The sequence below is a fragment of the Leptolyngbya sp. AN02str genome, from assembly GCF_050565595.1.
Lineage (GTDB): Bacteria > Cyanobacteriota > Cyanobacteriia > Elainellales > Elainellaceae > Kaiparowitsia.
Genome location: NZ_JBNXVR010000017.1, coordinates 57,672 through 115,342 on the forward strand (window position 1 = coordinate 57,672; position 57,671 = coordinate 115,342).

Here is a 57,671-nt window from a genome sequence, read left to right on the forward strand (position 1 = left end):
GAATTTTATAACTACACCTTCTCGAACGTCGATGAAGGTTCGCTATAGCCAAATCTATTGGTGCTGAGATGGAGTGCAGATCATCTTAACGAGTCAGGTTGGAGACCTTTTGAACTGTGAGGAATGCTATGAAGTTTCGTCGGTTGATTCCTGTGATTGCCAGTTCGCTGCTCATGGCGATCGCCCTTAATGCCTACGCTCAAAATGCCGGAGATCCGGTTCGGGATGTCCAAGATCTGGTGGGTGCAAGAGGGCGAGATGGCGAAGCCGAATTGGAACAGCGGGGCTATGAGTATCGCTGGGCCGAGCAATCGGGCGATGCGGTTTATAGCTACTGGACGCAATCGGGAAGTGGGCAGTGCATTATCGTGCGGACTGATAATGGACGTTACGCATCGCTCGTGTATGCAGGAGGCACAACAGACTGCAATCGTGGCGATTCCACAAGCACGCAATCCTCTGCCCCGCCCGCCTTGCAGGATATGGTGGGAGCAAGAGCCGGACAGGCAGAAGGCGAGGTGCAACGACGCGGCTATACCTACCGTCGCAATGAGCGGATTTCCAACACAGCCGTTGCATCCTTCTGGATTGAGGGCAACTCTGGACAGTGTGTGGAAATTGTGACCTCGGACGGCCGCTTTCAAGACATTTTTTACGTCGATTGGTATCACTGTGTGGATTAAGGATCGAGTCCGAAATAGAACGTGAGATGTTATTTGGGAAGAACGACTCCGCCGCGCTTGCTAAACAACATTCTGGGTTTTATTCAATTGGCAATTCTAGGAATCCGTCAGAACCTACGCAGTTGAATGATGGTGGGAGTGCCTAGCGCTCCCACCATCATTCAACCCCTGGTTTTTCGGATGACGTGCGTAGGTCCTATCCGTTTGAAACAGTTCTAGGAAGGTTGGATTTTTCCCAAACTAACTCTAAGGATTATGGATTGAATAAGACGCAATTTTGTGGAAAGGTTTGGCATGATCAAACTCGTACCAGGTTGCTCCTGTTACCTAATTTGCATTGCGAAGCTAACCTACGTCACAAAGCCGGAAGCGGTTTTCATTGCGTTGAGTCAGGCTGGATCAATGTCTGGGTGCCCCCCGTAACTTGATGTCTATTTCCTTAAGACAACTCTTAACGTGTATTTTGGCTTTTGCGATCGCCCTGGGAATTACCCTATCGCCAGGGCGACCTGTGCATGCTCAGTTGTCCCTGCCGGAGGGGTTTGGCCAAAGTGAAAATGTGGGGCCTCCATCACAGGTGGCTCGCTACGGTAATCTTGAAACGATCGCCGTGAGATCGCCGCTCAGTTTGACCAAACTGTTCACCATCGCATCTCCCACCATTTACGATCGCAGTCCGGATGCTCTGGTGGGTAAGCAAACTGTAGAGCAACGAGCCGCAGAGGTGAGTGCGCGTCTATTGCTTCTGCTAAAACGCCCCATGGATGCCGAGACATTGGTGTTTGATGTTTCGCAGTTGAACAACATCAAAATTATTCAAGCGCGGGATGCCCAATTTACTGAACCACTGATTTTGATGTCTGTGACCGAGTTGGACTCTCAGTTCAACGGGTTGCCTGTGGATCAGCTCGCGGAGCAGTGGCGAGGGGTTTTAGAACAGGAACTCCGAACAGGTCTCCAAGAGCTGCCGCAAAGCCAACAGCGCATCCTGCGCATGTTGCTGGGGTTGGGGGGACTTACGGGCATCATTGTCGTTGTGAAATACGGCCTGTTGCGTCGCCAGAAGCAACTGCGCCGACAGAAAAAGGCACGCAAAACAACACCCGGTTCCACACCAATCGCAGCTCCATCCGAACCGCAAACGCTGCAACCCGTGCTGCCCTCAGAAGCTGCGATCGCCCCAACACACACTCCTCTTCTACAACGACTGGCGCATGTCTTTAAGCGCCTTGCCACAACAGATAACGTGATGCCATCGGTTGTTGCAAGAGTGCTGACGCTCGATCGCCAGCTTAGTTTGTTGGCCTTCATGCAGTGGCTATTGTTCTGGTTACTGATTTTGGCCTGGTATGGCGGCGGCTTCTGGATTGCCCTAATGTCGCCTTACTTGCTCGAAAACCAGTTCAGATGGGTCGAAGTTCTGCTGGATTTATTAGGAATCTGGTTCTTTACCGGGATATACATTCGCCTGAGTCGGTGGCTGGTCGATCGTCTGGCCGATCAATGGAAGCGTTCTAATGCGACGGATTTGATTCAGTTAGGAGATACCCAACGCCACCAACTCCGGATTTCGACTATTGCTGGAGCGGCCAAAGGGTTGGTGACGATCGGATGGCTTATTGTTGGTGGGTTATGGGCATTAGGAGGGATTGGGGTGCCAACCGCTTCTACGGTTGCCATTCTGGGACTGCTGGCATTAGCCATCTCCTTTGGATCGCGACGGTTAGTGGAAGATCTGGTGAATGGTTTTTTGATCCTGGCGGAGGATCAATTTGCGCTCGGAGACTACATTGATCTGGGAACGGTTTCTGGATTAGTTGAAAATTTTAATTTGCGGGTTACGCAACTTCGCAGTGGGACGGGTGAGATGATCACGATTCCCAACCGTCAGATTAACGAAGTGAAGAACCTGACACGCGGATGGTCACGGGTAAATTTCAGCATAGATGTGGCGTATCACACCAATCCTGATCGCGCCCTAACGCTGATGCAGGAAGTCGCTCAGGGACTGTATCACGATTCTGCATGGCATGACCAGATTGTGTCAGCCCCCAAGGTGCTTGGCATTGACAACGTTTCCCATAGCGGCATGACCATTACCACCTGGATTGAGACACAACCGGGTCAACAGTGGTCAGTCGGTCGAGAATTTCGCCTGCGCGTACGGCGGGCACTGGCAGAAAACGGCATCGAAATCGGTGCACCGCAGCAAAACTATGCGTTGGATTCCCCTGTCAATCATTCAAATCACAATTCTCAAGCAATTAGAAAACCGGAGAATACCTGAATCACGAGGTGCTTATGCCACAAGCTGACGTTGCCCGGATTTTTTACAGTTCGCCTTTGAGCCGTCCTCGAAATGCCATCTTTGCCATCACCGTTCTGGCAACGCTGTTGGTAGCCAGCCTCTATTCGCTGTTTCGTAACTATTTCTCAGCCCTCTCCCCAGCGGATGTCCAGGTCTTTTTCAGCAGTCAAATTGCCGTCCTACTCATGACACTGCTCCCCCTTGCCATTCTCTGGTTTCTCGATCGCCGCGAACCCGAATCTCGCTGGCTTTACCTGATTGCCGTATTGTGGGGAGCCGTGATTGCCACCGCAATTGCGCTGCCCATTAACGCTTTTATTTTCCAGGCTGTAGGTGATTTTGTGGCGCTTCACCCCGATATCAAAGCCATTTTGGGCGAAGGTGCTGGGAATATGCTGGCACTCCCGATCGCCGGTCCGATTGTAGAGGAAATCGCCAAAGGGTTAGGGGTGTTGCTGCTGTTCTGGCTATTCCGAAGTGAGTTTGATAACGTGCGCGATGGCTTTATTTATGGCGCATTGATAGGAATTGGCTTTAACTTGCTGGAAACTCCGCTTTACATCACCAATGGGTTTCACTCCACGGGTGATATGCCACTGTATTTTCAAATCGCCGATCGCTTTGCACTGTTTGGGTTTGCGGGTCATGCGCTGTACACCGGGCTGTTTGGCATGGGCTTGGGGTTAGCCCGTCAAACCACTCGTCGCTGGTTGCGCTATGCCGCTCCGATCGGTGGGTGGCTGCTGGGGTTCTCCGGGCATTTCCTGAATAATGCCTTGGGGGTACTCATTGCACTCTCCGTTTATTTGACCACGGGTAAGCCATTGGCTGATATCCCCGAAACGGCGGCTGCCACTCCAGCGGTTGTGGAACCTTTCTTAAGTCAGTGGGTGCAGCACAGCGCCATGCGACTGGTGGGCTTTTTCCCGTTTTTCCTGATTGTGGGGGTGATGCTCTGGCAGAGCGGCATCTGGGAGCGAAACGTGATTCGGGAACAGCTTGCCGATGAGCAGGAACCCGTGATTACGCCAGACGAGTATGAAGCCGTGAAGGGCGATCGCCTCTTTCGCACTCGCCGCATCGCTGGATGCGATCGCCGCACCTCTACCACCATTGTTAAAGCTCAGGATGAACTGGCCTTTCGCAAGTGGCGACTGAAGCAGCATGGGCAGGATGTAGACACCGATCCGCTGGTGGCATCCTGGCGAAATGAGTTGCTGCGCCTGCGGGGTGCGAAAATGCCTGCCCCTTGCTGAATGCAGATATGAGGTAGACGGTGAACCCTCGATTTCACCCTCCACTTGATGCCTCTCGCAATTCCTAAATACTCAATCAGTCCAGTTAGTTCAGTTAGTCCATGAACTGCGATCGCGATGGATCATCCTGCTAAAACCAACTTCAAAGCCCGCAACCTGATTTTGGATTATGCGTTGGGTGCCACCATTATTGCCCTGCTGCCTATTCCAAATATTCGGGTATGGCAAGCGATCGCCCTGGTGCTGCTCAACGTTTTGCTGGTGAGCAACCTTGCCCGCCTCTGGCAGTCTCGAAAGCGAGGTGGGCTGTTGGCCAGGATTGGCGTTTTGTTTGGCATCGTTGGTGCAATGTTGATGGGGCTGCTGGTTTGGGTGGTGGTGGTGATGGGAGTTGTGGTGCCGCTCATCGGGCTGCTAGCCCCTGGAATAGCCACCTTCTCTTACTTCTGGGGGATGGGGCAGGCGGTCAATCATTTTTACGTGAGTCAATCCCTTATCATTTCGCACCGTTCTCCTTCCTCGGATGAGCACGATGAAATTTAACCGCCGGTTTTTACTTTGGTCTGGGTTGGGCACTACGATCGCGGCACTATTTGGGCGCGAACAGTTGCGGCAGCAGGCTCTGAAAGCCGAACAGGGGAAACTCCAGCAGCTGTACGATCCAACGGAACTGGTTCAATCTGCCTTTGAGGCTGACCTGACGGCAATGCAAGACCTGATCGCCGTGCAGCAGAGTGCCAAGCTGCGATCGCCCACTATTCCCTACAGCCGCGAGTGGTCGAAGCTGTTGATTACCGGCAGCAAACTCGCTACCCAGCAATATCTCAAGGGCAAGTTTGACGCAAATTATGACGGGAGTATTTCGGCCTTGCCCCTCTACACCCAGGGCTTTACCCCCTTTCGACAAATGACCTCCTTTCAAGCCGCCGAACGGGTAGAAGAGGCCATTCCCCTGGAGGTGCCGCTGGCCGCCTTAGCCAACACCCCCAACGACTTGAATGAACTGGGCGATCGCGTCAACCAAACCAAAGACGTGATTCAGGATCAGGTGAAACAGGTGGTGCAACTGCAGCAACGAATTTCGGTTTACTACGGGTTTTTGTTAGCGTCTTCCAGGCTGAATGTCCTGATGTTTCGAGGAACGCAGCGGCAACTGGAATGGCTGGAAAATATCCTGGCGATTCAATCAGACTACCTTCATCCCGTAAATGGAACGGCGATCGGTAAAGTTCATTCCGGCATTTATGACTTTTACAACACCCATTTAGCCGCCGCCGTCAGGGAAGCGGTGCAATCCTTAGATCCACAGCAGCCCCTGGTCATCTCCGGGCACAGTTTGGGAGCGGCGCTGGCGGCCTTTGCAGCCCTTGATCTAGCCCTGACTTTGCCCAAGTTTCGACCCAGTATTCAGATTTATACCTACGCCGGTCCCCGGTTGGGCAACAAAGCATTTGTGGAAGCCCATAGCCAGTTGCTGCCGAATCACTATCGCATCACCAATCTAGCCGACATGATTCCCATGCTGCCCCTGAGCAAACTCCTCACGGATGACTTTGTGCACGTGGGTGAGTCGTGGTCGTTTCTATCTCAACAGGGTGACATTATACCCAATCATTTCGTCGAAACCTACCGCCAAGCCATTGAAAAAGGGGCAGAAACCCGGTCAGATAAGGGTTTTGATAATTTGCGGGTGCGTTTGTCGTAGACCCTGGATGTGCCTTGATGCCTCGCCTAAGAGCCAAGAGTCTTGCTTTTGTTCTGACGATGCGAAGGGAGTTTGATGATGTGCGCTGCTAAGTCAGCCTTTTAACGTATGCAGCGTCGGCGTGTGACCTTGCCACCTGCCAGTCACCTGAACCCGTAAACCTGCCTGATTGGAGATCATCCATGAATACCCAAATCGAGTCAAAAACAGATCCACGCACCGATTCAAGAATCCGCCCGTTACTGCGCATCCTGCGCAACCCACTCGTCAGCATTCTGGTGCTCTACAATCTCTTGCTTTACTTGCAAGGGTCAGGCTACGTTTTCATGTTTAGTAATGACGTAGCATCAGCTCCGGGAACGCCCCTGCTCCTCCCGTCAGGCCAGTTAGTACCTCTGGTCACGGGCGTGTTCATCATCGCGAGCCTGCTGATCGTCTATTTGAGCTATGCGTATTTCGTAGAACGCCGATCGGTTAGCGAACTGGCCCTGCCCCCCTTAGGTCGCGAACTCGGCATCGGTCTTTTGCTCGGCTTCGGACTGTTCACCACCTGCGTTTTGATCGCAATGGCCTTCGGTCTCTTCCGCATCGAGGGTATTGCTGGTTGGCAGAACTTAGTGACAGGGGTGACATGGGTGACGGTGATAACCCCCTTTACCGAGGAGCTGGTGTTCCGTGGCGTGTGGTTTCGCATCCTTGAGGGCGTGTTCGGTAGCTGGGTGGCGCTGGTGCTCTCATCCCTGTGGTTTGGCTACGTGCACAGTGGCAACGCAGGCGAAACCTTTGTCGGTGTCGCGGCCATCGCCATCGTGTTCGGCCCGATGCTGGCCGCACCCTATATGGTTACTGGTCGCCTGTGGATCAGCATCGGCATCCACATCGCCTGGAACTACACGATGGGCAAGGTTTACTCCGGTGCCGTGTCTGGCGGCGAGCAAATGCAGGGTTTGTTCAAGACCACCTTCCAAGGGCCAGACCTACTCACCGGCGGCAGCGCTGGCATGGAGGGTTCGCTGATCGCAGTCCTGGTGGCGACGACATTCACCGTGGTCATGCTGGTTTTGGCGGTGCGGCGTGGCAGCATCGTGCCATCGCCCTGGCAGCGCAACGCCTGAACCTTCCCATTTGCTGTGTTTTCCTGAGGCATCGCCATGAAGTTTTCGTTTGCGCGATTGATTCAATTCATGGTTCTGACAGTGGCGGCGATCGCCACCAGCGTTGCTGCTACTGCAAACAACCGCAGCCCGTTTGGCCCTACCTGGGAGCCAGCCGACTGCTCAACGTTTGGACTGGTGCCCCTGGTTGCCGCCCTGTCAGACTGCGGCTATGTCACCGTGCCTGAACACCACAGCCAGCCCAACGGTCGCACAATTCAACTGGCCGTCGTGCGGACTCGCAGCATTGGCGACAACCCGGCTCCAGACCCGCTGATGATGGAACAGGGTGGGCCAGGCAGTTCAACGATTGGATTATTCCCCAGCAAAATCGTCCCTTCCACCAACGTTGGAACCGCGATTTTGCAGCAACGGGATATGGTGTTTGTGGAACAGCGCGGCACGCAATTTTCCCGTCCGGCGTTGACCTGTCCAGAGCGGGTTGATCACAACGTTGCGGTTGCCAAGGGTGAACTGGAATTTACTGATTCAGGCTGGATCACCGCCTGTCGCGATCGCCTCGTCGCCACGGGCGTAAACTTTAGTGCCTTCAATAGCATCGAAAATGCGGCTGATTTGTATGTTGTTGCCGAGGTTCTGGGTTACGAGCAGTTTAACTTTTATGGTGCTTCCTATGGGACGTTGCTGGGGCAGTATGTGATGGCTCAAGCCGACGAGCATCCCGTAAAACTCCGGAGTGTGATTCTGGATGGTGTCGTTAGACCGGATGTTGACTTTAATTTGGGGAGTTCCTACTCCATCAGTCAGGCGCTCCGCAATGTGTTTGCCGCCTGCGCCCAGGATGCCCAATGCAACCAGACCTACCCCGATCTGGAAAGGGTCTTTTCGTCATTGATCGATCGCCTCAACCAGCACCCCATTCCTGCCAAACTCACCCTTCCCAACACCCAAGAAACCTTTGACGTTTTGTTGGATGGCAAAGACTTTGCCTATGCCATTGTGCCGTACCTATACAGCACAGAAGACAGTCGGTTCCTGCCCCGCAACCTTTATCGGGCTGCACAAAACAATGATTTTGCCTGGGCTGAGGAGAAGCTTTCCACAGGGTTGGTCATGGATGAGGCCGAAGGCATGTATAGCGCAGTTCTCTGTGCTCATGCTGCTTCTACCACGGTCGATCCGGCCACGCTGTTTCCACCCCCCTATCCCCAACTTGCTTTTTTTGGCTCCCAGGAAAAAGCCCTCGTCGATCGCGCCTGTGACGTACTCCAGGTCGAATTGGAGCCTCCCTTTGCCTACGAAAACACCGAGATTCCAACGCTGGTGTTGAACGGTCAATTTGACCCGGTTACGCCCGAAGTCTATGGCCAAGCCGTCGCCCGCAACCTGGAAAACGCCTATGTCTATACCTTTCCGGGTGTCGGTCACGTCTCTCTGGTGGCAAAGGCCAACACGACGGGTGCCACCTGTTCCCAAGCGATCGCCCTCGATTTCCTGACCGACCCCAACCGCGCCCCCGACTCTCGCTGCCTTGCCGAGGTCAAACCTGTTTTTGAATCTGAGTAATGCCTGCCATTCTGCATCTTGAGGTGCCCCATGTTGCTGACTGATTCCGCCCGCATTCTCTATGGTTCACCCTTGAGCCGTCCTAAAAATACAATCTTTGCCATTATCGTTCTGGTGATGCTGTTATTAGCCAGTACGTTTTCCCATTTCCGTAACTTTTCGACCCTCTCGCCAGGAGCAGTCCAGGTTTACATCATTGGCTTGCTTGCCTCGCTCCTGATGGCGCTGATTCCCCTTGCCATCCTATGGTTTCTCGATCGCCGTGAACCCGAATCTCGCTGGCTTTATCTGATTGCCGTGCTGTGGGGAGCCATTATCGCCTCCGCATGGCGATTCCCATTAACACGGTGATCTTGAATAGTCTGGGTGATTTTGTGGCGCTTCACCCCGATATCAAAGCCGTTTTGGGCAAAGATGCCGGGATGCTGCTGGGGGCTCCCATTGCAGGGCCACTGGTGGAGGAAACCACCAAAGCTCTGGGAGCTTTGCTGTTATTCTGGCTATTCCACAGCGAGTTTGATAATGTGCGCGACGGCTTCATTTTTGGAGCATTGATCGACATCGGCTTTAATTTGCAGGAAACTCCGCTTTACATCGCCAGGGGATTTGACAGCGCAGGAGATATTCCGCTGTATCACGAAATCGCCTCTCGCTTTGCGGTATTTGGGTTTGAGGGGCATGCCCTGTTTACCGGAATGTTTGGCATGGGGCTGGGGTTAGCCCGTCAAACCACCCGTCGCTGGTTGCGCGTTGCGGCTCCGATCGGCGGCTGGTTGCTGGGGTTTTCGGCTCATTTCCTGACCAATATAACCGGGTTGGTGATCGCACTGGTGATCTATTTCCAGACGGGTCAACCCATGGTTGATACATCCGCAACGGCAACGATCGCACCGGCTGTGGTGACACCGTTCTTGAATCAGTGGGGACAGCAAACCTTCACACGACTGATGACTTTGTTCCCGTTTTTCCTGATTGCGGGGGTAATGCTCTGTCAGAGCGGCATCTGGGAGCGAAACGTGATTCGAGAACAGCTTGCCGATGAGCAGGAACCCGTGATTACGCCAGACGAGTATGAAGCCGTGAAGGGCGATCGCCTCTTCCGTACCCGCCGCATTGCTGGATACACCCGCCGTACCTCTACCGCCATTGTCAAAGCCCAGGATGAACTGGCGTTTCGCAAGTGGCGACTAAAGCAGCAGGAGCAAGATGTAGACACCGATCCACTGGTGGCATTCTGGCGAGATGTGTTAAGTCACCTGCGAGAGAGGAAAGAAGCGATCGCAGCATGAGCCAGAACTTCGAGTAGAAAGCCACCCCTAACCCAATAAACCTCTCGCCCAACCAGTCCATCACCACCTCCCCAGATATCCCACCCCAAAACATCAGCCCGTTAAAAAACTGTCTTCTCCCTTATTCCCTCATCCACACCCCACACCCATGAAACGCCTCATCCACACCCTAGCCCTTCCCCTGCTGGCCCTTGCTGCTGGCCTCGCCGCCCAAATTCCTGCCCAAGCCCAAACCTCCCGCTATCCCACACCGTCATCCCCTGCCCCACGGTGGTGCCCCCCAACGAGGTCGAAGCGCTAGCGAACGTGTCCCGACGAGTAGCAGCATTCCCACTCTGGTCCTGCAAGGGCGCTACGACACCCAGACCCAAAGCGCATCAGCCGGGCAGGTGATGGAAGGGCTGCGCAACGCTACCTGGGTAGAGTTTTCCAGTGCAGGCCATTCGGTGATCACATTCTCCCAATGCGCCAAGGATATCGGCGTTGCCTTTGTGAATAACCCGGAGCGCTCCCCCGATACCAGCTGCACCGCCGACCTGTTCCCGGAGTTTGTACTGCCGCGTGCAGAGTAAACCCGATCGTTTCACCCATGTCCTAAAACACGTAATCGGGGCAATACCATACCCGTTAAAAAAATTGCCAACTGGGTTGCCACAATACTGGGACCCGACGGCAAATTAAACGCCGCTGAAATCAGCATCCCAACTACCGCACTCAGTGCCCCTAACCCTGCCGATAGCACCACGTAGTTGCTGAATGTCCGGCTTAGCAGTCGAGCGGCACAGGCAGGAATCACCACAAAGGCACTGACGAGCAGCACCCCGATCGCCTTAATCGAGATCCCCACGACCAATGACAGTAAGACAATAAATGCAGTTCGGTGAAAGGATACAGAAACTCCACGGGCGATCGCCATCGGTTCATTAAGGGTCATGAGAATTTGCGATCGCAACGTCAAGCTAAGAAACAGCCCACAAACTCCAAGCAACACACTACCAAATATGAGATCGCTCGTTCGCACAGCGAGAATATCTCCAAAGAGTAGATTGCCAATGCCTCCTTGATATTCATCACGGAAGCTGAGCAAGATAATTCCCACCGCCAAGGAGGATGAGTAAACGATGTTTAACAGAGCATCGGTCCAGAGTTGGGTGCGTTCTAGAAAATAGGCAACGGCTAGGGCAAAAATGACCGCAAACGGCAGCAGTACCCAGGATGGATCAAGCCCTAACAGTAATCCAATGCCGATGCCCAGCAAGGCTGAATGTCCCAGCGCATCACTAAAAAATGATAGCTGCCTGAGAATTGTGAAACTTCCCATTAGCCCGCCCATCAATCCCGTTAACATTCCGCCGATGAGTGCTCGCTGCATGAAGGGGAGTTGAAATAGTTCGGTGATGCGAGTGAGTTCAGCCTGAATGGTCATGATGGTGGTTTAGTTGACAGGTGTGTTGATAACGAACGAATTCTGACCCGTAGGCTAAAGACAATTGCTCAGTGGCGAGGGCATGGTCGGGAGTTCCCTGGCACAGAAGTCTGCGGTTCAGGCAGAGGACGCGATCGCAATTACGACGCACCATGTCCAGGTCGTGGGAAATCTGCAAAATTGCCCAACCCTGTTCCTGCTTGAGTTGATAGAGCAACTGATAAAAATCAGATTCACTACGTACATCTAATCCTGCCGGGGCTTCATCCAGAATCAAGAGGGAACGGGGACGCACCAGACAATAGGCGAGCAGCACCCGTTTGGTTTCCCCTCCCGATAAGCTACTGACCAGTTGGTCACGCAGATGCCACGCCTCCACCTGCGTCAATGCTTCCCGTACGGCGCGGTGGCGCGATCGCCCGCCCACCCAGGGCAGTTGCGGTTCCATCCGATCCCAGCCCAGTCCTACTAACTCGGCGGCGGTAATGGGAATGCGGCGATCGAACAAAAAGTTTTGCGGCAAATAAGCAATGCGTTGCCGCACCTCGGTCGGTAAGTGGCCTTTAGCAGACAAGGGCTGCCCCAGCACAAACACATCCCCCGATTGACGCGGCAAGATGCCCAGCGCCGCTTGAATTAGCGTGCTTTTCCCGGCTCCGTTGGGACCGATGATGGCGGTATCTGTTCCGGGTTGCACCTCAAAGGACACATTCTCCACAGCCAGGTGAGTTTCACGGTACACCGTTAACCCATCAATGACTAAAACCGAATCGCTCAACTACCGCCCCCTTACTCCACAAAAAATTGACCGCTAAATACAGATTCTCCAGGTTAGTCTACAGCCTCAAACCCTGAGTTCCTCGCGGATTCCCAGGGTTCAACTCAAAACTCAAACTGAACGGGTATCAAAACCGCAGACCTACCCGTTGGGGCACGACCGCCACAGGTTGGGGCACCCAGAGAGGAAGCCATGCCTGGTTCGATGCCTCAAAGCTGTTTACTAAATTTTCGGCATTCTGACGCATTGTGGTCAGATAATAGTCGGGCTGCACCGCTTCGGCAGGCCCGGTTTCGAGGGGGTCAAACACGCTGACCTTAATGTTGAGGTCGTTAGCGATCGCCTCAAAGGATTCCTGACCGGCTTGAGGTTCAGTCAAGATCGTTTTCAGCCCCTCCGCCTGCACCGTTTCCATCACCCGCTTCACATCTTCAGGCGAGGGATTCTCTTCAGGAATGCCTACAAACGTCTCGGATTGCAGCCCATAGCTTTCGGCAAAGTAAGGTGCAACATCATGGAACACCACAAAGGTTTGTCCTGCAAAGGGAGCCAGTTTTTCAGTAATCTCGGCATCCAGGGCTTCCAGTTCGGCAATAAAGGCAGCGGCGTTGGCAGTGTACTCTGCTTCACCTTCTGGATCAGCCGCAATCAGCCCATCGCGAATATTTTCCACCTGCGCGATCGCCCGCTTGGGGTCTAACCAAACATGGGGATTATATTCACCATGAGTGTGCCCGTGAGCTTCACCTTCGGCATGGGCTTCACCTTCAGCGTGATCGTGAGCTTCACCTTCGGCATGGGTGTGCTCCTCGCCTTCAGCATGGTCATGGTCATGATCGTGGGCTTCTCCCTCAGCATGGCTATGATCATGACTGTGCTCGTCACTGGCGAGGGTAGCAATGCCTTCGCTAGAGTCGATGATGACCAGATCCGCATTTTCAGCGTTCGCGATCATGTCATCCAGGAAGTACTCCATTTCCAACCCGTTTTGAACCAGCACATCAGCCGTGGAGAGTGCCTGAGCATCACCGGGTTTTGCCTGGTAGTCATGCGGTCCCACGTTGGTTGGCAAAAGTTGGGTGACTTCGGCGCGATCGCCCGCCACGGCTTTCGTAAATTGCGTAATGGGCAGGAAGGTTGTCACCACCTGTAACTCATCCGTTGCTGCTGGTGACGCATCGGATTGAGGCGACTCAGAACTGGTGGTCGGCGCATTCGTTGCACAACTTCCAAGACTGAGTGCGATCGCAGACATCACAGCAATAGACAACCGACGAACGAAATTGCTGGATGGTTGTAATCTTGTTTCTGAATGAATCATGTGAAATATCCTCTTAACGAATGGGTTAATTGGGTGAGTGGATGGGTGGATGAGTGGATGGGTGAATGGGCGGATGAGTAGATAGGTCTCTTCACTCCCCACTCCCTATTCCCCTCACCCCTGCAACATCACCGCCACATCTTTCGCAAAGTAAGTCAAAATCAAATCCGCCCCAGCACGCTTCATACTCGTCAGCGTTTCTAAAATCACTTTTTTCTCATCAATCCAACCCTGTTCCGCAGCGGCTTTGATCATGGCGTATTCACCACTGACGTTGTATGCGGCGACGGGTAAATGGGTGTGCTGTTTGATCTGGCAAATAATATCTAGATACGCCAGCGCAGGCTTCACCATCACAATGTCTGCCCCCTCTGCAATATCGAGAGCCACTTCCTTCATGGCTTCCCTTGCATTGGCAGCATCCATTTGATAGGTCTTCTTATCACCAAACTTGGGTGCAGAATCCAATGCATCCCGGAACGGACCATAGTAGGCAGAGGCATATTTGGCAGAGTAGGCAAGGATGCCCACATTGATCCAACCTTCTGCATCCAGTGCCTTGCGAATCGCGCCGACGCGACCGTCCATCATGTCTGAAGGAGCCACAAAATCGGCTCCGGCTTCTGCCTGCACCAGAGCTTGCTTTACCAACACGGCAACGGTTTCATCGTTGAGGATTTTGCCATCCTGCACAATGCCATCATGTCCCTCGCTGCTGTAGGGATCGAGGGCCACATCGGTAATGACCAAAATATTGGGAACAGCTTGTTTAATGGCTCGCACCGCACGCGGAACTAAGCCATCCGGGTTATAGCTCTCAGTTCCGGCGTTGTCCTTCTGCTCGTAGGGAATCAGGGGAAATAGGGCGATCGCCCCAATTCCCAACTCATCCACCTGCTTGACCTCATCCAGCAGCAAATCCAGCGTATAGCGGTAGCAACCGGGCATCGATGGCACTTCCTCCCGCTGCCCCTCTCCTTCCATCACAAACAGCGGATAGATCAAATCCTCGACCCGCAAAACATTCTCCCGCACCATGCGACGCAGGGTTTCCGTTCGCCGTAACCGCCGAGGACGATGGGTAAGCGCTGGCACAGTGGATTTGGCTTGGCTTCCAGAATCAGTGGGATCAGTTTCTGTCTGCGGGGTTTGGAGTGCAGGCGTTGAGGTTTCAGTCAGGCTCATAGTAGAATGAGAATGATTATCATTCGCTTATTCTACAGCACTCGCCGTGAAAAGTGACTCATCCTCTCAAGAAAGTGCAACCCATTCACCCCGTCTGACTCGCAACCAGCAAGCAGTACTCGATGTGATGCGCCAGCAAGCAGATGCCCTATCTGCCCAAGAGTTGTACAGTCTACTGCTTGAACGACAGACGATCGGGCTGGCAACCGTGTATCGGGCATTAGAAACACTGAAATTGCACGGATTAATCAAAAGTCGGATGGGTGCAAACGGTGAAGCGTTCTACAGTCTCGTTACGCCCGATCAGCACTATCTGACCTGTTTGCAATGCGGTCAATCCTTCCTGCTCGATCACTGCCCGGTACAAGAGTTAGAAACTCACTTGCAACCTTCAGTTCCGTTCAAGGTTTACTACCACACTCTGGAGTTTTTCGGTTTGTGTACTCCCTGTGCCGATACCAAAGGTACTTAGCTGCTTGAAGACGAATTGTAAATCTGTTTGCACTTAAAAGTTTAAGGTCCTTTTTATTTGTAATTTCAGCGCAATCTTCCGCAATCTATGACCCCATGTCGTTTGACGCAGCGAATGGGATTGCTCACGATGATGAGAAAGTTTTTGCGAGAAAATTATGGCGCTGAATCCATCAACACTGACCTCTCCCATTGCATATCCTCAAGCTGTGATGCTTCAGAGGGTTCAGTGGGCAAACTCCTGGCAAACAACAGCTCGCAGTTGGTTTTGGTGGTTTGGCTTGATCCTACTCGGTAGTCTCAGCCATTCACTCGACATTTACATGCCTTGGGTCGCTTTTGCTGTCATTGCTGGTATAACCTTGCAACCCCATAAAGCGATCGCTGCTACACTCTTGCTCTGGCTATTTCATGATGGATTAGTGGGTGGAATTCATAGCGAAGCATCCTTCATGACTTTAGGACTGTGGGGATGTTGCATGGGTCTAGCGTTATTGATTGTGACAGGTATATCGACCTTGCGCCCACAATTTGCTCAACAGTCTTTTGCTGGACATTGGCAATGGATAGCAATCTCGATGGGGATTGGCTTTTTGATTTTTGAAGGGATGATAGCAGTTTTCTGGAATTTGTTTGGAGGATATGGGCTAGATCTCGTGACTTTCAGCGCACTGTTTAGTCAAGAAATGCTGTGGGCGATCGCACTCGGACTTGCCCATTGGACGATCACCCGTCTGTTAACACAATCTAATCGCAGGAAATCTGAAAACCCTTGCCAGAACCGTATCGTACTGTCTTAGATTGCACTTGATTAGATGCAGGGTTGTAGAGTGTATAGGTTGCCTGTCCAGGAATGCGGCCAACATTGCCAACGCCAACGATCTGCCGAGGTTTCACCTGGGTTGCTTGTGGTGAAACCGTTTGATCTAACGTCGTAACACTGGATGTCACAGTACCTTGCTGAATTTGATACTGAAACGTCAATCCAGAACGACCGCAAAATAAGGTGTTAGCATCCATTCGCATGAGGCGATCGAGCATCTGAATTGGCGGTGTATCCGGTGTTAGCTCATCACTCACACTGACGCTACTCCCGTGAATTAACAAACAGTCAAGTTCAAAGAAACCGAAGTCAAGCGATCGCGCCCACTCCACCATTTCTCGCGGAATCGCATCCCACAAGGTTTTCACCATTTCCACACCATATCGCTCAATCAATTCAGTGGGTTCTCCGGTTCGTCCTAAGCCATGCAAGATCAGTAACTGTTCTTCCCACCAGCCCTGACACACCTGGGGCACAGGCTCATTGGCACGAGGAGACTGAATTCGTTGAATCACTTTGATGCTGGCAGGAGTTGCTGCAATCACATCGCCCAGGATATACAGTTCTTCTATCGGGTGTCGTTGCCGCTTGATATCTGCCAACACCGCTTCGTAAGCTGCTAAATTCCCTTCAATGCCACTTAAAATTGCCCAACAGGTCATCTGATGCTACACGCCTTTGTAATTTGGAAATGGTCACCTATTCTGCAAACGCAAACCAACCTGCGAAAATAAAGCCAGTATAAAAACGAGTTACTTTGGTGAAACCAGCTTGAGCTAATAATTCCAGGGTTCGTTCTTCTGAAATACATTGGATGTTTTGCCACACGCCGTCAGCAAGTTCGCTCAACCGTTGTGATTCCATCCCTGCCATTTGTGCTCGTTTTTGCCATCCATCAATCAAACGCTTAAACACCTCTGATTGCTTATCTCCATGTGAATCCACTAACACAAACAGGCTACCGGGTTGAAGCCGAGCCGCGATCGCCTTGAGATAATCCAGCTTGGTGCCATCATCGGGTAGAAAATGCATCACAAGTAGGCTGGTTGCTGCATTGAATGGAAACTGTGGCAGGTCTTGCACAACGCCCTGATGGAGAGTGACACGATCCTCAATTCCCAAAGATGCAAACTTGGCTTGAGCAATTGCCAACATTTTTTCAGAAGGATCAACACCCGTGAATTGCCAGGTTGGATGCGTTTGGATCAAAGCACTGATTTCATTGCCACCGCCTGCTCCAACCACAAGAATATGAGCCTCATCCATCAAATAGAGTTGGAATAAAGCCGTCAGCATGATGAGCATCGCATCATAGCCCGGAATACTTTGCCGTACTGCAATGTCATAATCAGTCGTTGGCAAATTAGGATTCCGATCAAAATCAAACGGGTTTTCGCTCATCGCTATCGCTCACACACATGAGTTGGGTCATCGGCGCGTTCGGCAAATTCCATCCCTCTGGCTAATCGCCACGCAAAGATCGGCGGTAGACCTTTTTCAATAATGGCAGCACAGGTTTTTTGATAGTCGTATTCCACCTCACGCAGCGTAATCTGATCCGTATCTGCGTCATAAATTACATAGGTTGCATTGGGTCTACCATGACGCGGTTCTCCAACTGATCCGGCATTCACGATTCGTTTGAGTGGTGCAGAAAAACTCATACTCTGCTCTGATTTGTGAGTCGATTTGACTCGGATTTGCAGTTGTCCCGCATCGAGCGATCGCACATACGGCACATGGGTATGACCACAAAACAAAATATCAGCACCCGTTGACAACACTCGCTCCATTGCCACAAAGGCATCGACTTCTGGCAACAGATATTCATGCTGGTTATGGGGGCTGCCATGCACAAAACACAGGTTGCCATCGCGCAAGCTCAGGGGTAGCAGTGCCAGATATTCCCGCACTTCAGGGTGGATGACTTGGTTCGTCCACTCATGCGCTAACTTACCGCGTTTTTCTGCTAATACTGATGGATAACTACATTCACAAGCTTTCAATCCTTCCACAATATCTTCATCCCAACACCCCTGACAGGTTGGAATATCCAGAGACCGAATCATTTCTACCACCGCATTAGGATGAGGGCCGTATCCCACTAAATCACCGAGACAGTAAATCTTATCGACATTGTGATTATCAATATCCGATAGCACAGCATTCAACGCTTCATAGTTGCCATGAATGCAAGACATCACCGCGATTTTCATGCCACCTCATCTCCTGGTTCTGGTGAATCTTTGATTTGCTTCTGGTAGTACGCAATCACATGGTCTTCTAAGCAGCACTCTTTAAGGGTTTGCGCGATCGCTTCCTGCTCTAATGTTTCACCCACAAGTTCAATGCCGCTGAACCGATCGGGCCTGCCGTTCAACCAAAGCGGTAGATTCAGTTCTAGATAGGTCGTCTCAGAGAGTCCTGCCACAAAGTCGAAATAGAGCGATCGCCCATCTGCCACATCAAAAATGCCTTTGGCGCGTTGAACCGTGCCATAAGCCCCCTGTGTCAATTCATACCAAAAGGTATTGAGGCTGGCAGGATCAAGCACCTGCCCAGACAACACCGATCGCCAAAGATGAGAGTGTTGTAACGTAAATTTCGCCTCAGCACCCGTCACCATCAGATCTGCCCAGTCTTGCCATTCGGTGTGACGAGTTTCGGGTGGCAGGACAGCCACTCGACGGCAGGCTGTTATTTGGTCAGGCAAAATCAGTGAAGTCAGATCAAGGTGAAACCCTAATTCCAGGTAAATAGAACCTCCATCTGTAGGGCGCTCCAAAAAATCCGTTAGCTGGATGACAGGTAATACCGTGAGTCCAGGAACCTCTGCTGCCAGGTAGGCGGCATCAATCAGTGTTTCATCGGCTCCTAAGCTGAGATAGATTGCGGTATCAGCGATCGCATGAGCCTGCTGCTGTATCCAGGTGGTTTTGCCTGCACCAGATGGACCAGCGACCAGGGTAATATCCAACGTTTGCATTGAGTTTTAACTGACTCCTCATCTCTGGCTGGGGTTCATCTGCTTTGCAGCGAACATCAGACCATGATACAACTGAAATGATAATCATTCTCATATTTTAGAATTGATTTATGGTTGATGTTTCGGTTGCTTTGCCTGCTTCCATTGATCTGGCGATCGTTGGAGCCGGACCCCATGCCCTGACGCTGGTGACGCATCTATTGCAAAAGAAAAAGTCGATGCGCGGGCGGTTTCTCGTCTTCGATCCCAGCGGTGTTTGGATGAGCCAATGGAACCACCAATTTGCCGCCTTTGAGATTCCTCATCTGCGATCGCCCGCTGTGCATCAACCCGATCCTGATCCTCATGCCCTCCGCACCTTTGCTGAAGGTCGCTCTCATGAATTGTTTCCACCCTACGATTTACCCGGAACTCGCCTGTTTCAGGACTTTTGCCAGGACGTGATCCGTCGCTGGAAGCTACAGACCTGTGTGTACCCGGCTCAAGTGACGCGAATGATGCCATTTAGCCACTGTCGTCGTTCTCGCTTTCTTTTGGAGCTATCTAATGGTCAAACACTAATTGCCCGCAGAGTTGTCGTGGCAAATGGGGGTAGCATTCCACAGATGCCAGAGTGGGTTGAACAGGTGGCAACTCCGTATCCAGCCGATCGCCTTTTACATTCGGGGCGAGTTGACTTGCGAGGGCTGCAACTGCAAGGAGAACGAGTGCTGATCATTGGCGGTGGGTTAACCAGCGGTCATTTAGCCATTGGTGCGATCGAGCGTGGCGCGCAGGTTTTTCTCATGGCCAGAAGAAGGGTATACGAAAAACTGTTTGATGCTGATCCTGGTTGGCTGGGGCCAAAGTATCTCAAGGACTTTTGGGCAGAACCAGATTGGAGCACCCGCTGGCAAATGATTCAGCAGGCACGAAACGGCGGATCGATGACTCCTGCCGTTCTGACGCAATTACGTCGATTGCAACGGGATGGGAAGATTGTGTTCTATGAGCAGTGCCAGGTGCGTAGTGCGAGATGGAGCGGAGAACACTGGCAGGTTTGTTGTGATCATGCAGCGGTGCATCAATGCCTTCAAGATCAAACGATCGACCGCATTTGGCTGGCGACGGGTAGCCAGTTAAATGCTACGAAGCACCCGCTGTTGAAAGATATTTTAGAGACTTACTCTATTGAAGTAGTGAAGGGGTTGCCGGTGGTGGATGAGCATCTGCGCTGGCAACGCTGCGAGTTATTTATCATGGGTGGTTTGGCGGCGTTGCAAGTTGGTCCAACAGCGAGGAATTTATCAGGGGCAAGGGCTGTGAGCGATCGCATTGTTCCTGCTCTAACCAAATCTAGCTTGGCGTTACGCTGAGCATTGGACTGCTTGATGGCGATGCTGATTCTAAAAAACCTGATAACCTCGTCTACTTCGAAACTTTGAGGATGGACGACCCAGAACTTCCCCATTTTTGTAGTTGACCAAGGTTTTTAAGGAAGGAAGCGGTAGCAGCCAGAGCTTGCATATCGAGTGCAGCCTGAGCATTATGGAGAGGCATTCACCGTTCTCTGGTCAAACCATGCGCTCCCCAACGCCGAAACTGCTTGTCGTAACCGCTCTTACAGCGTTTGCACTGGCAGCACCTGCATCGCCCTGCTTGTCTGCTTCCGTGCCCCTTGCCGCCTCGCCGACGATAGACAACTCCCAGCCCACGACGGTTCATGCTCGGCTGGACGAGCGCAGCCAAACGATGGAAGACGGCAGCTACTACAACGTCCACACGTTCGAGGGAGTGGCAGGGCAGAATGTGCTGATTGAAATGGTCAGCCCAGATTTCGATACATATCTGATCTTGTTCGATCCATTGGGCAACAAAATTGCAGAAAACGATAATGGCAGCAGCGGCAGCAACGCTCAACTGGTGCTGACTTTGCCTGCTACTGGAACCTATGAGATTTTGGCCAATTCCTGGGGTGCGAGTGCAACGGGCGACTACACGCTTAGCCGCCGCGAGGCAACAGCCGAAAACATTCGCCGGGTAGCAATTCTATCGGAAGCGACCCAACTCAATCAGCAAGTATTGCAGGCATTGCGGGATGGACGGTATGCAGAAGCCCTACCCTTAGCGCAACGATCGCTTGCCATTCGAGAGCAGTTCTTACCGGCAAATCATTCTGATATTGCCACCAGCCTCAATAACCTGGCATCTCTGTATAGAGAGCAGGGATATTACGATGAAGCGGAACCTTTGTATCGACGATCGCTTGCTATTTTTGAGCAGACTTTACCTGCAAATCATTTTCGTATTGGTGTCGGTCTTGGTAGCCTGGCAGAACTGTATCTGTTGCAGGGACGCTACAGGGAAGCGGAAGAAAACTTCAGGCGATCGCTTGCCATTTTAGAGCAGACTTTGCCTTCCAATCATCCCTTTGTGGCCACCAGCCTGCATAACCTGGCATCGCTGTATCGAGTCCAGAGTCGTTACGCTGACGCGGAAGAGAACTATCGGCGATCGCTTGCTATTTCTGAACAGTCCCTACCTGCGAACCACCCTGATATTGCCACCAGCCTTAACAACCTGGCAGAGTTGTATCGCTTGCAAGGACGCCACGGTGAAGCAGAAGAACACTTCACGCGAGCGATCGCCATCCGAGAGCAATCCTTACCTGCGAATCATCCTCATATTGCTAACAGCCTTAACGGTTTGGCAGTGCTGTATCAAGACCAGAGGCGTTACGCTGACGCAGAAGAAACTTATGGGCGATCGCTGGCTATTTATGAACAGTCCCTACCTGCGAATCATCCCACCATTGCCTCCAACCTCAACAATCTGGCAGTGCTTCATCAAGCACAGGGCAACTTACCTCAAAGCCTCGCATCACTTCAACGCAGCATGACAATTCAGGAAACCAATCTGGAGCTGAATCTGGCGATTGGCTCGGAGGCACAAAAGCAAGCCTACGTTGCGACTATCTCAGGTACGACAGATTTTGCGCTCTCTCTACATCTGCAATCTGCGCCGACAAACCCTGAGGCGGCTCACCTTGCCCTCACCACGGTTCTGCGGCGCAAGGGCCGCGTGCTGGATGCAGTTACTGATTCCTTCCAACGGCTGCGGGAAAACCTGACGCCGCCAGATCAAGCCTTGCTGGATGAGTTTTCCAGTGTGCAGAGCCAACGGGCAACCTTGCTCTATGGCAGCCTGGACAATCAAACACCAGAGCAATATCGCACCAACTTGGATGCGCTGGAGCAGCGGGCAACAGAGTTAGAAAGCCAGCTCGCTCGCCGCAGCGCTGAGTTTCGGGTCGAAACCCAGCCCGTGGAAATTGCTGCGGTGCAGGCGCAGATTCCGAACGATGCCGCACTAGTGGAACTGGTGCGCTATCAACTGTTTCATGCAGCGGCGGAACCGGGTGAGCAGTGGGGCAACTGGCGCTATGCTGCCTATGTGCTGCATTCTCAGGGAGAGCCACAGTGGGTAGACCTGGGCGAGGCTGCCGCCATGGATGAGCTGGCGGTGCGGTTTCGGGAAGCGCTGCGATCGCGCAATGCCGATGTTCAAGACTTGGGGCGCGCCCTTGATACCCAGCTGATGCAGCCTATCCGTCCGCTGCTTGGGCAGGCGACGCACCTGCTGCTGTCACCCGATAGCCAGCTCAACCTCATTCCCTTTGCCGCTCTGGTGGATGAGCAGGGGAAATATTTGGTGGAACGCTACCTGCTGACGCATCTCAGCAGCGGGCGCGATCTTCTGCGGTTGCAAAACACTGCCCCCAGCCGACAGCCGCCGCTGCTGTTTGGCAATCCTAACTACAACACAGCGGATGCCACGGCTGCCACACAGGTTGCCAGCGCCACTCGCGGCACCTCCCAGCGCTCAGTTGATTTTGACCTGAAATATGACCCACTGCCGGGTACTGCAGACGAGCTGCGGGCCATTTCGCCCCTGTTCAGTCGCGCCATCGTGCTCACCGAATCCGCCGCTACTGAAAACGCCCTCAAGCAGGCAAATGGCCCCAACCTGCTGCACATTGCTACCCATGGCTTTTTTCTAGAGGACGTGGAATGCGCCGCCGCCCCAGACACACGCGGCGCGACGGTGCAGGTGGAGTCCACACTGCCCATCACCCGGGTCTGCCGTCCCACTGCCCGTAATCTCGAAAATCCGCTGTTGCGCTCTGGGCTGGCTTTGGCCGGGTTCAACAATCGCCAGAGTGCAGGCGAAGATGGCGTGCTGACGGCAGCTGAGGTGGCACAACTGCGGCTGCGTGGCACCCAACTGGTGGTGATGAGTGCCTGCGAGACTGGCGTGGGCGCGGTGGTCAATGGTGAGGGTGTATACGGGCTGCGGCGGGCCTTTGCTATTGCTGGAGCCGAAAGCCAGATGATGAGCCTGTGGAAGGTAAGTGATTCTGGCACGGCTCAACTGATGACGATGTATTACGAACGGCTGAAGCGTGGTGAGGGGCGCAGCGAGGCTCTACGGAATGTGCAGCTAGAGCTATTGCAAACCAATGCGTTTCGCGATCCATACTATTGGGCGTCGTTTGTGTTTTCGGGTGAGTGGGAACTGATGGAGGGTTTGTGATCTTGAGGGTCTATGATGCCCCTTGTGCATAACCGTTGTGCATATCTCGTCGCGCGGCGGATTATGTGAGCTTGGTGATGCGAAACCGAAGTCGTGTTTGGCCGATGGTTGCGATCGCCTGCCCCCTTAAGCCCTTGTTGCTGAATTACCCAGGAGGTTCATGCTTGTGAATCAGGGTCACTGCCCCTCTGCCCTTCTGTCCTCTTGCATGAGGTAGCCATGTCAAATCTTGAGCGTTATTGGACCCAAGTGCGACTGACCATGCGCGGCGATCGCCAAATTGTTGAAATTGCCTCCGCAAAGACATTTCTCAAAGATCAACTGCTTGAACAAGAGCCAGATGCACCCAATGCGGTGATTCAGCGGTATTTGATGCAAGTGATGCAAGACAAGCTCAACCCCGAAGCGGCAACGTTAGCCGAAAGTTGCTTGCGGTGCTTTGTTTCTCATCAAATTGATTTAGTTTGTGCCAATCTCGCCACTAATTTTGGTGGACGTGCAGGGTTTGGCCGTCACGACTTGCTGGTGCTAGTGATGGATGATGTTGCAACAGATCGGCAAGGACAATTAATTCCGTTTGGTTTAACAGAGCCGGCCAGTGGCTATCATCCTTTTGCGAGCAAAATTGTGCAAAGTTTTGACCCAGCCAAGGCAGAGCTGAGTACCTGGACTCGGCGCAAAGTCGTGTCTCATCCAGACGTGAACCAATTTCTGTTGAGCTGTGGTGTGCGATTAATGAGTGATTGGGCACTGCTCAATGACAACAGACTCACGGCTCAGCGTCTTGCCAAACTGCTCAGCGGTGTCTATAACTTGCCAACCACTGCGCCTGCGGTGCAATCGGCTTGTGAGTTGCTGGAAGCGTTTCATACGGTGTATCGGCGCGATCGCCTATCTCAAAAGCGCGGCGGCTCCCGCGTACGCTGCCTGCCCCCAACACCGCAACAGTTAACGGAAATCGCCAGTTACCTATCCCCAGAATCGGCAACAGCTCGCCCCTGCGATGCCGTCCTCAAAATGCTGAAAGACCTGGCTCAAGTCGTCCGTCATGCCTACTTTCCCAAAATGGTTTCGATCAATCAGTCAGAGATGCCCGATCAGCTCGATTACGAAATTGCTAGGAATAGTGGTGCCCTTTCCAGGCCCGAACTCGAAGAAGGTGACACCTATCGGCGAATGCAAACATTCCTAAAGGATTACCGTCAGGTTTTTCAAACGTGTCTGGAAGAGGCTCTACATCACAGTATTCACAGCCAATTGGAGTATCATCGCCAGCGCCGCAAGCCAACTGATGCGGCATTTCTCAAAGCATTGTGCTTGTTCTATTGCCAGCAGATTGCGATGGGAAAAATTGCGCCGCTGGTGGAGCTAAAACAGCAATTTCAAGTGGCACGGCTACTGAATTTGAAATCGCTGCGGGCAACTGTACGGCACCGGATGTTGCAATCGTTGGGCGATCGCCTGCATGAATTGGTACAAACGGATGCCGGTTTGGTGACTCGGCTACACACCCTTGACCAGCAACTTGAAGAATTGCTGGGGCAGGAGATCGACAAAATTTTGGAAGCAGACCAGGCTGCAAATTATGGCAAGCGCACCCCCAGCAGCGCGCCACCAAATCTGACCGATCCCTGTATCCCCTCATCCACGCCCAAAACGATCTTTGCCGATCGCCTTTGTAATTACCTTCATCCCTATTCAGAGTAAGCACTGTGGCACACTACATTCTTGATCAAGACTCAGATCTCATTGGTTTTTTGGAACCGGATGGCCTTAGCCTTACACCCGCTCAGGTCGATTGGGCAGTTGCCCTTGGCCAATCTGCTCCGACCGAGGCCCAGCGTTGGCAAACCTACCTAAATGCCCTGGCACTCATTGGTTTTGCACAATGGCTGAAAAAAAACTCACCAGATCTCAATCTCCATAGCGATTGGCTTTCAGGCGTTGAACCGTTGCCTACCCTGAGCATCCCCATTGCAGATGCCGTAACATCTTTGCAGCGTGTTCAGGTTGATGATTTTCAAGTGTGTTTAACCATGATTGAGATCGTGGATGATGGTGCGATCGCCATTCCTCAATCCATCCTAAACGCATCAACAGGATCGAATTCTCCACCTCACATCTTTGTGTTGATGGAAGTGATGGAAGAATTCAATGAGGTTCGGGTGTATGGGTATTTGCGACACGATCAGCTACTTCAGCACCAGCAGGTTTCAGCGTTAGACGTTGATGAGGAGCAGAATTACCTCGTGCCGTTGAGCTGGTTTGACCCAGCGCCCGAGTCGCTGTTATTGCTCTTGCGCTGTGCCCATCCGGGAGCGATCGCCCTACCCAGTCAAGCACAATCTACCCCAACCCAAACCGCTTCTTCTCTCGTTCAAAACTTGGCACAGCAGGCCATGAACGTTGGTGCATGGCTGAATAACCAACTGGATCATGTTGCGCAGGAACTATCTTGGGTGCTGCTGCCAGCGCCATCGCTCAACCCAGGCTTACTTTCCGATCGATTTAGCAACGCATCGCCCGTAGAACAGTTTGATGCCCTATTAACCACATTTATTCAGCAGAAAAAAATTGAGCTACCGGCCCATGCCCGTGGTGCCTACCGCGATTTTCAATGGGATGCCCTGCCATTGCGCATGTATGTTGTGGCCTGGGAAGAAGTAACAGACAACACACCAACTTGGTGTCTCCTGTTATTTTTAGGGGCTCAGGCTACTGCGATGTTGCCACCGGGAATTCAGCTTACGGTGCGTGATGCAGACCAAGTTTTAGAATCAACATCCCTCTCGGAGCCATCTCAGGATTACCTGTATGCTTGTGTGATTGGAGAACTTCATGAGCAATTTTGGGCAACATTGCAGCTCCCCAATGGAGCTTCAACCACGTTGCCGCCCTTCAGCTTTGAGCGGGAGTAAGCATCTTGGAAACGAAGATTTACCTGCGAGTACAACAGATCGAGCAATCCTGCTTGTTTGAACTGTCGTGGGGACAGGGGCAGCGCGTGGCAGCAACAATTCAGTTTCCGCCAGAGCTGAAGCAACTGTACACCACATGGCAAAACCATTATCTCAACTTCTATCGCACCATTCATGTACCGCTTAAGAAAACCGGGACGATGATTGATAGGCAGAGTGCAGTCGGGCAGAGCGGGCAGAGCACCACTAGCGGGCCAGTCCCCATAGCGCCATCCATATCGCCGATTGTGGAGCAGACTTCGTTTCGGGGCAAGGGTGGGGGTAGCGGCAATGTATCTGCACCCCCCACCAATTGGCAATCGGAGTTGGGTAAAAGTGAACGACAGCTTGTGGATGGGTTTCACCGCTGGCTACGGCAAGAGGAACTGTACGACATTCGAATGGCGATCGCCCAAGTGGCCAAATCATCCAACGTATCCAATTCTGTGAATGCGGCACCTGTGAATTTGTTCATTACCTGCGATCCGTTGGATTTGGCGCGATTGCCTTGGGAAACATGGAGCCTCGATCTAGAATTTGCAACCCGCAAAATTCGCGTCATTCGTACGGCGTCTACCATTCGCCGCTCCCGGGTGGCTCACAAGCCGCGCCGCCGTGCCCGCATTTTGATCGTTGTGGGGCATGACGAGAAGCTGGACTTGCAAACCGATGAGCAGTTGTTGCGATCGCACTTTCGTAAAGATGATTTTCGCGTCATTGGTTGGCGGGAAGGCTCATCCCTAGAAGTGCTGGAAACAGAGATTAAACAAGCACTCACCGATTCCCGTGGCTGGGATGTCTTGTTTTTTGCAGGCCACAGCAACGAAGCTCCGCTGGCAGGCGGTGAGCTAATCATTGCGCCCAAAGCTTCAATTCAAATTAGCCAAATTGCACCCCAGCTAGCGATCGCCATCGAACGGGGGCTCCAGTTTGCCCTATTCAACTCCTGCAAGGGCCTCGACATCGCAGAAGCCCTGATCGACCTCGGCTTTAGCCAGGTTGCCATTATGCGCGAACCCATCCACAACCGGGTTGCACAGGAATTTTTGGTGCAGTTTTTGCAGGCGCTAGAATCCCGTCACAATGTTCACCAGGCTCTGGTGCAAGCGTCGAACTACCTGAAGGTGGAAAAAGATATCACCTACCCTTCGGCCTATCTGGTGCCTTCTTTTTTCTGCCATCCAGAGGCCCAACCCTTTGTTCTGCCGATGCCACCCAGGCTCAAGCCCAAGCTACACGAAGTGGCAACGGTAGCGGCCCTTATTGCCTTGAGCTGGCCCTTGGGGGTGCAAGATTGGCTACTGGGGCAGCGCTTGCTGCTGCAGGCTCAATATCGCAATCTGACTCGGCAAGACGCAACCGAAGCCCCTCCAGTGCTGATGGTGCAAGTTGATCCCGAGTCCATTCGGCGGGCGCAAATCGACAATCCCTGGCCGATGGATCGCACGTATTTGGCGCAACTGGTGAGGCAACTCTCGGCCTCCAACGCAGCGGTGATTGGGATCGATTATTTGCTCGATCGCCCACAACCGATGGATGATGCTGAGTTGGCGGCTGCTTTGCAGGAGGCTGCTATCACAGCCAAAACACGCTTTGTATTTGCCAGTATTCGCGAAGATAGTCACTCCTCTCAATGGCTACAAGCGATCGCACCGTTTCGCAACATTGTAGGGAGCCTATCAGGAGATGTGCGGTTCTATGGCGGTGCCAACTCGCAAACCTATCATGCTCCGGTGAGCATGCCCGAGGAAGAGGACCAAAAAACTGAGGCAATCCAGCCGTTTTCCTATCAAGTTGCCCAGCTTTATCGGCAGCAAATTAATCCAGAAATTCAACCTGCGGAGCCCATCCGGCTTGGCTTCGTAACCCAACTCAGCTACAGTTTCCAGCAAATGTGGTTGCATCCAATTGTGGATTTTTCGCTGCCGCCTGGGCGCGTCTTTCGCAAGGTTTCTGCCTGGCAGTTACTGAATGTTGCGAACCTGCCGGATGTACTGAATTATGCACCCACTTGGGCTGTCATGATCGTACCCGGTGGCTATGCCCAGGCTGGCGTCGAAGGAGAGGGTGAGGATAATTTAAAGCTGCCTGCGGCTCTGCGCTACTGGCGCAATCAGCAAGATCCACCCGATTTGCGAGAAACGTTGCCGGCTGGTGAACTACATGCCTATATGTTTCATCACTTTTGGAAGGGACGCTTTGTGACGCCAATTCCCGATGCGTGGATGATTTTGGCAGTGGCGATTGCCACCAAGTATGCCCTGAGCATGTTGGAATGGCGGATGACCAGTCGGCGCCAGGGTTGCTTTATCCTCCTGGGTGGCAATCTTCTATATACTCTGGTCAGCTTTCAGCTGTTTGTTTCTTCAGCAGCAATTGCATTACCGATCCTGCTGCCCATGGTTACGATGTGGCTTTACGCAACTCCGTGGCTCCTATCCCAAAAACGTTCTTAAACGAGTTCTAGAAAATATCCGATGAAAAATATTCGATGAATCTTCATTGATGCCACCATTCATGTGTTGGTAAGGCTCAAAGGTTTACTTGAAGTTGTCGATTTTTTGTACGCGGTGTGATCTGTAATGCGATCGCCATTTGGTGGAATTCGCACTTTTCGATATCACTTTAGTGTGTTCAAACTTGATTCGTGATGAGGTCTGTGATGGTAAATTTGCATTCTAAAAATTGGTTTTGCTTGCTGCATCAACCTGCCAAGCGAATGCTTTCGGGGGCTATGGCGTCAGGGGTGATGGTTTCAGGGGTGATGATTTCAGGGGGGATGATTTCAGGGGGGATGGTGCTAGCTCTTGCCCTCACTTGGGGCGCACTAACTCAGCCCGCTCAGGCATCGTTTTGGCAGGGCCGATTTCGCAGCCCGCCGCCACGCCCTCCTAAAGATGCCACATCCAGAGGCGATGACTTTTGTGCGATCGCTCCCTTGGCTACGACCGATACGGGAACGAATTGGGTGTGGAGCACGCAACCAACGTTGGTATGGCAGGGAGTCGCCACCCAGGTGCACGTGTATTCTGTCGGGTCACGCCAACCCGTATGGCAGCAATCTATCACTGCCCAACAGCAAATTGCCAATCTAGATACCGTTGGCAAGAGTCCGGTATATCAGGTACAGGTATCGGAGCCGCTTCAGCCCGGAGCCACTTATGAGATGTGGGTTTTTTATGGAGACTTCAGCCCCAATATTGTTCGCTTTTGGGTAATGGATGCGCCAGAGCGCGATCGCATTGCGGCTGAGTTGCAGCAGCTCGAAGCAGCGATCGCGCCTGGAGACATCACCAGTGAGGCTGTGACAACCCAACGCGCCAACTATTTTGCGGGTCAGCAACTGTGGTCAGAGTTTTGGCAAGAGCTGCGATCGCTCAGTGCCCTATCGGGGAGGGATTGGAATCAGTTTCAAAGCAACACGATTGGATCTGTTTGTCCGTTGATCAACACGGCTGGATTTTTCTCGTCTAGCCACTCCACAACAACTGCCGATGGCAAACCCTATCGGGATCACAGCTTCACGCTCGATCAGGCCCAATCGCTGGAAATTGAAGTGCAAAATCCATCCTTTGGCACCCAAATTTCCATCCTGCGATCGCCCACCGATCCCACTTCTACCGAGCCAGCAGAACTCATCCAAACCTGGACGAGCAGTGAGGGCAAGTTGACCGAAGCAATCACATTGTCTCAACCTGGAAACTACCTCATTCGGGTACAGGCTGCAACTGCCCAGGATCGCGGAGAATATCAGCTTTTACTCATGCCCCGCTGGTAAATCCACCTGGCTTAAATCTAAACTCTCTCGACCATGCATCAGCTCGGTCTAATCCCAACTACAGACTGATGTTGCCCCTACATTCACCCCCAAGCCCCTATGCATTACCCGGTTAAATTGCTTTGCTTGTTTACAAGCACTGTTCTTGTCTCTGCTGCTGCACTGCGTCCCCAATCTGCGATTGCAGAGCCTTCTTTACTGCTGGCACAAGCCGCCTCAGCACAAACCGCCGCTCCGCTGTTGCAGGTAGAAGGCGTATTAGAAGACGGTGATTTAAGATTTCCAGACAACAACAGTCTGTACGACATCCACCAATTTGAAGGGCAATCGGGGCAAACCGTTACCATTGTGATGGAAAGTTTGGAATTTGATCCCAATTTAACGCTGCTGAATCCGCAAATAGAGCGAATGGGTCAGAATGACGACGATCACACTTTTGGGGATGGGAATGGGAATGCTGTGATGACCATCACGCTTCCGACCACTGGAACATACGCCATTGCAGCAGGTGCCTCCAGCGCCCAAAGCAACGGCAAGTATATGTTAACGGTGTTGCAAGGCACTGAGCCTAGGTTTAGTGATGTGGCACAGCGCCAAGCCCAAGCAAGGTCGCTATATCAACAGGGCCGTCAGCAAGCCAATCGTGGGGAATACCAGTCTGCATTAAGACTATACGAACAAGCAGTGGCCATTTACCAAGAAATTGGCGATCGCCGTGGTGAAGGGACGACGTTCAATAACATGGGTTTAGCCTACTCTGGCTTAAGAAATTACGCGCAAGCCTTGAACTATTATCAACAAGCCTTAAGTCGTCATCGTGCAATTGGTAATCGCCGGGGTGAAGGGATTACCTTCAACAACATGGGCTCCGTTTATACAGATTTAGAAGATTACCAACAAGCCTTAAATCACTATCAACAAGCCTTAAACATTCGCCGTGAAATTGGCGATCGCCGTGGTGAAGGCGTAACGCTCAACAACATGAGCATGCTCTACTATCAATTGGGAAATTATCCGCAAGCATTAGACGGCCACCATCAAGCTCTCGTCAGCTTCCGTGAGGTGGGCGATCGCAATAGTGAAGGAATCGCGCTGAACAATATTGGCGAGGTTTACAGCAAGCAGGGAGATTATCCGCAAGCCCTAAACTACTATCAGCAATCCCTCCTAATTCAGCGTGAGGTTGGCGATCGACGTGGTGAAGGTGTCACGCTCAACAACATTGGCTTAGTTTATGGCGATCAGGGAGATTATCCACAAGCATTAAACTACTATCAGCAATCCCTCCTGATTCGGCGTGAGGTTGGCGATCGCCGCGGTGAAGGTGTCACGCTCAACAACATTGGCGTCGTTTACCGCAGCCAGGGAGATTACTCGCAGGCATCGAACTATTATCAACAAGCCTTAAGCATCCGCCGCGAAATGGGCGATCGCAATGGTGAGGGCATTACGCTCAATAATATAGGCTTAGTCTACTATTACTTGGATAACTATCCACAGGCATTGGACTATTATCAGCAAGCTCTGGTCATTCTCCAGCAAATTAACGATCGCAATGGGGAAGGAACCACGCTGAACAACATTGGCTTGACCTATAACTATCTGGGTGATTTTTCACAGTCATTGACCTGGTATCAGCAAGCATTGAGGATCTTCTCGGAAATTGGCGATCGCAATGGGGAGGGGACTACGCTCAATAATATTGGATTGGTATACAGAAAATTGGGGGATTACTCGCAGGCATTGAGCTATTATCAGCAAGCCTTGAGTATTCGACGTGAAATTGGCGATCGCAGTGGTGAAAGCAACACGCTCAACAACATCGGCCTAGTCTACCACTACCTGGGCGATTACTCGCAGGCATTGGTCTATTATCAGCAAGCCTTAAGCATTCGACGTGAAATTGGCGATCGCAATGGGGAAGGCAACACGCTGAACAATGCTGGCGGAGCCCACCGCTACTTGGGCAATTACCCGCAGGCCGCAGACTATTATCAGCAAGCCCTAGTCATTTTGCGTGAAATTGGCGATCGCGCTGGCGAGGCTATGGTTCTTGGAAATCTGGGTGATGTCCTCGGTGCTCAAGATCAGCCAGAGTTGGCCATTACGTTCTTAAAGCAGGCTGTGAATATGTATGAGTCAATTCGCGGTCAACTAACTGCGCTCGATCGCGAGTTGCAAAACTCCTACACGGATACCATAGCTGGCACCTATCGCCGTCTGGCCGATTTGCTGCTGGCTCAAGGGCGATTGCTAGAAGCAGAACAAGTCTTGGAACTGCTAAAAGTTCAGGAAATTCGAGAATATACTCGTGGGCAAGTGCTCGATGCCACCACCCGCCAAGTAACCCTGAGCCCGCTCGAAGCCGAAATTGTGCAGCAGTACGACAGCATTATCGCCTTCGGCCAACAGGTCAACGATTGCCAGCAAGATGCAACCTGTCGCCAAAGCCCTCGCTGGCAAGATTTGCAAACTCAGCGTCGGGCATTAACCATCGAGTTCGATGCCAAAGTAGCCGAGTTTTCGGCAGAAGTGCGCCGCCGGATTGCGAATGGCGACTCCATTGTAGACGTGCGACAACTCACCAATATTGGGCAGGATATTGTGAATGCTCAACCCAGCACTGTGTTGATCTATCCCGTTGTGTTGCAAGACAAACTGTGGATACTGTGGATTACCGAAGCAGGCATTGCTAATTCGATTGAGGTGCCCGTTGGCAAAGCAGATATTGATGCGGCGGTGCTGGAGTTTCGCCGCCTGATGCGGCAGTGTGAGCAAAGATCATGCCGAACTGAGGCCGATATTGCTGCGATTCAAACCGTATCGCAGCGGCTCTACAACTGGCTATTTCCCGATTTGCTGGAGGCCGAGCTACGCAACAACCAAACCCAAAATTTGGTGTTTGCTCTGGATCAATCGCTGCGCTACATTTCCATGGCTGCCCTGTTTGATGGTCAAAATTACTTGATTGAAAACTACACCGTTTCCACCATCAATGGCGCGAGTCTCACCAATCGCGATCGCCCCCTTTCTGCAAATCCAGAAGAGATTTCAGTGCTGGCATTGGGACTTTCCGAGGCGGTGCCAGCAAATCCTGCAGCCGGCCTTCCTGGGTTTTCGGCGCTAGATCATGTGCCCGACGAAATCAGCAGCATTGTGCAACAAGCAGATGGACGGACGGTTCAGGGCATTTACCCGGGCTCCACCCGACTCAATCGGCAGTTTAATGAATCGGCTATCTTGAATGCACCAGGCCACCAAATTTTGCACATTGCGACCCACGGCAAGTTTGATCCGGTCAGCCTGGATGCCTCTTTCTTGATTTTGGGAACGAAAGAACCGTGGCGAATTTCTAATCTGCGGCTCGATCGCCAACTCTTTGCCGATGTGAGTTTGGTGGTACTTTCGGCTTGCGAAACTGGATTGGGACAAGATGACTGGTCAATGATTGATGCTCAAGCTAATGGCGTAGAACTGCCAGATGGACGAGAAGTCTCAAGCATTGCGCAAGCATTTGTGGATGCGGGAGCGAATACGGTTGTAGCGTCGCTATGGCAAGTAAATGATGCTGCAACTAGCACATTAATGCAGCAGTTTTATCAGGCACTGGCGCATGATAACCAGGAAGAGTCAGTTGCGATCGCCCAAGCCCTGCAACAAGCTCAACTACGGCTATTACAGGGTGATTCTGCCCTGCAAAATGACGACAGCCGGAGTGCAACAGTGCTAGTAGAGGATCCATCTGTACAGCAGCAAATTGAAACGTCAGCATTGGCCCATCCCTACTATTGGTCGTCCTTCATCATCATTGGCAATGGCCTGTAGAGATCCAAACATCTAAGGAACTAGCCTAAAATCCTAAAATCCTGTATCGCTTGCTATGTGGGCAGTACAGGGTTTTAGAGCCTAGTTTTTAATGGTGTCGAGGTACTTAATTGGTCGTGTGTGCTGTAGAAATGAACGAGTGAATCTAAATCACTGTTAGAGGTCTTGCCTCGGTGAAATAGGGCAACTTGATGCCCTTGTTCGATTAATTGACGAGTAACATGGGAACCAACAAAACTTGTTGCCCCGATTGTAAGAATGTTTATGACAGAGGATCAAAGGGGGACAATTTGGCTGACATGCCCTGCAACAATTTGCCAACGATGGTTGCGCTGTAACCAGACGCGAGTGAATCGATAAACTTCAGAAAAGACTTGATCATTTAGGGTTCCCTCAATGTCTGCTTTTAAGACAACGACAACACAATCCTGGCTAAAAGAATGAATTTGGCGATCGCGAATATCCAACTTTGTAAATCGAAAGATTCCAGAACGATGGGCTTCCAGATCGTGTTCTTTGTTGCTCACAAACCCTGTGTGCATTGTCCAGACTAAATCATCCGCAATCAGATCATCCAACACAGCAATATCACTGTTGAGCATTGCTTGTCGTAATCTCTCTTCCATCTCTTCAATTAAGTTGTTTTCCATTGAATGATGTTGCCTCATTAAACTCTATAGTTTGGATGGAGGATTGAGTGCCACTGTCAATAAAGCTGCTGCAATGAATGCGGCGATCGCCCGAATATGATTCCAAAACGTCCAGTCCGTCAGGTATCTAGCCCAAAGATTTGCACCCTCCGTACTATTGGGATCGGCAACAGCGAGTGCATTATTAAGCGGAACATTAAATACCATTGTCACGCCAAAACACCCCAGCAAGTAGAACAAAGCACCCACAAGCAAATAAGCACTACCGGATTGCTGCCATTGAAACAGTGAAGAAACCATGAAAACTAGACAAACAACACTCGTACCCAAAAATGCAAGCATAAACCAGAGGTTAATCACTGTAACGTTGATGGATTGCATTGTGGCAATTCCTTGTGCCGGAGGCTGTTGAGCCAGAGCCTTCATGACAAAGGTTGAGAAGGCAAAAAACACCCCAGCAATTAACCCACAGCCAAGGGCTGCAATCAGTTTTAACGGGAAATTGAGCAGTTCAAACATGACCATCACCCAGTTTTAGGTTGAGTAGAGATTATTCCAGCGCAAACGAACCTGTTTCCAGGGAACCCGCAGGACGGTATACGCAAACGACAGTACCTTGACTGGTCGTGCTGGAGCGAATGAGGCGCAGAGTAAAGGGCACCTCAACATTGTCGAACAGCCGCTTTCCCGTGCCTAGAATGACTGGAAAAATTAAGAAGCGATATTCATCAATCAAATTATGATTCATCAACGTTTGCGCCAGGTTACAGCTTCCATGTACCTGAATTTCACCCGAGAACTGCTGTTTGAGCTCGGCAACCTCTTTTGCAACATCTTGAATCAGTGAAGTTCCCTTCCAGTCAAATGATGTTTTGGAGCGAGAGGCAACAAATTTGGGCAATGAGTTTAGCTTACTGGCAACCAGATCCTCTGGGTCGGGGAAATTGGGCCAGTAGGCTGCAAAAATGTCGTAGGTAACTCGCCCGAATAAAAATGCCTGTGCCTTCTCAAATATTTTGTCCATGACTTGCCCCATATCCTCATCTGCATGGGGAACAAGCCAACCTCCGTAGGGAAAATTGCCAGACGTATCTTCTTCGGGGCCTCCTGGTGCTTGCATCACACCATCCAGTGATAGAAACGCGGTCATGGTTAACTCAGCCATATGATCCTCCTTCAATATGTACAGGACTTACGCAAGCCCACTAAATCTGGTGTTTTGGTGTTATGGGTAGGGTGCTTCGCACCCTACCCATAACACCAATGCGTAAGTTCAGATGTAGTTCTAAATAGATGGTGTAACACTATGCATTCAGCGGCTCGCTTATTGATCGTGTGACAAGTATGGGCTCGACCCTGCTAAGCTGCTGCCACTGCTGGGTAAACTCACGAGCCATGCGATAAGAATGAGACCGCTTTCTGCGCAGACTGGCATTCATGTGGCGTGCCTGGGCCATCTGTTCCTCCTAAGTCACAGGTTGATTGCTTGAGATATTTTTAGATGAGGAAAATCTCTATCTCCTCGCTATCTGATTCTTGCGCCAATACCACATTCTTGAGATCTGTTGCTGAAGTGATTCACGCAAAAATCTATCAATAGATAGAGAAATTGCGTTCTCACCTCGTTGGGTGAAGTCAATTGTGAGAGCGATTTGAGAAAGTATTGCCTATATTTAATGCGTTTAAACTTTTTAATTCGATTCCTGTACTGTCCATCACTTTATCGTTCGCAAAAATGGCTTGTTTGGTTTCTTTTCAATAGAGAGAGAACCTAGTGTGGGTTTGTGTTCTTCTCTCACTGAAATGATTCCAGTTCATGTTGTGCAGTTGCCTCGATGTTGTGCTTAGATGTTGTGCTTATGCCATGGGAGAAGAACCGTAATGCAACCCTTGAAGGATAAGATTGCGATCGTTGCGGGAGGCACTCGTGGAGCAGGTCGAGGCATTGCAACCGAACTAGGTGCAGCTGGAGCAACGGTCTACGTGACAGGACGCACAACTCGCACTCAACAGTCAGACTACAACCGTCCAGAAACGATCGAAGAAACCGCAGAGCTGGTGACTCAAGCTGGTGGGCAGGGTATTGCGGTTCAAGTGGATCATTTAGACCCAGAACAGGTGCGATCGCTCATTACTCGGGTTGAGCAAGAACAAGGGACGTTGGATATTTTGGTCAATGATATTGGAGCAGAACACTTCGCAGAGTTTGATAAACCTATTTGGGACGTTGATTTAGAGCGAGGATTGCGTCTATTACGGTTGGCGATTGATACGCATCTCATTACCAGCCACTTCGCTCTACCGCTGCTAATTCAAAAACCTGGGGGCCTCGTTGTTGAACTCACCGATGGAACAGCAGATTATAACCATGGGCACTATCGCCAAGCGGTAATGTATGACCTCGCGAAGAATGCAATTATTCGCATGGCGTGGGCGTTGGCGCAGGAGCTTCAACCGCATTATTGTACGGCGGTGTGTCTAACTCCAGGTTGGCTGCGCTCAGAAATGATGCTCGATGGTTTTGGGGTGGGCGAAGCCAACTGGCAAGATGCGATCGCCAAAGAACCTCATTTCATTATTTCCGAGACGCCCCATTATGTTGGGCGTGCCGTTGCCCATTTGGCGAGCGATCCAGATGTGGCTCGTTGGAATGGTCAGTCTCTTTCCAGTGGCCAGCTTGCCAAAATTTATGGGTTTACCGATCTGGATGGTTCGCAACCGGATGCTTGGCGCTACATTCAGGAAGTAACAGAGATGGGTAAACCCGCTGATGCTACTGGCTACCGATGAGGTTGCCACGAGCTTATGTCTCTAGAGGCCCAAAGGGTTTCGCATCGGAGAAATCATAGATATCGATCGCACCCTCCTGCCGAATCATGCGCTTCTTCAAACGTGGAAATTCGGCAATTTCAATATCCAGATTTTCTCCACCTGACAAATAGACCAGATCCTCATTCCCAGTATTTCTCAAATGGTGAGCGACTGAAGGCGTAGGAAAGCCCATGAAGTCTCCTGGATGCACCTCAAATTCTGCGTCATCAATTTCTGCTACGCCATGGCCCGATAGGATATAAATCCATTCCTCTTCTCGATGGTGAGAATGGAAGATGAATGATTCCTTGCCTGGTGGGACCCTGATGAAGTTAATTCCTGCGCGCTGAAGCCCAACCATCTTTCCAAGTTGAGCGCCTGCTAGCTCTGAGTTTGGGTTCCAGGGATGGGAAAAGCTGTGCAGGTTTGACAGAATCTGTTCGGCTCGAATCAACAAAGGGTGTTGCTCGGTCATGATGATACTCCCTCATCGTAAAAGGGTGACCACTCCATGATGCCGCACTGCTGCGGCATCATGGAGTGCGGCATCATGGAGTGCGGCATCATGGAGTGCGGCATCGGTGTGGACAGTGCTGAGATGCCTCCGTAGACTGGGTTGTATCTCCAGGAATTTTAGCTACTCGTTGTCAACTGTGATGGGTTACTCGACAATTGCCAAACCTATCAGACCGAGTAAGCAACTGAATTGAACTGCTAAGCTCGCTATTCGCAACCTTGGATCAGCACCCACAATATGAATGATGGAGTGCAAGAGCCGAAACGTGATGTAAATACTAATTAGCAGATTCACCCCGCCACCGAACACTCCCCGTATCGTCAAGAGAAAAACGATTCCTAAATACAAGGGAAGGTTTTCAATCAAATTCGCTTGGACTCGAAACAGTCGCCACATCAGGTTTTTGTCATCAACCACTGCAAAATCTTCGGGGCTGCCGCCGATCGCTAAATGTCGAATTCTGACAACAATTAAGAGAATGACAACGGCAATCACCCAAAGAATAAATAGGACTAATCCCCACAGTGGAATGGTCATGGGTTGAATCGATAACGGTTGAGCGATCGCCAGCCCTAGATGATGTTCAAGTTGCATCTTCTTTCTCCTGTAGCATCTTCTCCTACTGTAAAAAGTAGGCACAGCAAGACTCTAGAAAAAAGTTGCACAAATTTGGAATATTATTGCGATCTGTTGGAAGTCGATTGCGATTGCAGAAGTTGCTTAGGGGTAACGCCAATGATGCGCTTGAAGTGGCGCGTTAAATGGCTTTGGTCACAAAAACCTGTTTGAGTTGCGATTTCAACAATACTTAGATTGCTATGTTGCAAGAGGTGTTTTGCCTGATTTAGCCGACACTGTAAAACATACTGGTGAGGGGTAATTCCCATGCTCTGCTTAAACAGGCGTAGGAAATGATAGGGACTGATTTGGGCGATCGCTGCGATCTCATCCAACTTCAAAGTCTGATGGAGATGCGTGTGGATATACTCCCGTACCAGCGCCAACGTTGCTGGGGGTAAACCATGAGCGTGACTAAAAAGCTTGGGTCGAGTCACACAATAATGTCGCAATAGATGAATCGCTAAGGCCGTTTTTAAGCTGTCAACTAGCAAATGGCTGCCCATTCCTCCAATCTCAGCTTCTTGCCTGAGAGTTAAAAGGAGGTTGTGGATTAAGGGATCGGACTTGCTCATAAACTGGGGTTGTAATTCGATCTGGTCAGAGTTAACCCAGTCTTGCCCAATCTGTTTGAGAAGAGTCGGCTCAACAGCCAGCACCATAAACTGGGCGGGAGTATCCCAACTACAGGAATGAGCTATCCCTGCTGGAATGATGGCAATGTCTCCCGGCTCTCGTCTTTCGCGCGATCGCTTGCCATCGAGCGATCGCATCCCCGGTGCATAATGATTCGATGAGTCAGCAAACCCACAAGCCAATACATGCATGGAGTGATGGTGTTCGTCTGTGGCAAAGGTTGGTTGCTGGTGTAGTTCTAGATGAAGCCCATGCCAACCCACACTCCGTAAAACGGCAGGTTGAGGAACAATGTGATCCGATGCTTTGTCTTGCGCGTAATCCAGTAGCCTGACAGAAGACATTGATTTTCTCATAACCTGTCGCAGCTAAAGAATATCTTCATTGTGCCCGATTTCTGCTTTCTCAGGTGTTTCACCTTAGTTGAATAAGAGTTGAATAAGTCAAAGCATCGATTGTTGCGTGCGTGTTGCGTGCGCAACAATCGGATTTTCTGAGGGTCGCGCACCGTGCAACCCTTAGAAAATCCCTGAAAAAACGAATGTTTGTTTCGATCGGGCAAGCTAGGCGCTACGACACGCTAGGATGCCTTAACGAAGATGGGTACGTCAGTGAGCGCCACCTGGTTGAAACGACTTGGGATTCATGCCTCAATCATTATTTGCACAAGAGGTCTAGTGTATGAGTTTGGAACCTGGGGTAGGGGCGATCGGAGCACCTGCTTCCGAGATTGAAATAGATGCTTCCCTAGAATCTTTTTCCGTTATGTAAATGGAGCGATCGCCCATGCTATCAGCAGAATGCATTGCCATTGTGACAGGTGCAAATCGTGGAATTGGGCTGGAAGTAGTGCGGCAACTTGCTCACAAAGGGATGACCGTCATTCTCGGTGCGCGAGATCTGGAAAAAGGGAAACTGGCCACCGCAGATATGCTCAACGCAGGGTTAAAGGTTGTGCTGCATCAACTGGATGTTACCGATCCGCAAAGTGTTACTCAGCTAGCAGCGCACATCGAGCAAGAGTACGGACGCTTGGATATTTTGATCAACAATGCTGGTATTCTCTACGATACTTGGCAGCAGCCCAGTACAGCAGATTTTGAGATTGTGCAGGAGGCAATTAACACAAATACATTGGGGCCGTGGCGAATGTGCAAGGCGTTGGTTCCCTTGCTGCGACGGAGTCAACATGGCCGTATTGTGAATGTTTCCAGTGGCGCTGGAGCGATCGCCACGATGGATAACAGCACCCCTGCTTATAGCGTTTCCAAAGCAGCGCTCAATGCTTTCACGCGCTCTTTGGCGGCTGAACTGAAGAGTGCAGGAATTTTGGTGAATGCTATTTGCCCTGGCTGGGTGGCAACCGATATGGGAGGGACTGGTGGGCGACCTGTAGAAGATGGCGCGGCCAGCGTTGTTTGGGCTGCCATGTTGCCTGACCAGGGGCCAACAGGTGGTTTCTTTCGAGATGGTAAGCCTGTGTCCTGGTGACCAATCTCGATCCTATGCGTGTCACTTACTGAAATTTGAAATGCGATCGCCCGGTTAAGCGACAAAGCCACACTTTGGAGAAACCCAACATGCAATCACCAGATTTAATTGGGAGTTATGAAAAACGGAAGTTTTCATCGTTTCGTAATCCCACGATTGATATTCTCATTTGGGGCCGTCAGCGGCATCACATTCCGATGTTGCTTGAGGTTGATGTGACCGCAGCACGGGAGGCAATTGACCACCAAAAGCAGCAGGGGAAACACTTGAGTTTCACCGGCTGGTTTGTAAAGTGTATTGCTCAAGCCGTCAGCGAACATAAGGCGGTTCATGCGCTACGGCAAGGGGACCAACTGATCATTTTTGATGATGTAGATGTGACGGTCATTGTAGAGAGGGCTGTTGGGTCAACAGACAGCCACGAAACATTACCAATGCCCTACATGATTCGACAAGCGAATCAAAAAAGTGTGGCTGACATCTCTTCAGAAATCCGCGCAGCCCAGCAACATTCCGTAGCCCTAGGAGAGGTGCAAATTAATTCAACTCATGCACCCTGGGTAACAAAACTCTCAACTAGGGTGCCCAAGTTCTTGCGTGATTGGTTCTTTTGGCGGCCTTTGTTTCGTAATCCTTTTCTGTTCAAACGCATGATGGGAACCGTTTCGGTTACGTCTCTTGGCATGGTAGGGCAACGTGGAATGAGTTGGGGAATTCCCATTGGCATTCATCCGCTCATTGTTTCTATTGGAGCGATCGCCAAACGTCCTGGGGTCGTTCACGATCAAATTCTGATTCGTGAGTATGTGGGACTCACAGTACTGTTTGACCATGATGTCATCGATGGTGCGCCAGTGGCTCGTTTTATCAAACGATTATCAGCATTAGTAACCCAAGGATTTGGATTGATCAGCGCATCAGAAGAACTTGACTAATTCGCTCATGTGCTTTGGGGTGGGACTATGCTTCATCTGAAGACAGTCCCACCCGTTGAACGAATCACAGTTCACCTGTGGCGATCAGTTGGATCAACCGAGGTGTTCCTGGATCAAACCCGGCAATATCCCACGACATTGAATCTTGTGGATCAACCAGCGAGATATTGTAGGGAGCCAGGGTTATGTAAACGGCTTTTGCCCCAGGATTTACCTTACGGCGGTACTCGGCTAACGCTTGGCTCGGATGCTTGCGCCCTGCCCAGCTTTCACAGTCCGTCCAGAAGCAGAACACGTCTGCCTTGAACTTGTGCTGGATTGCCCAGTCATAGGCAACAGACGCATCCGTTCCCCCAAAGTTTTGGTTGCTGGCTTTGGCGATCGCATCGCTAAACAAATCCCGCGCTGTAATTTTCAGGTCACGGAAATCGTTGGCAAATCCGCGAATGACATAGTGCGGTTCGGCTTTTGCTGTTGCCAATGCCATCGTGGTTGCAATCTCACAGCAAGTCAGCCCAATCGAACTTACGCTGTAAGAGGACATGGAACCGGAAACATCGATCGCGTGCAGAAACACCTTGCCCGTTGGCTGTATGACATCAAAAGAAAGTTCCAGAGCTTGCTCCAGAATATCCACAATGCGGGGAACGGGTTGCCAGGTTTTCTGGCTGCGTCCCAACAGCCCACCAGATTGATAGGTCTTGAGAGCTTTCAAAACATCGATCGGGTGAATGCGTCCTTTTCGCAGATGTTCTGCGCTGTTAAGGACTTGCGCAACTCGCTTCAGGTTGTCAGGGTTATCAGCCGCTAGCACACCCAACTCAGTTAACGATCCCAAATTTCGCAGCAAAGCGCCGATTGGCATATCGTTGAACAGCAGTTGCCATGCCTGCTTGTCCATTTTGCCTACAGGAGCTGCCATTTCATGAGTTAACCGACCTTGGGCGATCGCCTCATGGGTTTGCTCTGGATTGCGCTTCAGCCACTCATACCACCAGATTTGAGCCAAGGCATCCGAAGGAATTTCCTGCGGCAGGCCTTCCCACCCCTGAGTCACCCACTGAAACAACTGGTTGTGATCTTCCGTTAGCGGTTTAACGTGAAACAGCCGCAGCGCATCCCGATGAGAAAACCCTTGACGCTGCTGATATTTCAGCAGTTGATAAGCCAAGCCTTTCGCATCCGGATTCGATAACCAGGACTTACCCGCCTCGCGAATAATCTTGCCAAACCCGCGTATGGCTTTGGTATAGCTCAACCACTCGTAGAAATGGCTTCCCGTTCGCACGACTTTGGGAAAGATAGCCTGAAACGCGTGCTTGGCTTCCACCATCTCACCCATCGATAGCAACACCAGTGCCAGCAGTGGCGCACTGTTATTGATTGCCCGTCCATCACTGGCATACAGGATTTCTGAGGCAACGCGATCGGGGTTGAGGGCGATCGCCTGTTTCAAGACTTCGACGAATTCATCCGTCAACTCCTGCTTGCCTGCGTAATAAGCTCCTTGAGCCGTTCCAATCAACAGGCAGCGACGTAGCACACTCCAGATGTCAGCTTCGAACATCCAACCACCAGAGCGTCCTTGAATCATGTCTGCTTCTCGTCCAGGAATCGGCTGGCTTTGGGGTGTTTGTGTTTTGTTCTGTACGAAAAACTTGTAAGTCATCACAACCTCCAGCCCGTTAGGGCAATGTTTGGAAATTGGCAGAGTGGGAGTTGCACCCACATCACCCGCTTGGAAGGCGATAACCCTCATTCGTCGGCCCTTTCGGGCAAGGTGTGAACAAGGATGTGTTAGGCGTTCTACTGTTAAACTACCTGCCAGTGTTTGGTGTAGCGGCGCGGGAGTTGCACCCGCATCTCCCGCGATTAAGGGGAGAGTCGTCCAAAGCGATAACCCACCGCTACGCGGAAGCAAGCTACAATCTGCGCCCCTTGCGGGCAATGGTTGGCGCTCTACTGTTGAGCTAGCCGCCACATGGTTAAACGTTGGGGGGTAAGAGGTGAGGAGCGTTCTCTCATCTCCCTTCCCTTTGATGAATCCAGAATAGGCGGTTCATCTTCCCCCAGGCGAATTGAGTATGGAAGGCTGAAAAGCTTGTGATTACTGGAGTTCAGGAGCCAGGGGAGGTTCAAGACCTGGGGGACTCCCCTAGCTTTGTGACTGCCATCCATCCCTAACCCTTTACGCAAACGAGTTGCTTCAGGGTTGCCACTACCTCTACCAGGTCAGACTGGTTTGCCATCACCTGGTCGATCGGCTTGTAAGCTGCGGGAATTTCATCCAGTACGCCTTCATCCTTACGGCACTCCACTCCCTGCGTTTGCTGGATCAGGTCTTCCAGCGTGAAGTTGAGCTTTGCCTTGTTTCGGGACATTAACCGTCCTGCTCCGTGAGAGCAAGAGCAGTAGCTTGCTGCGTTGCCCTTTCCCTTCACAATGTAGGACTTGGCTCCCATGGAACCGGGAATGATGCCGTAGTCATCTGCCTGTGCACGCACCGCGCCTTTACGAGTTACATACACTTCTTCGCCGAAATGCACTTCTCGCTCAGCATAGTTGTGGTGGCAGTTGACGTTCAGGCAAGGGGTGAAAGGCTGACCATTTGCCAAATGCTTTTCTAGCACTCGCTTGGATCGCGCCATCATCACCTCCCGATTCACACGGGCATAGTTTTGTGCCCACTGCAAATCACGCCAGTACGCCTCAAACTCTGGAGTTCCCTGAACGAAGTGGGCCAGGTCAGGGTCAGGCAATTTTTCGCCTGCCAGCTTTGCTAACTCCTTCGCCGTCTCGATATGGCGCTGTGCCAGCACATTGCCAATATGACGAGAACCAGAGTGCAGCATCAACCAAACCTGATTTTGCTCATCCACGCAGACCTCGATGAAGTGGTTTCCACCCCCCAGCGATCCCATCTGTTTCAGAGCTTTGGCTTGTAGATTCTGTGCGCCAGAGTGCAGATGCTTGAAGTCCTGCCAGCCTTGCCAGTTCAGCACTTGTGCGTCTGCTGCGTCATTTTCGTTGAAGCCAACGGGAATTAGGGCTTCAATGTCTTGCCGAATCTGGTGCAGTTTGCCGTCCAGTTGGCCTGCTACAAACGGCGTTTTGATCGCGCACATGCCGCAACCAATATCGACTCCCACCGCCGCAGGTACGATCGCCGCTTTCGTCGCTACAACCGAACCGACTAGGGCACCCTTACCTAAGTGAACATCGGGCATCAGGGCAACGTGCTTGAAGACAAAGGGTAGGGATGCCACGTTCTTTGCCATTTTGGTTTCATCTTTACCCAGTTCATGGTTTGCCCAGGAGAGCACAGGCTTGGCGGTAGAGAGGTCTAACTTTTCGTAAGGCATGGTTTCGTGTCCTTCTTTTTCGTTTGTTTGATGTTCTAAGAATAGGAAGGACAACTTCCCCCAGGCGAATGGGAGCAAAAACGTCTGCAATGCCTGTGCTACAACGGTTTTGAAGTTAGGGGAATGTCTTAACTAAGGGTACGCCCTCAGCTTTTCCAGCGAGCTTGCTCTCAGCCAGGTTGGTGACGCTGCGGGAGGAGGACAAACTACTCGCCACTCTCCTATGATTTGGAGTGAATTGTTCTAGGAGGTGAAACTATGTCTGAGCATCGGTTTCTACGCCTTTCTGGGTTTACCAAAGCAGAACGGCTTGAGATGACTCATCGTGTGAGTGAAGCGATTAACCAATCGGGAGCCTGGATCACTGACTTTCACCAGTACTCGAATGTTTTAATCTGCATCAACTTTGAGGTTTCACTTGGAGACCTAAGTAGACTCGCAGCAACGTTGCAAGCAACAGGTCTCCAATTGAGCCAGGAGAGCATCGATCAGCTTACACCTGATAACGCATCAATACACAAGCAATCAGAGCTAGCCGGAACCCTGCAAATTACCTTTATCCACAATGAACCCGACTTGCTTCGAGAAGTGCCCGCTGTGCCAGGATGAGCGTTGAGGCAGGCACTTCTCAAAAGTGGTTTTACCTCAAAGACTGTCTCTCAACATTTTGTCATTCGCCCTTGCTTGAGTCAGGATAGAAGCGTTCCCTCAGACCAGATGATCTATGGCTCGTCCCAGTTATGGACCGGAAGCCAAAAAGCGATCGCTCTACCTGTTCACAACCCTGCTCGACTACGCGAACGACGAGTTGGATTGTGATGAGGTGGCTTTGGATGGGTTGCGATCGCAGATTCAGACTCATTGGCAAACCGAGCAACGGTTAGTGGTGCGAACAAAAGTTCGATTCTTAGAAGCTTTGACGAAACTGGCGGAGTCTCCTTTGAATGGCGAACAAATCAAGGAGGCATTGCGGCGATTTGAGGATTTTCTAGAGATCCTGGACGACAATCGCCCCAACAAGGGTGGATCGGAGGTGTGGCATTTTACCCTCAACCTGTGGCACAGGCGCAGCGATCGCACCGCGAACCTGCGTCAATTTGAGCAGGAATGGGAAAAACGCCGTCCCCAGAGATCCAAACAAGTTACAGGAGAGAGTGGGAGAGTGGGAGAGTGGGAGGGAGATGACAACAGCCCATCCACTCATCCACCCATCTACCCATCTACTCACCACCCCAACTGGTGGCAACTTTGCCGTAACAGTCTGGAGCTACATCAATACGAGCGGTTGACGATTAATCCATTGACGGTCAGCGATGGCATGACCTTCAACCTGGATGAACTCTATCTTCCCCTGGGCTTGCTCGAACGCAAGCAGCGGCATCGCGAAACCGATCGTTCATCAGTCGGTTCACCCGTTGAGGACGGAGACGAGCCAGAAGCCACCCTGACCTTAGAGGAATTTTTTGACCGTCTGCGATCGCCCCAAAAGCAACAAGTGGCGATTGTGGGGGAACCGGGTGCAGGTAAAACAACGCTCCTGCAAAAGATCGCGTTTTGGCTTTTGGAGCAACGGGCACTCCCCGTCTGGATTTCATTGGCAGATTTGCAGGGAGCGACACTGGAGAGCTATCTCTTAGAGGATTGGTTGAAGCAGGCAACTGGGAAGATCAGTGTTCCATTAGAGCTTCAGGAAGCATTTGCCCAACAGGTTGAGCAGGGACGGGTTTGGCTATTGCTGGATGCGATTGATGAGATGGCGATGGATGGAGCAACGGCTCTGACCAGTCTTGCCCGTCAATTGCGGGGATGGCTTGCCAATGCTCATATCGTGCTGACTTGCCGATCTAATGTTTGGGATAGCGGCAAAAATGTGCTCGATGGGTTTACGGCTTATTGCAACCGCAGTTTCAGTTATCGAGGTGGAACTGATGGAGATCAGGTCAGGCAGTTCATTGATCGCTGGTTTCAGAACCATCCAGAGTTGGGCGATCGCTTGCGACAGGAATTGAACAACCCCCAGCGCAAGCGGATCAGAGATGCCGTCAAAAATCCTCTTCGGTTGGCTTTGCTTTGCCGCTCTTGGTCACTGGCACAAGGAACTTTACCGCACACAAAATCCCTGCTCTATCGGCAATTTGTTGAAACGATTTATGAATGGAAGCAGGATCGCTTTCCCACTGCGATCGCCCAGCGGCAACAACTCAACGAGGCATTAGGACAGGTCGCACTACGAGCACTTCTGCAGAAAGAAACACGATTTCGGATGTCCGATTCCTTCGCTCAAGCTGCGTTTGCTCAATCGTTAGATCTTATGACCCTGGCCTTACAACTGGGTTGGCTGAATCAGGTTGGCATTTCAGCGACCACAGGCGAGAAGATTTATGCTTTTTATCACTCCACGTTTCAAGAATATTTTGCCGCACAAGCTATTTCAGATTGGCAGTTCTTCTTTGACCCGACTCACGATTTTCCCGTCTTTCATCCTTCCTGGCGGGAGGTGATTCTGCTCTGGTTGGGCAGGCCAGATGTTTCCATGGCAGAGAAAGAGAGCTTTGTTGCCGAACTCATGAGCTTTGACGATCGCTGTGGTGGTTTTTATTCCCATCACGCTTACTGTTTAGCGGCGGCAGGGTTGGCGGAGTTTCCCCAATCTGGGCATGCTCAGACCATCCTGGCTCAGCTTCTCCAATGGCGGTTTGGGGTGTCTCCTGCGTCTCTTGGTGAAGGAGCCAGAGTTGCACTGCTGCAAACCGATCGCCAGCTTGCAACTGCGGCTTTAGAGGAGTTTGTTCAGGTTGCCGAAAATCCCTTTGCTGGTTGGCAGGCAGCCTACACGCTGGGTAAAACGCTTGATCCGGGTAATTCAATTGCGATCGCTGCCTTTGTTCAACTCATTGCCACACTACATAGTGAAGCTCTGAAATTGCAGGTGGTTGAAAGCCTGGGCAGAATCGCGCCAGATCATCCAATTGTGGTTCGTTCCCTGGAAGAAATTCTGGAATCAACCCAGGAGGACAACATTCGCCGCAGAGCCGCCTACAGTTTGGGAAAAATTCATCTCGGTAATTTGAGAGCGATCGCTACCCTGGAGCAGATCATTCACTCAAACAAAAACTCCACATTGCAACTGCAAGCCGCAGAGAATCTCATCGCGCTTGATCCGCAAAATGATGTGGCAAATGCTGTACTCCAGCCTGGGAAGAAGAAAGAGAAGCCACGTCAAAAATCTCAACATCAACGAACCAATCAGCAAGATCTCAATCAACTCATCGATACATTGGAACAACGATTATTAACCGCAAAAGACTGGGCAAATCAACGACGAATTGCTTATCGACTAGCCACCCTCCAACCTGGGCATCCGGCAGCGATCCACTGCTTGTTGCAACTTTTGTTAAACGAAGAGTATTCAACTCATCATAAACGAGTTGTTGAAGACTTAAAAACAGTTGCATTAGAGAGTCAACTCAGCCATATTGTTTCTCAACTAAGCATCTTGTTCGCAGACGTTGACCTTTCAATGTGCGTTCAACTGACAGCGCAGCTGCGTGAGTGCCACAAACTGTTATCGTACTGTGCTCAGCAGATGCACTACACCGAATTCTTGAATGCTTGGTGCAATGGATGAAGAGGAAACCCCGAATGTATTTCGAGTTAAATAGTTAAATATAGGACGGCGTTGAAGATCTGCGATTTCCTCAATTGGATGGGTGTAGTCGGTTCTTTTGATAATTAAGTTCAATTAAAGAGACTACGAATACCTATCAAAGCGCCTTCAAGGAACGTAAAAAAAAGCTTAAAGTGAACATAAGTTTACTAGACGGAGTCCCAGCAGTTTGAGGTAGTTCTAGTTTTTGATTGAAGGATTGATCGACTGACGCGTGCCTGCAACCCATATGACAAAGACGACTTCACCCACGGAATTGAGCACATCCCAAATGCCCTCGAAACCCATTGATAGCAATCGCATTCTGAACCTTTCTCTGGATATGGTTTGCCTGATTGGTCAAGATGGGCATTTTCAGTACTTGAATGCTCGTTGGGAAGAAACGTTGGGGTTGACAACGGCGGAGCTGCTGGCGCACCCCTGGACAACTTTCATGCACTCAGAGGATCAAGCCGCCGCTCTCACAATGCTGGCAACGGCGCTGTTCACGGGCGATCGCTCCACTCAAAATGTGCAATTTGAAAATCGCTATTGTTGTCAGGATGGAAGCTACAAGTGGTTTTTGTGGAATGCCAGTTTTTGTTCTGAACAGCAAGTGGTTTACGCCGTCGTTCGAGATATTACAGAACGCAAGCAGTCCCGGCAAGCCTTGAGGGAAAGTGAAGAACGATTTCGGCATCTCGTTGAAAACGTCAAAGACTATGCCATTTACATGCTAGATCCGGAAGGCAATGTCATCAGTTGGAACCAAGGCGCAGAGCGAATTAATGGCTACACTGAAGCGGAAATTATTGGACGATCTGTTGCCCTGTTTTATCCTTCCGATGCCATTCGGTTAGGCAAACCGGAGTATGAATTGCATGTCGCCGCAACGATTGGTCGCTTTGAGGATGAAAGCTGCCGAGTTCGGCAGGATGGTTCTCAATTTCTTGCCCATGCGATTGTTACGGCTCTGCATGATAAAAATGGACAATTACGAGGGTTTGCGAAAGTTACCCGCGATATTACCGAGCGAAAACGCGCAGAAGCCGCACTCCAAAAGGCATATGATGAGCTGGAAAAGCGGGTTCAGGAGCGTACCGCTGAATTGCTGGAAGCGAATCGGTTACTGCGGCATGAAATTGTAGAGCGAAAGCAGGCTGAAGCCGGACTACGCCAATCTGAAGCCCAGTTGCGACAACAGACACAGCAATTACAGCAAGCCTTACAACAATTGCAAGAAACCCAGGCACAGTTAGTGCATTCTGAAAAAATGTCGAGTCTGGGGCAACTTGTGGCTGGGGTTGCCCATGAGATCAACAATCCTGTGAATTTCATTTCTGGTAATGTCACCTATGCCAGTCAGTATGCTCAGGATTTATTGCATCTGCTAACCCTGTATCAACAGGAATACTCGCAGCCTGCTCCGGTGATTGAGGAAGCTTTGGCGAATATGGATTTGCAGTTTCTATACAAAGACTTGCCCAAGTTGCTCAATTCTATGCAGGCTGGGGCTGATCGCATTTGTCAGATTGTCCTCTCCTTGCGAAATTTTTCGCGGTTGGATGAAGCCGCGAAAAAGCCCGTGAATATTCACGAAGGCATTGATAACACCTTGTTAATCTTGCAGAATCGGTTGAAAGCTCGACCCGATTTTCCAGCCACTGTGGTGAACAAGGTATACGCCAACCTGCCCCTGGTTGATTGTTATGCAGGTCAATTGAACCAGGTGTTTATGAATATCCTCAGTAATGCAATCGACGCATTGGAGGAAAAATGGCTTCACGATTTAATGAATGTTGCAAACCATCGTCAGGCTAAGCACCACGATCGCTCAGCTCCGGTTTCCCAAACCAGTGAAATTTCAAGTTCTGCGATGAGTTTTGCTTGTTGCCTACCAACCATCACGATTCAAACAGAGCAGATCGATGCCGATTGGATTATGATTCGCATTGCTGATAACGGTCTGGGAATGCCGGAGACGGTTAAGCAACGACTGTTCGATCCCTTTTTTACAACAAAACCAGTGGGCAAGGGAACTGGATTGGGATTGTCGATCAGCTATCAAATTGTCGTGGAACTGCACGGAGGACAGTTAACGTGTTATTCCATTCCAGGTCAGGGCACAGAGTTTGCGATCGCAATTCCCTTGCGAGAAAATCTACCGCCACTTTCCTCCAAAATCTTTCACCACTCATCCAGCATTGTGTAGATTTAGTCAAATTCTAGACTTGCATCGCTTCTACCAATCTTTCAACCGTAAGCAGTTTTCGAGGAATGTTACTCCTCGTTCTTCAAGCTTCAATTTGAAATGGTTGAGGAATAATCAAAAACCTTTTGATTTCACACAGCTCGCTGAGCAGATTGAGAAATTGCTCAACCATAGGCTGGAAGGATCAAGAGTAAGCTCCACCATTCAGGGTTAGGGGCAGGATGATGGGTAAGTTGACAAATTTTAATATCCTTTCCACCAATAGGCGTATATCTAGCGGCAGAAACCTTCTCACTTTGCTAATTCTCCACCAGTTCTCCACCTTTGTTCTTTATGGTGAAATCATCAGTTGTTCTGCTGGCTTTTTGAGAAACAACGTAGTTAGTTCAGCCTATTTCTAAATCAGAAATGCGCTGCTGTACGTCAAGTTTACTCACATCAGTTCAGCAGAATAACTTGGCGTTCCAGCCCTTGGATAGCGAGTGTGCGATCGCAGATCCACATCTATACGTCGCTTCCAACTCATCTGTAACTTCTCCAAAGTTCCAAATTATCGGGCGAAATTCATTTCGCCCGCTTTACTCTACTGTCAATAAAAATCTTCGATGAAACTTTAGACAAATTTTGTTTTGATTGAGGTGCAAATTATGGCAAGGCCTATATCCAGGAATATTATTCAAACCCTTATTTTCAGCCTACTTGCTGGAGTATTTACTTTAGGCATTGCAGGATGTGGAGCGGGCTATGAAGGCGAAGTCGGCGAGGAGGGCGAACGAGAAGAAACTGTGGGAGAACAGGGAATTGGTGAACGTGAAGAAGCTGAAGAGGACGATTAATTCGTTCGCTTAATCTGTTCGTTGTTTAGTGGTTTAGGAGATGAATATCCATGAAATTTGAAACAACAAAACTCCATGAATTTGAACATTCTTTTGCGAAAGGATGGGTAGTACGCAGCACCATAGCTGTGATGTTAACGACCGTTTTGCTGGCAGGATGTCAAACTCCTGAGCAACAAACGACAGTCCCTGAAGATCAAAATGTTACCACTGAAGAATTGGTTGACAACCCAAACAAATATATCGGTCAAGTTGTAACCGTGCGGAGCGAACCGGTTGCTGAAATTGGCCCAAGTACATTCACCATGGAGGATGAAGAGTTTTTCGGTAGTGAGCCAATTCTGGTTGTTAATGCCACAGGCGAACTCTTCGTCTTTCCAGAAGCCGGAACCGATGTTCAAGTGACAGGGGAAGTCCGTAACTTTGTTGCTCTGGATATTGAGCGTGAGTACAACCTGGGCTTGGAAGCCGATGACTACGCAACCTACGAAAATCAACCGGCCCTTATTGCTCAATCCATTGCGATCGCTCCAGAGCCAGGTGAATTGGCCAGTAACCCAGAGCAGTACTATGGTGAGCAGCTTGCTGTGACAGGCGAAATTGAGGAGTTTCAAAGTGCCAATGTTTTTACATTAGACGAGGATCAATTGTTTGGTGGACAGGACTTGCTGGTTCTGCGGGCTAACCCAACCACTGCTGCCGAGCCTGCGATCGAAGATGGAGAAACCGTTGCCGTAACAGGTGAACTGCGACCATTTATTGTCGCTGAACTGGAACGTGACTACGAATTCAACTGGGAAGCAGGGATTCAGGAGCAGTTAGAAGCTGAATATCGCGACCGACCCGTGTTAGTTGCCGATAATGTGTATCCCTCTGCAATTCCAGATGACGATCAATAGACATCTTGCATAACTTGTTGCCATGGTCGCGCAACTCATTCCTGCAACCGTTTTCCTAAAACGATTTATGTAAGAGGTTTTACAGAATTCAGAAGTACCCTCCAGATGAAGCAACATCACCAAGCCCAATCCTCAACTCAATCATCACACTCCACTTCAACAGCCCAACAGATCCCGCAACCGCCGCAGGGAGGGCAACGGCTAAAGTGGCTTGGGCCCAGTTTTATTTGGATGTTATCTGCGGCGGGCTCTGGAGAACTCCTGTTTACACCGCGAGTAGCGGCCCTATATGGGTATGCGCTGTTATGGGCTCTACTTGCGGCAGTGATTCTCAAGTGGTTTATTAACCGTGAGGTTGGACGGTTTACCGTTTGCACAGGCGCAACGATTTTAGAGGGATTTAAGCAGCTTCCCGGACCTAAAAACTGGGCCGTTTGGTTAATTCTTGTGCCCCAATTTGCGGTTGCTATTTCTACAGTGGCCGGGATGGCAGGAGCCGCTGCAACAGCGCTCATTCTTGTAACGGGTGGAACCGTTCAACTCTGGACTGTGATTATTATCGTAGTGACGGCTGCAATCGTGTTTTTAGGCCAATACAACGTGGTGGAAACGTTCTCATCTTACGTTGGTATTGCTCGTACGCTTGCGGTGGTGATTGCAGCAATTTTGGTGTTTCCTAGTGTTCAGGATTTAGCCTCCGGTTTAGTGCCGCAAATTCCCCAGGATGTCCAATATCAGGAAGTCTTGCCCTGGTTAGGGTTTATGCTGGCGGGTGCAGCTGGCATGATGTGGTACTCCTACTGGGTAGATGCACGAGGGTATGGAGCAACGGCACTCAAGCAAGAGGAGCCGATCGCAGTGAAGCAACTGGATTCAGACCAGCAAAACCGTTTGCAGGGCTGGGTACAACTGATGACGTTCTCCAATACACTGGCCGTGGTGGGAGCATTACTAGCAGCGCTAGCATTCCTGGTTTTGGGAGGCGAGTTGCTGCGTCCAGAAGGGCTCGTTCCCCAAGAGAACCAAGTCGCGGAAACGTTGGGCAACTTGCTGGGTAATATTTGGGGACCTTTTGGGTTCTGGTTCATGATTGCGATCGTGTTCATTACCTTTTGCAGCTGTGCAAGATGGGTTTGGTCGCATGTTTGCGGATGGAACTCAGATACTCCTGCAGGGGTTTGGCATTCGCCGAAGCCGTTGGACCAACGAAAAGTTTCTGCGGAAGTTTTACATTGCAGTGCTACTGGCGATTCTACCGATCACCATTTATCTCTTTTTCGGTGAACCCGTTGGATTGCTGCAAACGGCTGGTGCGATCGAAGCCGCTCACATCCCGATTGTTGCGGGGCTCACCTTATTTCTGAACCATCACATGTTGCCTGACAAGTTACGTCCTTCTGGACCCACCTTTTTGGGAACTGTGATTGCTGGGTTGTTCTTTGGAGTGTTTGCCATCATTTACCTGTTGCAGTTGACGGGGGTTCTAAGCAGTGGCAGTGGTTAGTTCTGCGTTACGTATTCCAATATCTTGAAATGTTTCCTTCCCTGTTAGTTAGAGGATTATGTTATGAAGTCCACATTTTTCAATTCCAAAAAGTTTCTGTCGGTTGCGCTGATTGTGTCTCTTCTGCCTTTGGCTGCATGTCGAGTTGAGCAGGAAAGAGCAGCTGAACTGCCTGATGTTGATGTAAGCGTAGAGCCAGGGCAGTTTCCGGAGTACGATATCCAAGGTCCTGATGTTAATGTTGGTGTCGCAGAGCGTACGGTAACGGTGCCCAGGGTGGTGGTGGTTGAAGAAGAGGAAACCGTTGAGGTTCCGTACATTGATATTGATGTCCCAGGAGCCGAGCGGGAAGAACGTACGATCACGGCTGAAGTGGAAGTTCCTTCCGCTGGGTACAACCTTGAGATCCAAGATGTTTATGCCGTGAACAACGAGTTGTGGATTATCTCTCGTCTAGAAGAGGTTGAAGCGAATGTACCACAAGCCATCACTCGAGTTTCCGATCGCATTGTTCTGAATGCTCCTGCTTTGCCTGTGCGTCACTATATTGTGGGCGATCGCCCTAGCGGAGTCTTCAACGAACAGTACGAGTTTGTGGGCGATCGCCAGCAGATTCTTCCCCAGCTTGAAGCAGGACGCCAGTTGTATGAGCGAGGAGCCGCTAGCTAAACCATGCTCGACTGGATCACAACCACCATCGCGACCTTCAACTACTGGGGAATTGCTCTGTTGATGCTGCTGGAAAATATTTTCCCGCCCATTCCTTCAGAACTCATCATGCCTCTAGCAGGCTTTACTGTTACCCAAGGCAAATTAAACTTTGTGTGGGTCATTGTGGCAGGCACGGTAGGTTCAATTTTGGGAGCCTTTCCCTGGTTCTACATTGGTCGGCGTGTGGGTGAACAGCGGTTACAGAGATGGGTAGACCGACACGGCAAATGGCTCGCCCTTTCTGGGGAAGATATTGACAAATCAAAACGATGGTTTGACCAATACGGTGGTGTCGTTGTGTTGTTTGGCCGTCTTGTACCCGGTATTCGCACACTGATCTCGGTTCCTGCGGGATTTGAAGAAATGCCCTGGGCCAAGTTCTTACTATACTCCCTGGTGGGAACCGTTGCGTGGAATATCCTACTCACCTATGCGGGCATTCTACTAGGGCAAAACTATCAGCTAATTGAGAAGTTCTTGGGGCCGATTTCTGGAATTGTATTGGTTGGATTGCTGATTTTTGCGGGTGTTTGGATTATGAAACGCAAGCAGCGCAGAAAGAAGCAAAAACGCTAAACCGTGCGTTAAAAAGGCTGCGGAATATTCAATTGCAGTCAGTTCCTAGAACATGGCCTAAGGGGACTTCTAAGCCGAGTCCTTGGGAATATTGAAACGAGGTGATGTATGTCAAAAACTGCACAATCGGACTTTAAAAGAGACCAAGCAACCAAACCGGTTTGCAACCGTATTGCAATCGTTTTTGACTTTGATGACACCTTGGCCCCAGATACCTTTGATGAGTTAATCCACCGTTTGAGGCTGGACGTTAGGGAGTTTCGTCAACAGCGGTACAAGCCACTCAAAGATGCTGGATGGGACCATGTTGCTGCACGGTTTTATTGCTTAATTCAAGAATCCAAACGGCGCAAAGAGAAAATCACAAAAGATTATTTGATTCAGTTTGGACGCGAGCTACAGCCTTTTGATGGGGTCACTGAAATGTTCGACCGCCTGCATCAACAGGTTGGCGAACTAAATCCAGAGATCGAACTTGAGTTTTATTTGATCACAGGGGGATTTGCCGAAGTTGTGCGTCATACCTGTATTGCGCCGTATTTTACAAAGATGTGGGGCTGTGAATTTCACTATGCAGAGAACGGTGAAATTGAGTTTCTAAAACGAAGTATTAGCCACACTGAAAAAACTCGCTATTTGATGCACATTGCTAGCGGACAGGATCAAGTCGATGGAGATGGGCGATCGTTTGCCTATCGCGATATATCAGAAGCAGAACTCCGCATTCCCCTGGCCCAAATGATCTATGTTGGCGATGGTGCATCAGACGTTCCTTGTTTTTCAGTATTGAATGACGAAGGCGGCGTTACTTTAGGGGTGTTTAAAGGAGACACGGCAGCGGAATGGAGACAACAGGTTGAAGTAACGGAAAGCCAGCGGGTCATGAATTTGGCTTCTGCAGACTATCGCGAGGAATCGGAGCTGATGCGATCGCTGGCTTTGGCGATTGAAAGCTTGTGTAAACACATCTCCTTACGCCAGTTGAGTACTGGAGAATGAGGATAGATGCTCATCACAGAGGAGTAACGGAGTGATGAATCAACATCTGTGGCGACGAATTAAATACTTATTACTAGGCGTAGCCGGTTTCCTGTTGGCGCTGCTGCTATGGAGCGTGATAGAACCTTATACCCTTGACCAGGAAATGGTCGCTGCAGAGGTGCCATCACTACCGCAGTCCTGGCAAGGAAAACACATTGCCGTTGTTTCAGATTTTCAGTTTGGCATGTGGATGGCCAATATCAGTACTGCCGAACGAGCGATCGCTCATATTGTTGAAGATCGTCCAGCAGCAGCCATTATTGCGGGGGATTTTGTCTACAAGCCAGGAGAAAATCTCACACCAGAGCTGAATCGCGTAACTGAAGTGGTGCGTCCGCTGACGGCTGCTCAAATTCCCACCTATGCAATTTTGGGAAACCATGACTATGGGGTTAGCACTGCTGCTTCGGCAGACAATACAGGTCAACAACGAGCTAATCAAATTCAGCAGGCCCTGGAATCGATCGGGGTTCAAGTCCTGCAAAATGAAGCGATCGCCATTCCTAACCGCGATCCAGCGTCTGGAAGCGAGCCATTTTACTTGGTTGGGATTGGTGCACATCTGCCCAATCAAGCCAAACCATTAGAGGCGATCGCCCAGATTCCCAACAATGCTGCACGCTTTGTTTTGATGCACAATCCGGCCACCTTCGCCGAACTGCCTGCAGGGACAGCGCCCGTTGCAGTAGCCGGACATACGCATGGCGGCCAAATCCGTATTCCGTTCATGCCGCATTGGTCATGGATGGCATGGGTTGAAGATAAAACCAGTTGGTCATGGCTTTCCAAAATTCAAGGCGATACTGTGCGCGTTTCTGGTTGGATTCCTGGCTATGGGAATGCCAATAATCATTTGTACATTAATCGCGGCATTGGTTTTAGCCATCTGCCCATTCGTTTTAATTGCCCACCTGAGTTAACGGTATTCGTCTTGCAACGAGCAACGTAATCACTCACCCACCATCATGGATCAATTCTTATGAGCCGCCGAAATTCCCCCTTTTCCGATTTACAGCGCCCCGCCCAGAGAGCCGCATCCCATCCCTGGATTGAACGGCTGGCCCGAATTGGCTATGCCGCCAAAGGCGTTGTCTACTTTATTGTTGGCCTATTGGCAGCACAGGCGGCCTTTACAACAGGCGGCAGAACGACGGATACAAGTGGCGCGTTAACCACAATTGT

53 protein-coding genes and 2 tRNA genes (2 of these 55 cut by a window edge) are annotated in these 57,671 nt (G+C 50.8%); 36 read left to right on the forward strand and 19 right to left on the reverse strand.

The features are described from left to right. From ACQ4M4_RS14540 to ACQ4M4_RS14595, 12 genes are all read left to right on the forward strand, one after another. Positions 1–48, forward strand: partial view of a hypothetical protein gene (locus ACQ4M4_RS14540; RefSeq protein ID WP_430685220.1) — the final stretch only. It extends 321 nt beyond the left edge of the window; the window shows 48 of its 369 coding nt (coding positions 322–369); its start codon lies beyond the left edge, outside the window; the stop codon is at positions 46–48. 80 nt (positions 49–128) lie between these two features. After that, positions 129–683, forward strand: coding sequence for a hypothetical protein (locus tag ACQ4M4_RS14545; protein ID WP_430685221.1), 555 nt, complete (start codon positions 129–131; stop codon positions 681–683). A 427-nt stretch (positions 684–1,110) separates the two neighbouring features. Continuing rightward, positions 1,111–2,970: a mechanosensitive ion channel family protein gene (locus tag ACQ4M4_RS14550; protein ID WP_430685222.1), complete on the forward strand. Its 1,860-nt coding sequence runs from the start codon at positions 1,111–1,113 to the stop codon at positions 2,968–2,970. Between the two features lie 14 nt (positions 2,971–2,984). Next, positions 2,985–4,247: a PrsW family intramembrane metalloprotease gene (locus tag ACQ4M4_RS14555; RefSeq protein ID WP_430685223.1), complete on the forward strand. Its 1,263-nt coding sequence runs from the start codon at positions 2,985–2,987 to the stop codon at positions 4,245–4,247. Positions 4,248–4,364: 117 nt separating this feature from the next. After that, on the forward strand, positions 4,365–4,790 hold the full coding sequence (locus ACQ4M4_RS14560) for a hypothetical protein (RefSeq protein WP_430685224.1): 426 nt from the start codon (positions 4,365–4,367) through the stop codon (positions 4,788–4,790). Beyond that, the gene (locus ACQ4M4_RS14565; RefSeq protein ID WP_430685225.1) at positions 4,780–5,952 is read left to right on the forward strand and encodes a lipase family protein; all 1,173 of its coding nucleotides are present in this window, start codon (positions 4,780–4,782) and stop codon (positions 5,950–5,952) included. Before ACQ4M4_RS14560 ends, ACQ4M4_RS14565 begins: the two co-directional genes overlap by 11 nt. A gap of 182 nt (positions 5,953–6,134) precedes the next feature. Beyond that, on the forward strand, positions 6,135–7,067 hold the full coding sequence (locus ACQ4M4_RS14570) for a CPBP family intramembrane glutamic endopeptidase (protein WP_430685226.1): 933 nt from the start codon (positions 6,135–6,137) through the stop codon (positions 7,065–7,067). 36 nt (positions 7,068–7,103) lie between these two features. Further along, positions 7,104–8,633: an alpha/beta fold hydrolase gene (locus ACQ4M4_RS14575; protein ID WP_430685227.1), complete on the forward strand. Its 1,530-nt coding sequence runs from the start codon at positions 7,104–7,106 to the stop codon at positions 8,631–8,633. A gap of 30 nt (positions 8,634–8,663) precedes the next feature. Further along, positions 8,664–8,984, forward strand: a complete 321-nt coding sequence (locus ACQ4M4_RS14580) for a hypothetical protein (protein ID WP_430685228.1) — start codon at positions 8,664–8,666, stop codon at positions 8,982–8,984. Next, positions 8,960–9,922, forward strand: a complete 963-nt coding sequence (locus ACQ4M4_RS14585) for a PrsW family intramembrane metalloprotease (RefSeq protein WP_430685229.1) — start codon at positions 8,960–8,962, stop codon at positions 9,920–9,922. The genes ACQ4M4_RS14580 and ACQ4M4_RS14585 overlap by 25 nt, the downstream gene beginning before the upstream one ends. A gap of 148 nt (positions 9,923–10,070) precedes the next feature. Then, complete coding sequence (locus tag ACQ4M4_RS14590; protein ID WP_430685273.1) at positions 10,071–10,223, forward strand: hypothetical protein; 153 nt, start codon at positions 10,071–10,073, stop codon at positions 10,221–10,223. Positions 10,224–10,257: 34 nt separating this feature from the next. Further along, positions 10,258–10,494 carry an alpha/beta hydrolase gene (locus ACQ4M4_RS14595; protein ID WP_430685270.1) on the forward strand — a complete coding sequence of 79 codons (237 nt, stop codon included), beginning with the start codon at positions 10,258–10,260 and terminating at the stop codon, positions 10,492–10,494. An 11-nt stretch (positions 10,495–10,505) separates the two neighbouring features. Here ACQ4M4_RS14595 and ACQ4M4_RS14600 read toward each other — a convergent pair whose 3' ends face one another. The 4 genes from ACQ4M4_RS14600 to hemB form a co-directional block, all read right to left on the reverse strand. Further along, entirely contained in the window at positions 10,506–11,348 is an 843-nt protein-coding gene (locus ACQ4M4_RS14600; protein WP_430685230.1) for a metal ABC transporter permease, read from the reverse strand. Further along, a complete protein-coding gene (locus tag ACQ4M4_RS14605) occupies positions 11,332–12,126 on the reverse strand; it encodes a metal ABC transporter ATP-binding protein (protein WP_430685231.1) in 795 nt (264 codons plus the stop codon). Before ACQ4M4_RS14605 ends, ACQ4M4_RS14600 begins: the two co-directional genes overlap by 17 nt. A gap of 127 nt (positions 12,127–12,253) precedes the next feature. Then, positions 12,254–13,447 carry a metal ABC transporter solute-binding protein, Zn/Mn family gene (locus tag ACQ4M4_RS14610; RefSeq protein ID WP_430685232.1) on the reverse strand — a complete coding sequence of 398 codons (1,194 nt, stop codon included), beginning with the start codon at positions 13,445–13,447 and terminating at the stop codon, positions 12,254–12,256. A 114-nt stretch (positions 13,448–13,561) separates the two neighbouring features. Continuing rightward, positions 13,562–14,632, reverse strand: coding sequence for a porphobilinogen synthase (hemB, locus tag ACQ4M4_RS14615; protein ID WP_430685233.1), 1,071 nt, complete (start codon positions 14,630–14,632; stop codon positions 13,562–13,564). A 46-nt stretch (positions 14,633–14,678) separates the two neighbouring features. Here hemB and ACQ4M4_RS14620 point away from each other — a divergent pair, with 46 nt between their 5' ends. Together ACQ4M4_RS14620 and ACQ4M4_RS14625 are read left to right on the forward strand one after the other, a co-directional pair. Beyond that, complete coding sequence (locus ACQ4M4_RS14620) at positions 14,679–15,104, forward strand: Fur family transcriptional regulator (RefSeq protein WP_430685234.1); 426 nt, start codon at positions 14,679–14,681, stop codon at positions 15,102–15,104. Between the two features lie 157 nt (positions 15,105–15,261). Further along, complete coding sequence (locus ACQ4M4_RS14625) at positions 15,262–15,903, forward strand: hypothetical protein (protein WP_430685235.1); 642 nt, start codon at positions 15,262–15,264, stop codon at positions 15,901–15,903. On the opposite strand, the gene ACQ4M4_RS14630 is transcribed toward ACQ4M4_RS14625, so the two are convergent. Genes ACQ4M4_RS14630 through ACQ4M4_RS14645 form a run of 4 tightly spaced genes read right to left on the reverse strand, consistent with a single transcriptional unit; the run spans position 15,851 to position 18,912 of the window. Further along, complete coding sequence (locus tag ACQ4M4_RS14630) at positions 15,851–16,588, reverse strand: metallophosphoesterase family protein (protein ID WP_430685236.1); 738 nt, start codon at positions 16,586–16,588, stop codon at positions 15,851–15,853. The two genes, ACQ4M4_RS14625 and ACQ4M4_RS14630, sit on opposite strands and share 53 nt — an antisense overlap. A 37-nt stretch (positions 16,589–16,625) precedes the next feature. Then, entirely contained in the window at positions 16,626–17,327 is a 702-nt protein-coding gene (locus ACQ4M4_RS14635) for a class I SAM-dependent methyltransferase (protein ID WP_430685237.1), read from the reverse strand. Between the two features lie 2 nt (positions 17,328–17,329). Further along, entirely contained in the window at positions 17,330–18,142 is an 813-nt protein-coding gene (locus ACQ4M4_RS14640; RefSeq protein WP_430685238.1) for a metallophosphoesterase family protein, read from the reverse strand. Further along, positions 18,139–18,912: a GTP-binding protein gene (locus tag ACQ4M4_RS14645; RefSeq protein ID WP_430685239.1), complete on the reverse strand. Its 774-nt coding sequence runs from the start codon at positions 18,910–18,912 to the stop codon at positions 18,139–18,141. Before ACQ4M4_RS14645 ends, ACQ4M4_RS14640 begins: the two co-directional genes overlap by 4 nt. 110 nt (positions 18,913–19,022) lie before the next feature. Here ACQ4M4_RS14645 and ACQ4M4_RS14650 point away from each other — a divergent pair, with 110 nt between their 5' ends. The 7 genes from ACQ4M4_RS14650 to ACQ4M4_RS14680 all read left to right on the forward strand — a co-directional run bounded on the left by ACQ4M4_RS14650 (position 19,023) and on the right by ACQ4M4_RS14680 (position 34,044). Then, positions 19,023–20,267 carry a SidA/IucD/PvdA family monooxygenase gene (locus tag ACQ4M4_RS14650; RefSeq protein ID WP_430685240.1) on the forward strand — a complete coding sequence of 415 codons (1,245 nt, stop codon included), beginning with the start codon at positions 19,023–19,025 and terminating at the stop codon, positions 20,265–20,267. A gap of 205 nt (positions 20,268–20,472) precedes the next feature. Beyond that, the gene (locus tag ACQ4M4_RS14655) at positions 20,473–23,484 is read left to right on the forward strand and encodes a CHAT domain-containing protein (RefSeq protein WP_430685241.1); all 3,012 of its coding nucleotides are present in this window, start codon (positions 20,473–20,475) and stop codon (positions 23,482–23,484) included. Between the two features lie 219 nt (positions 23,485–23,703). Then, a complete protein-coding gene (locus tag ACQ4M4_RS14660; RefSeq protein WP_430685242.1) occupies positions 23,704–25,191 on the forward strand; it encodes a hypothetical protein in 1,488 nt (495 codons plus the stop codon). Between the two features lie 5 nt (positions 25,192–25,196). Beyond that, entirely contained in the window at positions 25,197–26,402 is a 1,206-nt protein-coding gene (locus ACQ4M4_RS14665) for a DUF1822 family protein (RefSeq protein WP_430685243.1), read from the forward strand. Between the two features lie 5 nt (positions 26,403–26,407). Further along, positions 26,408–28,897 carry a CHASE2 domain-containing protein gene (locus tag ACQ4M4_RS14670; RefSeq protein ID WP_430685244.1) on the forward strand — a complete coding sequence of 830 codons (2,490 nt, stop codon included), beginning with the start codon at positions 26,408–26,410 and terminating at the stop codon, positions 28,895–28,897. A gap of 338 nt (positions 28,898–29,235) precedes the next feature. Next, positions 29,236–30,219 (forward strand): hypothetical protein, encoded by a 984-nt coding sequence (locus tag ACQ4M4_RS14675; protein ID WP_430685245.1) that lies wholly within the window; start codon positions 29,236–29,238, stop codon positions 30,217–30,219. A 99-nt stretch (positions 30,220–30,318) separates the two neighbouring features. Continuing rightward, on the forward strand, positions 30,319–34,044 hold the full coding sequence (locus ACQ4M4_RS14680) for a tetratricopeptide repeat protein (protein ID WP_430685246.1): 3,726 nt from the start codon (positions 30,319–30,321) through the stop codon (positions 34,042–34,044). Positions 34,045–34,118: 74 nt separating this feature from the next. Here ACQ4M4_RS14680 and ACQ4M4_RS14685 read toward each other — a convergent pair whose 3' ends face one another. Genes ACQ4M4_RS14685 through ACQ4M4_RS14700 form a run of 4 tightly spaced genes read right to left on the reverse strand, consistent with a single transcriptional unit; the run spans position 34,119 to position 35,859 of the window. Next, positions 34,119–34,310: an NAD-dependent epimerase/dehydratase family protein gene (locus tag ACQ4M4_RS14685; protein WP_430685271.1), complete on the reverse strand. Its 192-nt coding sequence runs from the start codon at positions 34,308–34,310 to the stop codon at positions 34,119–34,121. A 9-nt stretch (positions 34,311–34,319) separates the two neighbouring features. Then, complete coding sequence (locus tag ACQ4M4_RS14690) at positions 34,320–34,694, reverse strand: nuclear transport factor 2 family protein (protein ID WP_430685247.1); 375 nt, start codon at positions 34,692–34,694, stop codon at positions 34,320–34,322. 24 nt (positions 34,695–34,718) lie between these two features. Next, positions 34,719–35,213: a DUF1772 domain-containing protein gene (locus ACQ4M4_RS14695; RefSeq protein ID WP_430685248.1), complete on the reverse strand. Its 495-nt coding sequence runs from the start codon at positions 35,211–35,213 to the stop codon at positions 34,719–34,721. Positions 35,214–35,244: 31 nt separating this feature from the next. Further along, positions 35,245–35,859, reverse strand: a complete 615-nt coding sequence (locus tag ACQ4M4_RS14700; RefSeq protein WP_430685249.1) for a dihydrofolate reductase family protein — start codon at positions 35,857–35,859, stop codon at positions 35,245–35,247. Positions 35,860–36,575: 716 nt separating this feature from the next. Here ACQ4M4_RS14700 and ACQ4M4_RS14705 point away from each other — a divergent pair. After that, positions 36,576–37,484, forward strand: coding sequence for an SDR family oxidoreductase (locus tag ACQ4M4_RS14705; RefSeq protein WP_430685250.1), 909 nt, complete (start codon positions 36,576–36,578; stop codon positions 37,482–37,484). Between the two features lie 13 nt (positions 37,485–37,497). On the opposite strand, the gene ACQ4M4_RS14710 is transcribed toward ACQ4M4_RS14705, so the two are convergent. From ACQ4M4_RS14710 to ACQ4M4_RS14720, 3 genes are all read right to left on the reverse strand, one after another. Further along, positions 37,498–37,980 carry a cupin domain-containing protein gene (locus ACQ4M4_RS14710; protein ID WP_430685251.1) on the reverse strand — a complete coding sequence of 161 codons (483 nt, stop codon included), beginning with the start codon at positions 37,978–37,980 and terminating at the stop codon, positions 37,498–37,500. Between the two features lie 186 nt (positions 37,981–38,166). After that, entirely contained in the window at positions 38,167–38,616 is a 450-nt protein-coding gene (locus ACQ4M4_RS14715) for an MAPEG family protein (protein ID WP_430685252.1), read from the reverse strand. 83 nt (positions 38,617–38,699) lie between these two features. Next, positions 38,700–39,620, reverse strand: coding sequence for a helix-turn-helix domain-containing protein (locus ACQ4M4_RS14720; protein ID WP_430685253.1), 921 nt, complete (start codon positions 39,618–39,620; stop codon positions 38,700–38,702). 442 nt (positions 39,621–40,062) lie between these two features. Between ACQ4M4_RS14720 and ACQ4M4_RS14725 the strand changes: the two genes are divergently transcribed. Both ACQ4M4_RS14725 and ACQ4M4_RS14730 read left to right on the forward strand, forming a co-directional pair. Next, complete coding sequence (locus ACQ4M4_RS14725) at positions 40,063–40,767, forward strand: SDR family oxidoreductase (RefSeq protein ID WP_430685254.1); 705 nt, start codon at positions 40,063–40,065, stop codon at positions 40,765–40,767. Between the two features lie 89 nt (positions 40,768–40,856). Continuing rightward, positions 40,857–41,702, forward strand: a complete 846-nt coding sequence (locus ACQ4M4_RS14730; protein ID WP_430685255.1) for a 2-oxo acid dehydrogenase subunit E2 — start codon at positions 40,857–40,859, stop codon at positions 41,700–41,702. 64 nt (positions 41,703–41,766) lie between these two features. Here the strand turns inward: ACQ4M4_RS14730 and ACQ4M4_RS14735 are convergent, their stop codons facing one another. From ACQ4M4_RS14735 to ACQ4M4_RS14750, 4 genes are all read right to left on the reverse strand, one after another. Further along, the gene (locus ACQ4M4_RS14735; RefSeq protein ID WP_430685256.1) at positions 41,767–43,371 is read right to left on the reverse strand and encodes a TROVE domain-containing protein; all 1,605 of its coding nucleotides are present in this window, start codon (positions 43,369–43,371) and stop codon (positions 41,767–41,769) included. A gap of 35 nt (positions 43,372–43,406) precedes the next feature. Then, a tRNA-OTHER gene (locus ACQ4M4_RS14740) sits at positions 43,407–43,529 on the reverse strand. A gap of 5 nt (positions 43,530–43,534) precedes the next feature. Continuing rightward, a tRNA-OTHER gene (locus ACQ4M4_RS14745) sits at positions 43,535–43,683 on the reverse strand. A 199-nt stretch (positions 43,684–43,882) separates the two neighbouring features. Further along, positions 43,883–45,064, reverse strand: coding sequence for an RtcB family protein (locus ACQ4M4_RS14750; RefSeq protein WP_430685257.1), 1,182 nt, complete (start codon positions 45,062–45,064; stop codon positions 43,883–43,885). A 258-nt stretch (positions 45,065–45,322) separates the two neighbouring features. Between ACQ4M4_RS14750 and ACQ4M4_RS14755 the strand changes: the two genes are divergently transcribed. From ACQ4M4_RS14755 to ACQ4M4_RS14810, 12 genes are all read left to right on the forward strand, one after another. After that, on the forward strand, positions 45,323–45,673 hold the full coding sequence (locus ACQ4M4_RS14755) for a hypothetical protein (protein ID WP_430685258.1): 351 nt from the start codon (positions 45,323–45,325) through the stop codon (positions 45,671–45,673). A 115-nt stretch (positions 45,674–45,788) separates the two neighbouring features. Continuing rightward, positions 45,789–48,692, forward strand: coding sequence for a HEAT repeat domain-containing protein (locus ACQ4M4_RS14760; protein WP_430685259.1), 2,904 nt, complete (start codon positions 45,789–45,791; stop codon positions 48,690–48,692). A 310-nt stretch (positions 48,693–49,002) separates the two neighbouring features. Next, complete coding sequence (locus ACQ4M4_RS14765) at positions 49,003–50,922, forward strand: PAS domain-containing sensor histidine kinase (protein ID WP_430685260.1); 1,920 nt, start codon at positions 49,003–49,005, stop codon at positions 50,920–50,922. Positions 50,923–51,551: 629 nt separating this feature from the next. Continuing rightward, complete coding sequence (locus ACQ4M4_RS14770) at positions 51,552–51,758, forward strand: hypothetical protein (RefSeq protein ID WP_430685261.1); 207 nt, start codon at positions 51,552–51,554, stop codon at positions 51,756–51,758. Positions 51,759–51,889: 131 nt separating this feature from the next. Next, positions 51,890–52,657 carry a hypothetical protein gene (locus tag ACQ4M4_RS14775; RefSeq protein ID WP_430685262.1) on the forward strand — a complete coding sequence of 256 codons (768 nt, stop codon included), beginning with the start codon at positions 51,890–51,892 and terminating at the stop codon, positions 52,655–52,657. 105 nt (positions 52,658–52,762) lie between these two features. Beyond that, the gene (locus tag ACQ4M4_RS14780; protein ID WP_430685263.1) at positions 52,763–53,941 is read left to right on the forward strand and encodes an Nramp family divalent metal transporter; all 1,179 of its coding nucleotides are present in this window, start codon (positions 52,763–52,765) and stop codon (positions 53,939–53,941) included. After that, on the forward strand, positions 53,895–54,161 hold the full coding sequence (locus tag ACQ4M4_RS14785) for a hypothetical protein (RefSeq protein WP_430685264.1): 267 nt from the start codon (positions 53,895–53,897) through the stop codon (positions 54,159–54,161). Before ACQ4M4_RS14780 ends, ACQ4M4_RS14785 begins: the two co-directional genes overlap by 47 nt. A gap of 63 nt (positions 54,162–54,224) precedes the next feature. Further along, on the forward strand, positions 54,225–54,830 hold the full coding sequence (locus ACQ4M4_RS14790) for a hypothetical protein (protein ID WP_430685265.1): 606 nt from the start codon (positions 54,225–54,227) through the stop codon (positions 54,828–54,830). Between the two features lie 3 nt (positions 54,831–54,833). Next, on the forward strand, positions 54,834–55,448 hold the full coding sequence (locus tag ACQ4M4_RS14795; protein WP_430685266.1) for a DedA family protein: 615 nt from the start codon (positions 54,834–54,836) through the stop codon (positions 55,446–55,448). A gap of 108 nt (positions 55,449–55,556) precedes the next feature. Next, positions 55,557–56,447 (forward strand): HAD family hydrolase, encoded by an 891-nt coding sequence (locus ACQ4M4_RS14800; RefSeq protein ID WP_430685267.1) that lies wholly within the window; start codon positions 55,557–55,559, stop codon positions 56,445–56,447. 34 nt (positions 56,448–56,481) lie between these two features. Beyond that, positions 56,482–57,438, forward strand: coding sequence for a metallophosphoesterase (locus tag ACQ4M4_RS14805; protein WP_430685272.1), 957 nt, complete (start codon positions 56,482–56,484; stop codon positions 57,436–57,438). A gap of 30 nt (positions 57,439–57,468) precedes the next feature. Further along, a protein-coding gene (locus ACQ4M4_RS14810) for a DUF1206 domain-containing protein (RefSeq protein ID WP_430685268.1) crosses the window boundary here: on the forward strand, positions 57,469–57,671 show its 5' end (the start). It continues 652 nt past the right edge of the window; the window shows 203 of its 855 coding nt (coding positions 1–203); its start codon is at positions 57,469–57,471; the stop codon falls past the right edge of the window.

Excerpts from the sequence above, each read along its gene's own strand:
- ACQ4M4_RS14675 (WP_430685245.1), top strand. The coding sequence starts at position 29,236 with ATGGTGCTAGCTCTTGCCCTCACTTGGGGCGCACTAACTCAGCCCGCT.
- ACQ4M4_RS14705 (WP_430685250.1), top strand. The coding sequence starts at position 36,576 with ATGCAACCCTTGAAGGATAAGATTGCGATCGTTGCGGGAGGCACTCGT.
- ACQ4M4_RS14610 (WP_430685232.1), bottom strand. The coding sequence starts at position 13,447 with ATGATTCATTCAGAAACAAGATTACAACCATCCAGCAATTTCGTTCGT.
- ACQ4M4_RS14790 (WP_430685265.1), top strand. The coding sequence starts at position 54,225 with ATGAAGTCCACATTTTTCAATTCCAAAAAGTTTCTGTCGGTTGCGCTG.
- ACQ4M4_RS14600 (WP_430685230.1), bottom strand. The coding sequence starts at position 11,348 with ATGACCATTCAGGCTGAACTCACTCGCATCACCGAACTATTTCAACTC.
- ACQ4M4_RS14580 (WP_430685228.1), top strand. The coding sequence starts at position 8,664 with ATGTTGCTGACTGATTCCGCCCGCATTCTCTATGGTTCACCCTTGAGC.
- ACQ4M4_RS14700 (WP_430685249.1), bottom strand. The coding sequence starts at position 35,859 with ATGGCTGAGTTAACCATGACCGCGTTTCTATCACTGGATGGTGTGATG.
- ACQ4M4_RS14550 (WP_430685222.1), top strand. The coding sequence starts at position 1,111 with ATGTCTATTTCCTTAAGACAACTCTTAACGTGTATTTTGGCTTTTGCG.
- ACQ4M4_RS14625 (WP_430685235.1), top strand. The coding sequence starts at position 15,262 with ATGGCGCTGAATCCATCAACACTGACCTCTCCCATTGCATATCCTCAA.
- ACQ4M4_RS14750 (WP_430685257.1), bottom strand. The coding sequence starts at position 45,064 with ATGCCTTACGAAAAGTTAGACCTCTCTACCGCCAAGCCTGTGCTCTCC.
- ACQ4M4_RS14735 (WP_430685256.1), bottom strand. The coding sequence starts at position 43,371 with ATGACTTACAAGTTTTTCGTACAGAACAAAACACAAACACCCCAAAGC.
- ACQ4M4_RS14800 (WP_430685267.1), top strand. The coding sequence starts at position 55,557 with ATGTCAAAAACTGCACAATCGGACTTTAAAAGAGACCAAGCAACCAAA.
- ACQ4M4_RS14565 (WP_430685225.1), top strand. The coding sequence starts at position 4,780 with ATGAAATTTAACCGCCGGTTTTTACTTTGGTCTGGGTTGGGCACTACG.
- ACQ4M4_RS14780 (WP_430685263.1), top strand. The coding sequence starts at position 52,763 with ATGAAGCAACATCACCAAGCCCAATCCTCAACTCAATCATCACACTCC.
- ACQ4M4_RS14710 (WP_430685251.1), bottom strand. The coding sequence starts at position 37,980 with ATGACCGAGCAACACCCTTTGTTGATTCGAGCCGAACAGATTCTGTCA.
- hemB (WP_430685233.1), bottom strand. The coding sequence starts at position 14,632 with ATGAGCCTGACTGAAACCTCAACGCCTGCACTCCAAACCCCGCAGACA.
- ACQ4M4_RS14805 (WP_430685272.1), top strand. The coding sequence starts at position 56,482 with ATGAATCAACATCTGTGGCGACGAATTAAATACTTATTACTAGGCGTA.
- ACQ4M4_RS14725 (WP_430685254.1), top strand. The coding sequence starts at position 40,063 with ATGCTATCAGCAGAATGCATTGCCATTGTGACAGGTGCAAATCGTGGA.
- ACQ4M4_RS14775 (WP_430685262.1), top strand. The coding sequence starts at position 51,890 with ATGTTAACGACCGTTTTGCTGGCAGGATGTCAAACTCCTGAGCAACAA.
- ACQ4M4_RS14720 (WP_430685253.1), bottom strand. The coding sequence starts at position 39,620 with ATGTCTTCTGTCAGGCTACTGGATTACGCGCAAGACAAAGCATCGGAT.
- ACQ4M4_RS14635 (WP_430685237.1), bottom strand. The coding sequence starts at position 17,327 with ATGAGCGAAAACCCGTTTGATTTTGATCGGAATCCTAATTTGCCAACG.
- ACQ4M4_RS14645 (WP_430685239.1), bottom strand. The coding sequence starts at position 18,912 with ATGCAAACGTTGGATATTACCCTGGTCGCTGGTCCATCTGGTGCAGGC.
- ACQ4M4_RS14795 (WP_430685266.1), top strand. The coding sequence starts at position 54,834 with ATGCTCGACTGGATCACAACCACCATCGCGACCTTCAACTACTGGGGA.
- ACQ4M4_RS14630 (WP_430685236.1), bottom strand. The coding sequence starts at position 16,588 with ATGACCTGTTGGGCAATTTTAAGTGGCATTGAAGGGAATTTAGCAGCT.
- ACQ4M4_RS14650 (WP_430685240.1), top strand. The coding sequence starts at position 19,023 with ATGGTTGATGTTTCGGTTGCTTTGCCTGCTTCCATTGATCTGGCGATC.
- ACQ4M4_RS14760 (WP_430685259.1), top strand. The coding sequence starts at position 45,789 with ATGGCTCGTCCCAGTTATGGACCGGAAGCCAAAAAGCGATCGCTCTAC.
- ACQ4M4_RS14730 (WP_430685255.1), top strand. The coding sequence starts at position 40,857 with ATGCAATCACCAGATTTAATTGGGAGTTATGAAAAACGGAAGTTTTCA.
- ACQ4M4_RS14690 (WP_430685247.1), bottom strand. The coding sequence starts at position 34,694 with ATGGAAAACAACTTAATTGAAGAGATGGAAGAGAGATTACGACAAGCA.
- ACQ4M4_RS14660 (WP_430685242.1), top strand. The coding sequence starts at position 23,704 with ATGTCAAATCTTGAGCGTTATTGGACCCAAGTGCGACTGACCATGCGC.
- ACQ4M4_RS14655 (WP_430685241.1), top strand. The coding sequence starts at position 20,473 with ATGCGCTCCCCAACGCCGAAACTGCTTGTCGTAACCGCTCTTACAGCG.
- ACQ4M4_RS14765 (WP_430685260.1), top strand. The coding sequence starts at position 49,003 with ATGCCCTCGAAACCCATTGATAGCAATCGCATTCTGAACCTTTCTCTG.
- ACQ4M4_RS14555 (WP_430685223.1), top strand. The coding sequence starts at position 2,985 with ATGCCACAAGCTGACGTTGCCCGGATTTTTTACAGTTCGCCTTTGAGC.
- ACQ4M4_RS14695 (WP_430685248.1), bottom strand. The coding sequence starts at position 35,213 with ATGTTTGAACTGCTCAATTTCCCGTTAAAACTGATTGCAGCCCTTGGC.
- ACQ4M4_RS14560 (WP_430685224.1), top strand. The coding sequence starts at position 4,365 with ATGGATCATCCTGCTAAAACCAACTTCAAAGCCCGCAACCTGATTTTG.
- ACQ4M4_RS14715 (WP_430685252.1), bottom strand. The coding sequence starts at position 38,616 with ATGCAACTTGAACATCATCTAGGGCTGGCGATCGCTCAACCGTTATCG.
- ACQ4M4_RS14545 (WP_430685221.1), top strand. The coding sequence starts at position 129 with ATGAAGTTTCGTCGGTTGATTCCTGTGATTGCCAGTTCGCTGCTCATG.
- ACQ4M4_RS14570 (WP_430685226.1), top strand. The coding sequence starts at position 6,135 with ATGAATACCCAAATCGAGTCAAAAACAGATCCACGCACCGATTCAAGA.
- ACQ4M4_RS14590 (WP_430685273.1), top strand. The coding sequence starts at position 10,071 with ATGAAACGCCTCATCCACACCCTAGCCCTTCCCCTGCTGGCCCTTGCT.
- ACQ4M4_RS14585 (WP_430685229.1), top strand. The coding sequence starts at position 8,960 with ATGGCGATTCCCATTAACACGGTGATCTTGAATAGTCTGGGTGATTTT.
- ACQ4M4_RS14680 (WP_430685246.1), top strand. The coding sequence starts at position 30,319 with ATGCATTACCCGGTTAAATTGCTTTGCTTGTTTACAAGCACTGTTCTT.
- ACQ4M4_RS14575 (WP_430685227.1), top strand. The coding sequence starts at position 7,104 with ATGAAGTTTTCGTTTGCGCGATTGATTCAATTCATGGTTCTGACAGTG.
- ACQ4M4_RS14640 (WP_430685238.1), bottom strand. The coding sequence starts at position 18,142 with ATGAAAATCGCGGTGATGTCTTGCATTCATGGCAACTATGAAGCGTTG.
- ACQ4M4_RS14755 (WP_430685258.1), top strand. The coding sequence starts at position 45,323 with ATGTCTGAGCATCGGTTTCTACGCCTTTCTGGGTTTACCAAAGCAGAA.